This is a genomic window from Kribbella sp. NPDC050820, assembly GCF_040653975.1.
In the GTDB taxonomy this organism is placed as follows: domain Bacteria; phylum Actinomycetota; class Actinomycetes; order Propionibacteriales; family Kribbellaceae; genus Kribbella.
Map to the genome: position 1 here is coordinate 1 of NZ_JBFAHB010000039.1, position 56,622 is coordinate 56,622.

53 protein-coding genes and 1 pseudogene (1 of these 54 only partly in view) are annotated in these 56,622 nt (G+C 69.4%); 24 read left to right on the top strand and 30 right to left on the bottom strand.

Going from position 1 to position 56,622, the window contains the following annotated elements:
* From AB0H36_RS28395 to AB0H36_RS28405, 3 genes and pseudogenes are all read right to left on the bottom strand, one after another.
* Positions 1–1,669 (bottom strand): annotated as a pseudogene (locus AB0H36_RS28395) (hypothetical protein); the annotation flags it as partial.
* A gap of 51 nt (positions 1,670–1,720) precedes the next feature.
* The gene (locus AB0H36_RS28400) at positions 1,721–2,008 is read right to left on the bottom strand and encodes an Lrp/AsnC ligand binding domain-containing protein (RefSeq protein ID WP_360469428.1); all 288 of its coding nucleotides are present in this window, start codon (positions 2,006–2,008) and stop codon (positions 1,721–1,723) included.
* 116 nt (positions 2,009–2,124) lie between these two features.
* Positions 2,125–2,925, bottom strand: coding sequence for a helix-turn-helix transcriptional regulator (locus AB0H36_RS28405; protein ID WP_360529894.1), 801 nt, complete (start codon positions 2,923–2,925; stop codon positions 2,125–2,127).
* A gap of 126 nt (positions 2,926–3,051) precedes the next feature.
* On the opposite strand from AB0H36_RS28405, the gene AB0H36_RS28410 reads away from it, so the two are divergent.
* Entirely contained in the window at positions 3,052–3,477 is a 426-nt protein-coding gene (locus AB0H36_RS28410) for a hypothetical protein (RefSeq protein WP_360529897.1), read from the top strand.
* A gap of 140 nt (positions 3,478–3,617) precedes the next feature.
* Here AB0H36_RS28410 and AB0H36_RS28415 read toward each other — a convergent pair whose 3' ends face one another.
* Positions 3,618–5,399: a DEDD exonuclease domain-containing protein gene (locus tag AB0H36_RS28415; protein WP_360529900.1), complete on the bottom strand. Its 1,782-nt coding sequence runs from the start codon at positions 5,397–5,399 to the stop codon at positions 3,618–3,620.
* Between the two features lie 186 nt (positions 5,400–5,585).
* Here AB0H36_RS28415 and AB0H36_RS28420 point away from each other — a divergent pair, with 186 nt between their 5' ends.
* The 7 genes from AB0H36_RS28420 (at position 5,586) to AB0H36_RS28450 (ending at position 13,783) form a co-directional block, all read left to right on the top strand.
* Positions 5,586–6,896 (top strand): NYN domain-containing protein, encoded by a 1,311-nt coding sequence (locus AB0H36_RS28420; RefSeq protein ID WP_360529903.1) that lies wholly within the window; start codon positions 5,586–5,588, stop codon positions 6,894–6,896.
* A gap of 109 nt (positions 6,897–7,005) precedes the next feature.
* Entirely contained in the window at positions 7,006–7,224 is a 219-nt protein-coding gene (locus AB0H36_RS28425; protein WP_360529906.1) for a hypothetical protein, read from the top strand.
* A 216-nt stretch (positions 7,225–7,440) separates the two neighbouring features.
* Positions 7,441–8,490, top strand: coding sequence for an NlpC/P60 family protein (locus AB0H36_RS28430; RefSeq protein WP_360529909.1), 1,050 nt, complete (start codon positions 7,441–7,443; stop codon positions 8,488–8,490).
* Positions 8,491–8,587: 97 nt separating this feature from the next.
* Positions 8,588–10,060: a hypothetical protein gene (locus AB0H36_RS28435; protein ID WP_360529912.1), complete on the top strand. Its 1,473-nt coding sequence runs from the start codon at positions 8,588–8,590 to the stop codon at positions 10,058–10,060.
* The gene (locus AB0H36_RS28440; RefSeq protein ID WP_360529915.1) at positions 10,053–11,297 is read left to right on the top strand and encodes a M48 family metallopeptidase; all 1,245 of its coding nucleotides are present in this window, start codon (positions 10,053–10,055) and stop codon (positions 11,295–11,297) included. Before AB0H36_RS28435 ends, AB0H36_RS28440 begins: the two co-directional genes overlap by 8 nt.
* Entirely contained in the window at positions 11,294–12,412 is a 1,119-nt protein-coding gene (locus tag AB0H36_RS28445) for a glycosyltransferase family 4 protein (RefSeq protein WP_360529918.1), read from the top strand. Before AB0H36_RS28440 ends, AB0H36_RS28445 begins: the two co-directional genes overlap by 4 nt.
* Positions 12,413–12,607: 195 nt before the next feature.
* Positions 12,608–13,783: an alanine--tRNA ligase-related protein gene (locus tag AB0H36_RS28450; protein ID WP_360529921.1), complete on the top strand. Its 1,176-nt coding sequence runs from the start codon at positions 12,608–12,610 to the stop codon at positions 13,781–13,783.
* A 48-nt stretch (positions 13,784–13,831) separates the two neighbouring features.
* Here the strand turns inward: AB0H36_RS28450 and AB0H36_RS28455 are convergent, their stop codons facing one another.
* The 3 genes from AB0H36_RS28455 to AB0H36_RS28465 are packed head-to-tail and all read right to left on the bottom strand — an operon-like array spanning position 13,832 to position 16,480.
* Positions 13,832–14,800 carry an EamA family transporter gene (locus tag AB0H36_RS28455; RefSeq protein WP_360529924.1) on the bottom strand — a complete coding sequence of 323 codons (969 nt, stop codon included), beginning with the start codon at positions 14,798–14,800 and terminating at the stop codon, positions 13,832–13,834.
* Between the two features lie 46 nt (positions 14,801–14,846).
* Positions 14,847–15,494 carry a hypothetical protein gene (locus tag AB0H36_RS28460; protein WP_360529927.1) on the bottom strand — a complete coding sequence of 216 codons (648 nt, stop codon included), beginning with the start codon at positions 15,492–15,494 and terminating at the stop codon, positions 14,847–14,849.
* A gap of 8 nt (positions 15,495–15,502) precedes the next feature.
* Positions 15,503–16,480: a DUF5937 family protein gene (locus AB0H36_RS28465; RefSeq protein WP_360529930.1), complete on the bottom strand. Its 978-nt coding sequence runs from the start codon at positions 16,478–16,480 to the stop codon at positions 15,503–15,505.
* Between the two features lie 66 nt (positions 16,481–16,546).
* Here AB0H36_RS28465 and AB0H36_RS28470 point away from each other — a divergent pair, with 66 nt between their 5' ends.
* Complete coding sequence (locus AB0H36_RS28470) at positions 16,547–17,752, top strand: MFS transporter (RefSeq protein ID WP_360529933.1); 1,206 nt, start codon at positions 16,547–16,549, stop codon at positions 17,750–17,752.
* Here the strand turns inward: AB0H36_RS28470 and AB0H36_RS28475 are convergent.
* Positions 17,701–18,705 (bottom strand): LacI family DNA-binding transcriptional regulator, encoded by a 1,005-nt coding sequence (locus AB0H36_RS28475; protein WP_360529936.1) that lies wholly within the window; start codon positions 18,703–18,705, stop codon positions 17,701–17,703. The two genes, AB0H36_RS28470 and AB0H36_RS28475, sit on opposite strands and share 52 nt — an antisense overlap.
* 10 nt (positions 18,706–18,715) lie before the next feature.
* Positions 18,716–20,416, bottom strand: a complete 1,701-nt coding sequence (locus AB0H36_RS28480; RefSeq protein ID WP_360529939.1) for a glycoside hydrolase family 36 protein — start codon at positions 20,414–20,416, stop codon at positions 18,716–18,718.
* Between the two features lie 102 nt (positions 20,417–20,518).
* Between AB0H36_RS28480 and AB0H36_RS28485 the strand changes: the two genes are divergently transcribed.
* The 4 genes from AB0H36_RS28485 to AB0H36_RS28500 are packed head-to-tail and all read left to right on the top strand — an operon-like array spanning position 20,519 to position 24,934.
* The gene (locus AB0H36_RS28485) at positions 20,519–21,757 is read left to right on the top strand and encodes a hypothetical protein (protein WP_360529942.1); all 1,239 of its coding nucleotides are present in this window, start codon (positions 20,519–20,521) and stop codon (positions 21,755–21,757) included.
* Entirely contained in the window at positions 21,754–23,001 is a 1,248-nt protein-coding gene (locus AB0H36_RS28490) for an extracellular solute-binding protein (RefSeq protein ID WP_360529945.1), read from the top strand. Before AB0H36_RS28485 ends, AB0H36_RS28490 begins: the two co-directional genes overlap by 4 nt.
* An 8-nt stretch (positions 23,002–23,009) precedes the next feature.
* On the top strand, positions 23,010–24,056 hold the full coding sequence (locus AB0H36_RS28495) for a sugar ABC transporter permease (protein WP_360529948.1): 1,047 nt from the start codon (positions 23,010–23,012) through the stop codon (positions 24,054–24,056).
* The gene (locus tag AB0H36_RS28500; RefSeq protein ID WP_360529951.1) at positions 24,053–24,934 is read left to right on the top strand and encodes a carbohydrate ABC transporter permease; all 882 of its coding nucleotides are present in this window, start codon (positions 24,053–24,055) and stop codon (positions 24,932–24,934) included. Before AB0H36_RS28495 ends, AB0H36_RS28500 begins: the two co-directional genes overlap by 4 nt.
* A gap of 21 nt (positions 24,935–24,955) precedes the next feature.
* Here the strand turns inward: AB0H36_RS28500 and AB0H36_RS28505 are convergent, their stop codons facing one another.
* The 7 genes from AB0H36_RS28505 to AB0H36_RS28535 form a co-directional block, all read right to left on the bottom strand.
* Positions 24,956–25,267: an STAS domain-containing protein gene (locus tag AB0H36_RS28505; protein ID WP_360529954.1), complete on the bottom strand. Its 312-nt coding sequence runs from the start codon at positions 25,265–25,267 to the stop codon at positions 24,956–24,958.
* Between the two features lie 167 nt (positions 25,268–25,434).
* Positions 25,435–26,133, bottom strand: coding sequence for an endonuclease/exonuclease/phosphatase family protein (locus tag AB0H36_RS28510; protein WP_360529957.1), 699 nt, complete (start codon positions 26,131–26,133; stop codon positions 25,435–25,437).
* Positions 26,133–27,269: an ROK family glucokinase gene (locus AB0H36_RS28515; protein ID WP_360529960.1), complete on the bottom strand. Its 1,137-nt coding sequence runs from the start codon at positions 27,267–27,269 to the stop codon at positions 26,133–26,135. The genes AB0H36_RS28510 and AB0H36_RS28515 overlap by 1 nt, the downstream gene beginning before the upstream one ends.
* A gap of 61 nt (positions 27,270–27,330) precedes the next feature.
* The gene (locus AB0H36_RS28520; RefSeq protein ID WP_360529963.1) at positions 27,331–28,290 is read right to left on the bottom strand and encodes an ROK family glucokinase; all 960 of its coding nucleotides are present in this window, start codon (positions 28,288–28,290) and stop codon (positions 27,331–27,333) included.
* Positions 28,281–28,664, bottom strand: coding sequence for a hypothetical protein (locus AB0H36_RS28525; protein ID WP_360529966.1), 384 nt, complete (start codon positions 28,662–28,664; stop codon positions 28,281–28,283). Before AB0H36_RS28525 ends, AB0H36_RS28520 begins: the two co-directional genes overlap by 10 nt.
* Positions 28,661–29,977: an ArsA family ATPase gene (locus AB0H36_RS28530; RefSeq protein WP_360529969.1), complete on the bottom strand. Its 1,317-nt coding sequence runs from the start codon at positions 29,975–29,977 to the stop codon at positions 28,661–28,663. Before AB0H36_RS28530 ends, AB0H36_RS28525 begins: the two co-directional genes overlap by 4 nt.
* A 4-nt stretch (positions 29,978–29,981) precedes the next feature.
* The gene (locus tag AB0H36_RS28535) at positions 29,982–30,872 is read right to left on the bottom strand and encodes an SRPBCC family protein (RefSeq protein ID WP_360529972.1); all 891 of its coding nucleotides are present in this window, start codon (positions 30,870–30,872) and stop codon (positions 29,982–29,984) included.
* Positions 30,873–30,982: 110 nt separating this feature from the next.
* Between AB0H36_RS28535 and AB0H36_RS28540 the strand changes: the two genes are divergently transcribed.
* Entirely contained in the window at positions 30,983–32,770 is a 1,788-nt protein-coding gene (locus tag AB0H36_RS28540; RefSeq protein WP_360529975.1) for a long-chain fatty acid--CoA ligase, read from the top strand.
* A gap of 7 nt (positions 32,771–32,777) precedes the next feature.
* On the opposite strand, the gene AB0H36_RS28545 is transcribed toward AB0H36_RS28540, so the two are convergent.
* Positions 32,778–33,422 carry a response regulator transcription factor gene (locus AB0H36_RS28545; protein WP_360529978.1) on the bottom strand — a complete coding sequence of 215 codons (645 nt, stop codon included), beginning with the start codon at positions 33,420–33,422 and terminating at the stop codon, positions 32,778–32,780.
* Positions 33,413–35,107, bottom strand: coding sequence for a histidine kinase (locus AB0H36_RS28550; protein WP_360529981.1), 1,695 nt, complete (start codon positions 35,105–35,107; stop codon positions 33,413–33,415). The genes AB0H36_RS28545 and AB0H36_RS28550 overlap by 10 nt, the downstream gene beginning before the upstream one ends.
* A gap of 135 nt (positions 35,108–35,242) precedes the next feature.
* Between AB0H36_RS28550 and AB0H36_RS28555 the strand changes: the two genes are divergently transcribed.
* Entirely contained in the window at positions 35,243–36,151 is a 909-nt protein-coding gene (locus AB0H36_RS28555) for a hypothetical protein (protein ID WP_360529984.1), read from the top strand.
* On the opposite strand, the gene AB0H36_RS28560 is transcribed toward AB0H36_RS28555, so the two are convergent.
* Positions 36,129–37,301, bottom strand: a complete 1,173-nt coding sequence (locus tag AB0H36_RS28560; RefSeq protein WP_360529986.1) for an alpha/beta fold hydrolase — start codon at positions 37,299–37,301, stop codon at positions 36,129–36,131. The genes AB0H36_RS28555 and AB0H36_RS28560 overlap by 23 nt on opposite strands.
* 180 nt (positions 37,302–37,481) lie before the next feature.
* On the opposite strand from AB0H36_RS28560, the gene AB0H36_RS28565 reads away from it, so the two are divergent.
* Positions 37,482–38,891 (top strand): FAD-dependent monooxygenase, encoded by a 1,410-nt coding sequence (locus AB0H36_RS28565; RefSeq protein ID WP_360529989.1) that lies wholly within the window; start codon positions 37,482–37,484, stop codon positions 38,889–38,891.
* A gap of 61 nt (positions 38,892–38,952) precedes the next feature.
* The gene (locus AB0H36_RS28570) at positions 38,953–41,301 is read left to right on the top strand and encodes a glycoside hydrolase family 95 protein (RefSeq protein WP_360529992.1); all 2,349 of its coding nucleotides are present in this window, start codon (positions 38,953–38,955) and stop codon (positions 41,299–41,301) included.
* Between the two features lie 3 nt (positions 41,302–41,304).
* Here the strand turns inward: AB0H36_RS28570 and AB0H36_RS28575 are convergent, their stop codons facing one another.
* Positions 41,305–42,054 carry an enoyl-CoA hydratase-related protein gene (locus tag AB0H36_RS28575; protein WP_360529995.1) on the bottom strand — a complete coding sequence of 250 codons (750 nt, stop codon included), beginning with the start codon at positions 42,052–42,054 and terminating at the stop codon, positions 41,305–41,307.
* Positions 42,055–42,163: 109 nt separating this feature from the next.
* Here AB0H36_RS28575 and AB0H36_RS28580 point away from each other — a divergent pair, with 109 nt between their 5' ends.
* Positions 42,164–42,718, top strand: a complete 555-nt coding sequence (locus AB0H36_RS28580; RefSeq protein WP_360529998.1) for a hypothetical protein — start codon at positions 42,164–42,166, stop codon at positions 42,716–42,718.
* An 82-nt stretch (positions 42,719–42,800) separates the two neighbouring features.
* Here AB0H36_RS28580 and AB0H36_RS28585 read toward each other — a convergent pair whose 3' ends face one another.
* The 4 genes from AB0H36_RS28585 to AB0H36_RS28600 form a co-directional block, all read right to left on the bottom strand.
* Complete coding sequence (locus AB0H36_RS28585; protein ID WP_360530001.1) at positions 42,801–43,223, bottom strand: nuclear transport factor 2 family protein; 423 nt, start codon at positions 43,221–43,223, stop codon at positions 42,801–42,803.
* A complete protein-coding gene (locus tag AB0H36_RS28590) occupies positions 43,220–44,449 on the bottom strand; it encodes a TIGR00300 family protein (protein ID WP_360530004.1) in 1,230 nt (409 codons plus the stop codon). The genes AB0H36_RS28585 and AB0H36_RS28590 overlap by 4 nt, the downstream gene beginning before the upstream one ends.
* A 99-nt stretch (positions 44,450–44,548) precedes the next feature.
* Positions 44,549–45,334 (bottom strand): hypothetical protein, encoded by a 786-nt coding sequence (locus AB0H36_RS28595; protein ID WP_360530007.1) that lies wholly within the window; start codon positions 45,332–45,334, stop codon positions 44,549–44,551.
* Entirely contained in the window at positions 45,327–46,109 is a 783-nt protein-coding gene (locus tag AB0H36_RS28600) for an alpha/beta fold hydrolase (protein WP_360530010.1), read from the bottom strand. Before AB0H36_RS28600 ends, AB0H36_RS28595 begins: the two co-directional genes overlap by 8 nt.
* A 301-nt stretch (positions 46,110–46,410) precedes the next feature.
* Here AB0H36_RS28600 and AB0H36_RS28605 point away from each other — a divergent pair, with 301 nt between their 5' ends.
* From AB0H36_RS28605 to AB0H36_RS28630, 6 genes are all read left to right on the top strand, one after another.
* Positions 46,411–47,175, top strand: a complete 765-nt coding sequence (locus AB0H36_RS28605) for a lysophospholipid acyltransferase family protein (protein ID WP_360530013.1) — start codon at positions 46,411–46,413, stop codon at positions 47,173–47,175.
* Between the two features lie 37 nt (positions 47,176–47,212).
* Positions 47,213–47,605 (top strand): DUF2237 domain-containing protein, encoded by a 393-nt coding sequence (locus AB0H36_RS28610; protein ID WP_360530016.1) that lies wholly within the window; start codon positions 47,213–47,215, stop codon positions 47,603–47,605.
* A gap of 43 nt (positions 47,606–47,648) precedes the next feature.
* Entirely contained in the window at positions 47,649–49,022 is a 1,374-nt protein-coding gene (locus tag AB0H36_RS28615; RefSeq protein WP_360530019.1) for a class II 3-deoxy-7-phosphoheptulonate synthase, read from the top strand.
* A 13-nt stretch (positions 49,023–49,035) separates the two neighbouring features.
* Entirely contained in the window at positions 49,036–50,061 is a 1,026-nt protein-coding gene (locus AB0H36_RS28620; protein ID WP_360530022.1) for a GntG family PLP-dependent aldolase, read from the top strand.
* A gap of 81 nt (positions 50,062–50,142) precedes the next feature.
* Positions 50,143–51,120 (top strand): ribose-phosphate pyrophosphokinase, encoded by a 978-nt coding sequence (locus AB0H36_RS28625; RefSeq protein WP_360530025.1) that lies wholly within the window; start codon positions 50,143–50,145, stop codon positions 51,118–51,120.
* A gap of 647 nt (positions 51,121–51,767) precedes the next feature.
* Positions 51,768–52,703 (top strand): GNAT family N-acetyltransferase, encoded by a 936-nt coding sequence (locus tag AB0H36_RS28630; protein ID WP_360530028.1) that lies wholly within the window; start codon positions 51,768–51,770, stop codon positions 52,701–52,703.
* Positions 52,704–52,864: 161 nt separating this feature from the next.
* On the opposite strand, the gene AB0H36_RS28635 is transcribed toward AB0H36_RS28630, so the two are convergent.
* The 6 genes from AB0H36_RS28635 to AB0H36_RS28660 form a co-directional block, all read right to left on the bottom strand.
* Positions 52,865–53,131, bottom strand: a complete 267-nt coding sequence (locus AB0H36_RS28635) for a hypothetical protein (protein ID WP_360530031.1) — start codon at positions 53,129–53,131, stop codon at positions 52,865–52,867.
* Between the two features lie 433 nt (positions 53,132–53,564).
* Positions 53,565–54,791 carry an XRE family transcriptional regulator gene (locus tag AB0H36_RS28640; protein ID WP_360530034.1) on the bottom strand — a complete coding sequence of 409 codons (1,227 nt, stop codon included), beginning with the start codon at positions 54,789–54,791 and terminating at the stop codon, positions 53,565–53,567.
* 76 nt (positions 54,792–54,867) lie between these two features.
* Entirely contained in the window at positions 54,868–55,578 is a 711-nt protein-coding gene (locus tag AB0H36_RS28645) for an SDR family oxidoreductase (RefSeq protein WP_360530037.1), read from the bottom strand.
* Positions 55,575–55,796, bottom strand: coding sequence for a hypothetical protein (locus AB0H36_RS28650; RefSeq protein ID WP_360530040.1), 222 nt, complete (start codon positions 55,794–55,796; stop codon positions 55,575–55,577). Before AB0H36_RS28650 ends, AB0H36_RS28645 begins: the two co-directional genes overlap by 4 nt.
* Before the next feature lie 61 nt (positions 55,797–55,857).
* Positions 55,858–56,070, bottom strand: coding sequence for a hypothetical protein (locus AB0H36_RS28655; protein WP_360530043.1), 213 nt, complete (start codon positions 56,068–56,070; stop codon positions 55,858–55,860).
* Positions 56,071–56,137: 67 nt separating this feature from the next.
* A protein-coding gene (locus tag AB0H36_RS28660) for a glycoside hydrolase family 32 protein (protein WP_360530046.1) crosses the window boundary here: on the bottom strand, positions 56,138–56,622 show its 3' portion. The gene runs 862 nt beyond the window's last position; the window shows 485 of its 1,347 coding nt (coding positions 863–1,347); the start codon falls outside the window, past its right edge; it ends in the stop codon at positions 56,138–56,140.

Genomic DNA, 56,622 nt, shown 5'->3' on the forward strand with positions numbered 1-56,622 from the left:
GTTGCTGGGCGCCTTGCTGTTCACCCCATGGGCTGGCTGCGCCTTGCTGCTCGGTCGCCTGCTCACCCCATGCTGTAGCCGCGCCTTGCTGCTGGGCGCCTTGCTGCTCGCCCCATGGGCTGACGCTGCCTTGCAGCTCGGCAGTTTGCTCACCCCATGCGGCTGCCGCGCCCTGTTGCTGGGCGCCTTGCTGTTCACCCCATGGGCTGGCTGCGCCTTGCTGCTCGGTCGCCTGCTCACCCCATGCTGTAGCCGCGCCCTGCTGCTCGGCGTCTGCCTGCGTACCCCAGGCGCTGGTCGATCCCTGCTGGTTCGTGGGTTGTGGTTCGCCCCAGCCGGTGGTTGGACTCTGCTGCGCGGGGTCCTGCTGTTGGCCCCAGTTGGTTCCTGCGGCCTGCTGCTGGGTGGCTTGCTGGTCGTCTGAGGCGGTGGTGCTGTGCTGGGCGGACGTTTGTTGCTCGCCCCAACCACCGGCCGACCCGTGTTGCGCGGACGTTTGCTCTTCGCCCCAGCCGGTGGCTGCGCCCTGCTGGCCGGTGTCTCCTTGGTCACCCCAGGCGGCGGTCGCCCCGCCTTGGCCGGCCGCCTGCTGCTCGCCCCAACCACTGGTCGGTCCGTACTGCGCGGACGATTGCTCTTCGCCCCAGCCGGTGGTTTCACCGTGGCGTGCGGGGTCCTGCTGCTGGCCCCAGGTGGTTCCTGCGGACTGCTGCTGGGTGGCTTGCTGGTCGCTTGACGCGGTGGTGCTGTGCTGGGGGGAGGGTTGCTGCTCGCCCCAGCCTGTGCTTGTCCCGTGCTGGGTGGGTGTTGGCTGGTCGCCGGATATGCCCTGTTGGTCTGGGCCTTGCTGGTCGCCCCACGTGTTGGGCGTTTCGTGTTGCGCAGGCGGGGGCTGTTGGCCCCAGTCGGGTCTCGCGGTCTGCTGCTCGCTGGAGGCGGGCGGTCCCTGCTGGGCGGGGGTTTGTTCGCCCCAGCCGCTGGGTGGCTCTTGCTGTGCGGGCGGTTGCTGTTCGCCCCAGCCCTGCTGCGCCGAGGCTTGTTCGCCCCATCCGGTGGTCGTCTCGTGCTGGGCAGAGTCGGGCTGTTGGCCCCAGCCGGTGGTCGCTGACTGGTGCTCGTCCTCGGGTTGGGGGGATTGTTGGTTGCCCCAACCCTGTGTGGTGGTGTCGTCGTCCTGCTGGGTTCCCCATGACTGGGCGGCCCAGGTCTGTGCACCGGCTTGGGACGGGGGCTGGGGGGTCCAGTCGCCTTCCTGGTCCAGGTCTACGGCTTGGGGGCGTGCGTTCTCCGGCGGGGTGGGGGCCAGTTTGAGGGTCCAGGCAGATTGCTGGGGCTCCTCCGCAGGCTCCGCGGGGGGTTCCTGCTGGGTCCAGTGGTTTGGGGGGCCGGGGGCTATGACGGGGGCGTTCCAGGTCGCGCGGGCGCGCTCGAAGGGGGTACGGCCGTCGTCCTCGGCGGGGGCGCCATCCTTGGCCGGGGTGGGGGCCTTGGTGAGTGTGGTCCAACCGGACTCTGGGGACCACTCGCTTTGAGTGGGTTCAGAGGAGGCAGCCTGCTGGGTGAGGTCTTCCTTCTCGGTGCGGTTGGTCCACTGCGTCCCGTTCCACCAACGAATGGTGTTCGGCTGGCCGGTGGGGTCCGGATACCAGCCCGCGGGAGGGTTACTCATGCGTTCACCGTAACTTCAGCTCGTGTCAGCAGGGTCGCGCTTTCCCAGCCCTCAGACACCGTCCTCCTGACCCAGGCTGAAGGCGGCCTCGAGGTCGTGCGTCGAGTACGCGCGGAACGCGATGTGCGTCTCGGTGCTGAGTACGCCGGCCACCCGATTCACCTTCTCCGGGATGACGGTGGCCAGGTCGTCGTGGTGCGCGACCCGGACCATCGCGATCAGGTCGAGCCCGCCGGTGACGGAGTACACCTCGCTGACGCCCTCGATCGCCGCCACCTGCTCGGCGACCTCCGGAATGCGCGCGACGTCGGCCTTGATGAACACGATCGCGGTGACCATGCCGTCCTCTCCTCGAATCACACCTGAACCCGCTGAAGCATAATGCGGCCCACCCCCAAACCCGGCGTCCAGGAGCACTCCGTACGACGCACCGACCGAGCTCACCCGTTCCCCGCTCAGTCCGGCACGACCGGGTCGATCAGCCGGAGCGCCTTCGCGGTCGACTCGTCGGCCGGCAGGAACGCCTCCATTCGCAGCTCCGAGACCGTCACCTCGATCGCCGTACCAAAGCGGGTGAGAGTCGTGATCAGCCGCAGTTCGCCGTACGGGGAGTCCAGTTGCAGCGGTACGGCGAAGCCCAGGTGGTCCGGCCCGGTCGGGGGACGCGGCGGGACGAGTGCGGTCAGCTCCTCGATCAAAGCGTCGGCCTCGGGCGCCGGGTTCTGCGCCGCCTCGCGGGTGAGGGCATCGAGCACATGCCAGGACCACTCGGCGAAGTTGACGATCCGCGGCGCGAGCCCGTCGGGGTGGAGGAGCAGGCGAGGCCCGTTGGCGGGCTCCTCGAGCAGGTACGGCGCGACGCCGCCGATGAGCGCGTCGAACGAGCGGTTCGTCAGCACCAGGTCGCCACGCCGGTCGACGACCACCGCCGGGTACGGGCGATGGCCCTCGACGATCCCGGTCAGCGCCGCACGGATCGCGCCGAGGCCCGGATCGTCGTACGGCGCCTCGTCGTACGCAGGAGCGAATCCGCCGGCCAGCAGCAACGCGTTCCGATCGCGCAGTGGGAGTTGGAGGGACTCGGCAAGGCGGATGACCATCTCGCGGCCGGGGAGCGAGCGGCCGCTCTCGATGAAGCTGACGTGCCGCTGCGTCGTGCCGGCGCGGATCGCGAGCTCCAGCTGACTCACCCGGCGCCGTTGCCGCCACAGCCGGAGGCCGGCGGACAGCTCGGTGGGGCGGGGTTCGGTCAGCATGAGTCTGGTCTAACGCACGCCACCGACAGTTCGCGTGATTCCCCGGAGGGAATTGTCCGGGCGCGGGTGCGCTCGGCATCGTCGAGGCAGGGCGGCGCCGGGTCGTCCACGACGGAGGAGAAACCCTTGCCGGACAAGAAGAACTCGGTCGCCGAGGAGTTGGCCGATCGTTATGTGGCGGTGTGGAACGAGCCGGATGCCGACGTACGGCGGAAGGCCGTGGGGGAGCTGTGGACGGCGGACGGCGTGCACCTGCTGGAGCCGCCCGAGGAGGTGGTGAAGCGTGCGGAGGAGCTCGACATCCGGGCGACGTTCGAGGCGCGCGGGCATGCGGAGCTGGTACGGCGGGTGGCGCGGGCGTACGACGAGTTCGTTGCGCCCGGCCAGTTCGAGTTCCGCCGGGACGGGGCGGTCGCGGTCGTGCACGACATGGTGAAGCTCCGGTGGGTGATGGTCCCGGCCGGTGGCGGAGACCCCCGGGGCAGCGGCACCGACCTCCTGCTCCTCAGCCCCGACGGCCGCATCACCGCCGACTACCAGTTCGTCGACTAGCCAACGGCGCCTTCGGCGCCGGAAAACGAGGTGATGGTGAAGGCGTCGGGGCTGTGGTGCCGGGAATCGGGGGGGTGGAGGCGCCGGCCCGCCGGTGGTGCCCCTGGCGGCGGAGATCGGGGTGGCGGTGAGTGCGTCGGCTAGCTGGCTCGGGCGGGGCCTAGGGGGCGGAGTCGGCGGCGGCGGTCGGTGGGGTGGTGGTGGTCGTCGGAGTGGGCGTTGTCGAGGCGGGTGAGGTGGCGGCCGGCGCCGGAGACCGGGCAGGTCCAGGTGCCGTCCATCTCGACCAGGCGGATGCCGGGCTGGTCGAGCCAGCGGAGGACCAGCTCGATCTCCTCGGGGGAGGCGGAAGCGACCGGCCCGATGCCGGGCAGCACGGTCTCGGCCGAGGCGCGGAGCATGTCCAGGTAGCGCCGCGGGTCCGTCCCGCGCGGGCTGACCCCGGCCGCCGCGAGCCGGCCGCGACGGATCACGTGCAGCTCCCACCCGCCGTCGTCGGTCCGCCGCGCCGCACAGATCTCCGCGCACCCCGTCACCGACGCCATCCGCTGCATCCGCGCCGAGCTCCGCACGAAAGCGCTCAGCCGATCCCGGTGTACGGCGGCATCCTCGAACCGCTCGTCCGCCGACAACACGTCGATCCGCCGGTCCAGCGCCTCGACCACCGGGGTCGGGTCGGTGGTCAGCGCCGTCCGCAGCGACGTCACGAACTCGCCGTACGAGTCCGCCGAGATGCGCCCGTCGCACGGCGCCACGCAGCGGCCCATCTCGGCCAGCACGCACGGCGACAGCTGGGGGTGCCGCGACATCCGCGCCGTGCACTGCCGGATCGGGTACGCCTCGTGCAGCGCCGCCATCGCCCGCTCGGCCGTCTTCCGCGAGCTGAACGGGCCGAGGTACCCGGCGTCGTCGTCCCGCACCTGTTTCACCAGCGACAGCCGTGGAAACGGTTCTACGGTGACCTTCAGCCAGTGTTGCCGCTCCGGGAACTTCGAGCGCCGGTTGTACCGCGGCTTGTGCTCGGCGATCAGCCGCAGCTCCCGCACCTCGGCCTCGAGCGACGTCCCGCACTCGATCCCGCGCACCCCGGTGGCGATGCCGACCATCTCGCCGATCCGCGAGCGGGTCTCGGACGCGGTGAAGTACGACCGGACCCGGTTCCGCAGGTCCTTCGACTTGCCGACGTACAGGACCTCGCCGCGGTCGTCGGTGAACAGGTACACACCCGGTGCGTGCGGCAACGTTTCGGCCAGGTGTCGCTTCGCGCGCACCGCCGGCGCGACCCGCGACGAGAACGTCTGCAGATCCTCCAGCGTCTGCACACCCAACGAGCCGACCCGCTCGAACAGTCCGTGCAGTACGTCGACTGTCGCGCGGGCATCCGACAGTGCGCGGTGGTTTGGCGTCGTGGTGGCGCGGAACAGCTTGGCCAGCGTCCCGAGCTTGCAGTTCGGCGCCTCGTCCGGCGTGATCACGCGGCGGGCCAGCAACGCGGTGTCCACGACGGTGAAGTCGGGCCAGTCGTACCCGTGCACGAGGCTCTCGTGCTTCAGGAAGCCCATGTCGAACGGCGCGTTGTGCGCCACCATCACGCAGCCGTGGGCGAACTCCAGGAAGGCCGGCAGCACCGACTCGATCCGTGGTGACGAGGCAACCATCCCGTTGGTGATGCCGGTCAGCACGGCGATGAACGGCGGGATCGGGTCGGTCGGGTTGACCAGCGTCTGGAACTCGCCGACCACCTCGCCGCTGCGCACCTTGACAGCGCCGATCTCGGTGATGCCGGACTCGCCCGGCGCGCCACCGGTGGTCTCCAGGTCGACGACGCAGAACGTGACGTCGCGCAGCGGCGTCCCGAGGTCGTCGAAACTCGGCTGCACACCACGAATCGGCGTGAGCTGGTCCGGGGCCGGGCTGGTCATGGCAACGACGCTAAGAGTCGCCACCGACAATTCCGCAGGTGACACGCAAGAGAGTCGACTAGGCTCTCTGTATGCGTACACAGGCGATCACCGCGAATCCGGCCCAGCTGCCGGGCAGCTGTGGTCTGCGTCACTGGCCCAGCGCTTCGTGCAGCCAGACCACCGTTCGGGCCGGACTGCGGGCCGGTGACTGAGGCAGGCACCGCCGCGAGCTCCGCCGCTACCTCTTTGCCCGAACCGGTCCGGCAACGCGTTCTCGCCCTCGCCGCGCAGGCTCTCGGCCAGTTGCCGGCGTCCGACATCCCGCCGCCGCTGCGCCGGTTCGCCAGTTTTGCGCCGGCCAAGCGGGCCAAGCTCTCGGCGTCCGTCCTCGGCCCGATCCTGGAGACCGACGACCACTTCCGGAAGCTCACGGCCTTCGAGGTACGGCGAGAGCACCCGGAGCTCGGGGACGCAGTCGCCGACGGCGTCCCGGTCCCGGCCGCGGACCCCGTCGAAGTCGCCGCCCTCGCCTACCTGCTCCGCCCGGACGACTGGGAGCAGCACGTCACCGCAGCCGCCGCCCAGATCCCCGTCGAGGCGCCACGCGCGGCCGAAGAGGCAGTCAGCCGGCTGGCCGACCAGCTCGACCAGGCGCGCACCGAGACCCGGCAAGTCCGGGAACGCCTCCGCGAACAGGTCAACGAGCTCAAGGCCGAGAACGTCACGCTGCGCCGCAAACTCAACGAGGCGCGGCAGCGGATCAGCGGCCTGCAGAGCGAGCTCGCGGAACGCACCACCCAAGCGGAGACGGCCGACGAACGCGTCGACGCCGCCCGCGCCGAGGTGGAACGCGAGCTGCGCAAGCTCCGCGCCCGCATCACCGAGCTCGAAGCAGTCGAACACGCAGCACGCCGTACGGCGGGACAGGAACGCGAGCTCGCCTCGACCCGGACCAGACTGCTCCTGGACACGTTGCTCGAGGCAGCAAGCGGACTGCGTCGCGAGCTGGCCCTGCCACCCGGGGGCGAGCTCCGACCGGCCGACACTGTCGCCGGCATGGAGCCCGACGCCGCACCAGTCGGGCGTACGGCACCTGACGACGACCCAGCGTTGTTCGACGAGTTGCTGGCGTTGCCGCAGGTGCATCTGATCATCGACGGCTACAACGTGACGAAGACCGCATGGCCCAACTCGCCGTTGCACTCGCAGCGTCAGCGGCTGGTCACAGCGCTGGGAGCGCTCGTCGCTCAACGTCGCATCGAGGTGACCGTGGTGTTCGACGGCGCCGAGCTTTCGGGCCCTGTGCAACTGAATCCGCCGCGCGGGGTGCGGGTGCGGTTCAGCCCGGCCGGTGTGATCGCCGACGAGGTGATCCGGCAACTGGTGCGGGCCGAGCCGCCAGGCCGCCCGGTCGTCGTGGTCTCGACCGACCGCGAAGTTGCCGAAAGCATCATCAAGATGGGTGCCCGGGCACTGTCCGCGACCACGCTGATCGGCCGGATCGCGCGCGCCTGACGACAAAAACTGTCGGAGCCGCCCTTTAGCGTCCTTCTCAGCCGGATGCAAGTCCGGGTGCTTCCCCACTTTGGAGGACGTTGTGCTGATCGACTGCGACGCTTGTGTGATGCGTGGTCCCGGCTGCCAGGACTGCGTGGTCACCGTGGTCCTGGGCTTCTCGGCCGAACGAGCCGGCACGCTGCGGATCGACGACGACGAGAAGGCTGCGCTGGACGCGCTGGCCGAGTCCGGCCTGGTGCCACCGCTACGCCTCGTGCACGCCGTAAGCAGCATCACCCCCGAAACCCCTGACGACGAAGGCGAAACGGTCGTTGGGCTGGGGTGAGACTTCGTTAATTTTCGATCAAACCCGAGGGGCGAATTGCACTGGTCACGAAACGGTCACTACTGTTACCTCTCGTTGCCTCAGGGTGTCGGCCGATCAGACCGACCGGGCAGCACGAAGCCGATGGGTGACCCGCCAGGTCCCGCAGCGTAAGTCTCGTTGCGGCCGGTGTGGTCAATGGGGACGGCGCGAGCAGACGAAGGGATCGACCGGGCTGTGGCCAGCGGACGCATCAACCGCACCAAGGGAATCGCCCTCGCCGCCATCACCAGCACGGCAGTCGCCGCGGGTGTGTTCTTGATCCAGACGGGTGCGGACGCCGATCCGGCGCCGACGCTGGACCAGGCGAAGAAGCAGGTCGCGGCGCTGCAGCACAAGGCCGAGCAGGCCGGTGAGTCGGCGAACGACCTACGCGGCCAGATCGGTGCCTCGCAGGCCCGGGTGAAGGCTTTGCAGGCTGCCATCGGCACGCAGCAGGGCCAGGTCGACGCGGTGAAGAAACAGATCGGTTCGCTCGCGGTCGCCGGCTACCAGACCTCCGGGATGACGACGACGGCGCAGCTGCTGCTGTCGACGAACCCCGATCAGTTCCTCAGCCAGGCCTCGACCGCCCAGGCGTTCGCCGGCCAGCAGAACTCGGCGCTCCGCCGCTACCAGCAGGCTCAGGGCAAGCTGACCGACCTGCAGGCCAGTGAGCAGACCGAGCTGGCCGCGCTGCAGGCCGTGCAGTCCCAGCAGGACGCGCTGAAGAAGCAGATCCAGACCAACCTGGACGCCGCCGAGAAGGTGCTCGACAAGCTCAGCGACGCGGAGCGGGCCCGGATCCAGGCGGAGAACGAGAAGGAAGCCGAGGAGGCCCGGGACGAGCGCCCGAGCCGGGACGGCGACCGGACGGACGACTCGCCGGTGCCGGCCAACGGCCGCGCCGGGATCGCGATCCAGGCGGCGATGGCGCAGCTCGGCGAGCCCTACGTCTGGGGCGCCGACGGGCCGGACTCCTTCGACTGCTCCGGCCTGACCATGTACGCCTGGGGCAAGGCCGGTGTCTCGCTGTCGCACTCCTCGAAGGCGCAGGCCAGTGAGGGCCGCCGGGTCAGCAAGAGCCAGCTGATGCCGGGCGACCTGGTGTTCTACTACTCGCCGATCAGCCACGTCGGGATCTACATCGGCAACGGCCGGATCGTGCACGCGAGCCGCCCGGGCAAGCCGGTGAAGACCGACCCGCTCGACCTGATGCCGTACAACACCGCCGTCCGTCCGGGCTGAACCGCGCCCTTGTCATACTCGTCGGCTCCGGGGTCTCACCCCGGAGCCGAGTCGTTTCACCACCGTCCGAGTGCTCTACTGTCAGAGGAGGCACGTAGTGTCCCGCCTGACTGGGGCAGGTGAGCAGCGAGGGGCCGAGGTGATCGACGAACAGGGCGACACGGTGCCCCTCCCGGCGGTACCGCCCGCCGAGGACCGCCCGCAGCCCACCGAGCGACACGCCGGTGGGGGCCGCGTCCCGCCCACGGTCGGCCCGATCGTCAAGAAGGTCGCGCTCGGCGTCTCGATCTGCCTGGTCGCCGTCGCCGGGTACGCCGGACTCCGCCAGATCGCGGACGCGCCCGCCGATCCCGGTGCGCCGGTCATCGCGGAGTCCCCGCAGACCTCGACCACCCCGGACGAAGCCGCCGAGGGGGTACGGCGAGCCTCCGTCGGCGGAGCGGTGTTGCAGAAGATGGCCGTCGCGGTCCAGGACGACAGCCGGTCCGCGTTCCTGGCCACCATCGACCCGAAGGCGACCGAGTTCCGGACCAGCGCCCGCACGATCTTCGCGAACCTGGGCAAGCTCCCGGTCGGCAGCTTCCAGCTCCGCTACGTCAGCGACGACACGGCCGCGCTCAGCCCGGACCGCCAGACCGAGCTGGGCGGCACCGAGTCCTGGCTCGCCCAGGTCGAGGTCTCCTGGCAACTCACCGGGTACGACGTGAAGCCGGCCCGCGAGACCCTGCCGGTGACGTTCGTCACCCGCGACGGGACGACGTACGCCGCCTCGTTCTCGGAGCGGTTCGTGGCCGGTCAGCGGCGGCCGGTCTGGGCGCTCGGCCCGATCGACGTGGCCAAGGGCGACCACAGCCTGGTGATCAGCCTGGACTCCGCGGCAGACGCGGAGAGCTACGTCTCCGTGACGGATCGTGCGGTCGATTCGGTCAGCAAGGTCTGGGGCCGGAACTGGCGGCAGAAGGTCGTCGTCTACCTGCCCGCCAAACAGGCCCAGATGGAGTACGTCCTCGGCGCGCAGCCGAACACCTACACCCAGATTGCCGCCGTCACGATGGCCGAGCTGGATGCGCCACAGGTCGGCGCGCCGGTGCGGATCGTCGCCAATCCCAAACTGTTCGAGGAGCTCGGCAAGCAGGGCCGCCGGATTGTGCTGACCCACGAGACCACCCATGTCGCATCCACAGCGACCGCCTCGCCGGTGCCGTTGTGGCTGGCCGAGGGATTCGCGGACTACGTAGCGTTCAACGCCGTACCTGTGCAGGACGAGTCGGCGGCGAAGGAGTTGTTCAAGGCGGTCCGCGCCGGCAAGGTGCCGCCTGCGCTGCCGGCGCCGGAGGCGTTCGCCGCGTCGGCGGCGGAGCTGCCCCAGGCTTACGAGTCGGCGTGGCTCGCCTGTCGGCTGATCGCCGAGCGGGAGGGGCAGAGCAAGCTGGTGAAGTTCTACCGGGCCGTGCACGCGTCGAAGACCTCGGCCGGCCTGGCGGACGCCTTCAAGACTGTGCTCGGCATGACCGAGCAGGAGTTCGTCGCCGAGTGGCAGCAGTACATCAAGAGGCTCGCCGGTGTCTGAGCCGGCGGCCCGCTGGGCCCCGCCGGTGGTCGCCGTCGTCCTCGCCGCCGCACTGGTCGTCGTCATCGTCATCACGACGCCCTGGCACCTGATCGATGTACCCGAACCGGACGCGACGCTCGACTTCACGGCGGCCGAGATCGCCCGGCAGAACGCGTTCCGGCACGAGTTGCTGCCGTGGTCGACCACCTCGTGGGTGCTGTCCCTGCTGGTCCCGCTGGTGATCGGCTTCAGCCCGCTCGGCCGCCGTCTGTACGACGCGATCCGCATTCGCCGGTGGTATCTCGCCGTACCGCTGCTCGTGTTCGGCCTCGGACTGCTCGCCAGCGTGGTCACCCTGCCGACCGACGTGATGGCCGAGCGGGTCAGCCGGAAGTACGGCCTGTCCGTGCAGGACTGGGGGCTATGGACTCGCGACCGCGCGGTCAACTGGCTGCTGATGTCGCTCGCGCTCGCTGTGATCGCGGTCGGCCTGATCGCGCTGGCGAAACGCTTCCGGACCTGGTGGTGGTTGCCCGCGGCAATCGCCGGCGCGGTGCTGGTGCTCGGGGTGTCGTATGCGTACCCGGTCCTGGTCGAGCCGCGGTTCAACGAGTTCACCTCGATGCCGGCCGGGCCGCAGCGCGACGACTTCATGAAGCTGGCCGCGGACGACGGCGTGCCGGTCGAGGATGTGCTCGTCGCGGACGCGTCGAAGCGCACAACCGCCTTGAATGCTTACGTTTCCGGCTTCGGCACGACCCGCCGGCTGGTCGTCTACGACACGCTGCTGAAGGACGCGCCACCGGCGCAGGTCCGGCTCGTCGTCGCGCACGAGCTCGGTCACGCGGCCGAGGACGACGTACTGCACGGCACTCTGATCGGCGTGCTCGGGACCGCCTTCGCGGTCGTCCTGCTCCGATTGTTGCTCGGGGCCCGGATGTCCGACCCGCGCCGGACCGCGTTGCTGCTGGCCCTGATCGTCGCCGGTACGACGCTCGCCGCGCCGGTGCAGAACCTGGTCAGCCGCCGGATCGAGGCCCGCGCGGACTACCACTCGCTGCGGCTCACGAACGACCCGGGCAACTTCGTCGCCATGCAGCACGGCCTGGCCGTGACCAACATCTCCGGGCTGAACCCGCGCCGCTGGCGGTACTGGATGTTCGCCAGCCACCCGACCTCGCCGGAGCGGATCGCGATGGGCCGGGCCTGGGGAGCCGAGCACGGCACGCCGGTGCCGCCGCTGGTCCAGCGATGACCGTCCTCGTCGTCACCAACGACTTCCCACCCCGCCAGGGCGGGATCGAGACCTTCGTCCGCTCGCTGTGCGACGAGCTGCCCGACCTCGTCGTCTACACGTCGCACGAACCAGGCGACACGGCGTACGACGCCACGCTGCCGTTCCCCGTGATCCGGGACCGGACGACGATGTTGTTGCCGACGGCCCGGATCACGAAGAACGCCGTACGGCTGGCGAAAGCGCACAACGCGGACCGGGTGCTGTTCGGCGCGGCCGCGCCACTCGGCCTGATGGGTCCGGCGCTCCGACGGGCCGGCGTACGGCGGATCGTCGCGATGACGCACGGGCACGAGACATGGTGGGCCCACGTGCCCGGTGCACGCCGGGCGCTGCGGCGGATCGGCGATGCGGCCGACACCATGACGACGGTCTCGTCCTGGTGCGCGGACCGGATCGCTCCCGCGCTCTCGCCGGGCGCCGTACGACGGATGCGCCGACTGACTCCTGGGGTCGACACCGGCCGGTTCTTCCCGGGCTGTGGGGGAGAGCAGGTCCGGAAGCGGCTTGGCCTCGAAGGCGTTCCGGTGGTCGCCTGTGTGTCGAGGCTGATCCCGCGCAAGGGACAGGACACCTTGATCCGTGCTTGGCCGCGGGTGCTGGCCGCCGTACCGTCCGCGGTCTTGCTGCTCGTCGGCGGCGGTCCTGATCGAGAACGGCTCGAAGGGCTCGCGGCATCCCTTGGTGTCACGTCGTCGGTGGTGTTCGCCGGGGCGATCCCGTGGGCCGACATCCCGCCGTACGTGGATGCCGCGGACGTGTTCGCGATGCCGTGCCGGACGAGGCGGTTCGGCCTCGAGCCGGAGGCCCTCGGGATCGTCACCCTCGAAGCGTCCGCCACCGGCAAGCCGGTCGTGATCGGCGACTCCGGGGGGACGGCGGACACCGTCCGGCACGGCGAGACCGGCTACCTGGTCGACCCGTACAACCCGCCCGCGGTCGCCGCCCGCCTCGTCGCACTCCTCACCCACCCCGCCAAAGCCGCGGCGATGGGCGCCGAAGGCCGGGCCTGGGCTCAGCAGAACTGGACCTGGTCACGCAGCGGCGCCGTCCTGAGGGAATTGCTGGACATCTAGCTCCGGGATTCGTGTACTCTGGCCGACATGCACCGGATGTTCCGACTTGCCGCAGCCGTACGAGCTCATCGCTCTCCGGCTGCCGCGGCCTGACATTCTCAAACCTCCACCGGCGACCGGAAACGGTTCGCCGGTGTTGTTGTTTCCGCTCCCGGTGGTCCGGTTCCGGTCATTCTGAAAGACAGGACCAGAACCATGCAGACCAACGGAACCATCAGCAGGACCTTCATCGACTTCTTCCTCGACCGTGACCACGTGCCGACCACCGGGTCCACGCTCATCCCGCGCCTCGGTGATCCGGTGCTCTTCACGACCTCGGGGATGCATCCGCTGACGCCGTACCTGGAAGGTGAACCCCATCCGCTGGGGCGCCGACTCGTGGGTATCCAGCGATGCCTGCGAACCACCGATCTCGACGAGGTGGGGGATCCGACCCACCTGACCGTGTTCGAGATGCTCGGGTCGTGGTCGCTCGGCGACTACGGCAGCGGTCAGACGCTGCGCTGGGGCTATGAGCTGATGACCCAGGGCTTCGGGATCGACCCGAGCCGCCTGTACGTGACCGTGTTCGGCGGTGACGGCCAGGTGCCGATCGACCAGGAGTCGCTGCGGACCTGGCAGGAGCTCGGGCTGCCGATCGAGCTGACCACCGACGACAACTGGTGGTCGAACGGCCCGACCGGCCCGTGCGGACCCGACTCGGAGATCTTCGTCTGGACCGGCGAGGGCGACCCCGAGGGCACACCGAGCACGGACAAGCGCTGGGTCGAGGTGTGGAACCACGTGATGATGCGCTATCGCCGCCTTGACGACGGGTCGCTCGAGCCGTTGCAGCAGCAGAACATCGACACCGGTCTCGGCCTGGAGCGGCTGACGATGCTGCTGGAGGGCAAGGACTCGGTGTACGAGACCTCGCTGTTCGAGCCGTGGATGCGGATCGTCCCGGAGCTGTGGCGGCTGGACGAGCAGTCGCAGCGGATCGTCATCGACCACCTGCGGTCCAGCATCGTGATCGTCGGCGACGGCGTGTACCCGTCGAACACCGGTCGCGGCTACGTGCTGCGCCGGCTGATCCGCCGGGTGCTGACGCTGCTGTGGCGCGACGACGACTCCCGGACGCTGTCCGACCTGCCGATGGAGCTGTTCGAGCACACGCTACGGCACTTCCACCAGGGCGAGACGGTGACGCTGGTCCGGCGGATCCTGATCGACGAGGAGATCCGGTTCAGCAACCTGCTGGACCGCGGCCGCAAGGTGCTCAGCCACGATCGCTTCCACAAGTCCCTGGACGACACCGACTACGAGTACCTGCACGAGACCCACGGGCTGCCCCGGGAGTTGGTCGACTCCCTGCTGCAGCCCTCGCTTTAGCCAAGGCCGTCCCCGGTTGAGGTCCGGTGCAGTCGCCTGCGCCGGACCTCAGACGCCGGCCGGGTCCAGGGTGCGCGGGGTGTCGGTGTCCGGGATCTCCGGGGGAGCGACCTTGCCGACCGAGAACTGCGCGACGAAGGCGCCGGCCAGCACGATCACGCCGCCGAGGATCTGGTTGGTGCGCAGCGTCTCGTTCAGCAGGATCCAGGCGAAGATGCTTGCGGCAACGACCTCGACGTACGCCACCGCACCGCCCACCGCGGCGGACAGCCGCTGAACCGCGGCCGCGCCGGCCAGGTAGGCCACCACCGTGCTGACGACGATCAGCCAGCCGGCCAGCACCCAACCGGGCGCGGAACGGTCACCGATCGCGATCGTCTCGACCAGCGAGTGCCACGGGATACCCCAGGGCGCGGAGATCGCGGTCAGCGCGACCGCGCCGACCACACTTCCGGCCGCGGTCATCACCAGCGGGTCCGCGGCGCCGGTCAGCTTGTCGATCAGGATGAAGTACGTCGCCTGGCACGCAGCCGCACCGAGTCCGGCCACCAGGCCGACCATGTCGAGCTTCAGCCCGGACCAGATCTCCACCACGGTCGCGAGGCCGACCAGCGCGATCCCGACGCCGACCGCCGCCGTCCTGGGCACGGCGATCTTCTGCCCGAACTTGAGCCACGCGACCACGAGCACCGGACCGGTGAACTCGAGCATCAGCGCGACGCCCACCGGCAGCCGGCTGGCCGCGATGAAGAACAGCGTCTGGCAGCCGGCGATCCCGGTCAGGCCGTACATCACGAGCGCCCGCCACGACGACCGGGCGGCCCGCAGCCCGCTCAGGCCCCGGAAGATCAGCACGAGCGGGATGAGCAGCGCCGCCGCGCCGAGAATCCGCAGCCAGGCGGCCTGCTCGGGGGTGAAACCGGCCCCGATCAGCGCCTTGGCGAACGGCCCCGAACCACCGAACGTGACCGCCGAGAACACGGCGAAACCGAGCCCCACCGACTTCGTGCTGTACATGGGCATAACACTCTCATGCCCATTACATGGCTGTCGAGAGCCTTTCTCACAGGACGTTCACGGCGCGCGCCGCGACCACCGCGACGGTGAGCAACGACACGGCCGCCTGGATGCCCATCAGCGTCTTCACCCGCGCGGTCAGCGGCATCGTGTCGGTCGGGCTGAACGCGGTCGCGGCGGTGAACGCGACGAACAGGTAGTCGGTGAACCCGGGCAGCCAGCGCTCCCAGCCCGGCAGGTCGACCGTCATCTGCGGGAACAGCAGGTCGGCCCGCTCGGCCTCCCGCTCGTGCTCGGGCGCCCGCGCGAACGGTCCGCCGCGGTCGACCTCCCAGTACCAGACCCCGAACGCGACCACGTTCGTCACCCAGATGAGCAGCGCGGCCTTGACCAGCACCGGGCCGTCGTTCGCCTCACCTGAGCTCAGATAGACGATCAGTCCGGTCAGATAGATCGCATTGACGACCACCAGGACGCCGAGCAGCATCAGCTCGACCCACCGCAGCCAGGGCTCGTCCCTGCGCAGGTGGAACGGGTTCGCCCACACCAGCGGCAGCAGCAGCGCCGCACCGAGCACCGGCATGATCCACCGCGGCAGCGGGATGATCTCGGTCGGCACGACCAATTGCAGGACCAGTACGGCGACCACCGCCAGCGAAGCCGGCCACCGCCGAATGTGACGTGTGCTGTTCACCAGTGCATTTAACCAACGGACGCGTCGATCACCGCTTGACCGACTTCGGTACGGCGGTAATGGACTTGATGACCCGTACGGCGCCGACTCGCGAGCCCCGCGTCGTACAGGGCGGCCAGGTGCTCAGCCACGGTCGCCAGCGCCAGCCCGTACTGCTCGGAGAGCGCACTGGTCGTGGCGGGTGGGTCGAGGGCTACCAGGAGGGTTGCGCGGGTGCGGCCGAGCAGACGGGCCAGCGGATCCGGGGGAGCGGGGGCATCTGACCAGAGGCGGGCCGCGCCGCGGGCCGGGTAGACCACAGTGGGCTGGTAGCTCGGGTCGAGGATCATGACGAGGTGTGGCCAGGCGAAGACGCCGGGGACGAGCAGGATGCCCTGTCCGGTGAGCTCGTGGTCCGGTTCGCGGTACCGGGTGGCGATCAGGCGGTCGTCCTCCCAGGTGAGTGTCGGGTGCAGGTCGTCGAAGAGGGCGGCCAGGCCGCCGTCGGTGAACTGCTGGCCGCGGTAGGCGATGTCGTCGTCCAGGACGCGGCTGATGAGCGGCCAGTCGGGTCGGACGAGTGCTTCCCAGGCGCCTTCGATCTCGTCTGCGAGGCGTTCTCGCGCGCCGGGCAGGTCCTCGAGCATCCGGTCGATCTCGGGGGCGCCGGGGTTGTCGAGCTCGTTGCGCGACCGGGTCAGCTCGGATCGGACGCGGTCGAGGGGTGTGCTGCGGACGCGGGCGATCTCGGTCGCGAATCTGGCTCGTGATGCTTTGGGTGGTGGGGTGAGGAAGTCGGGCGTGAAGCCGGCGCGTGGCTGGACCGCCTTCAACCCATCCAGCTCCAGCCCGGCCGCCGCCTCAGCCTTCGCGGCCACCCACGGTGCGTACAACCCGCGATGGCGCACGCCGTGCAGCACCCGCACCGCCGACATCGTCTCCCACAACGGCGAAGCCCCGAACCGGCACCGCAACGCATCCCCCTGCGTAAACCGCAGAACAGTCATCCCCCACAACTTTCGGCCACAACCAAAAGTCTACGCCGCAGGAGCAGCAGCAGACACCCTCGAGCTGTGAGGTCTTACCGAGCAGTCTTGGCCATCCCGGGCATGCGCACGATCTTCCTCGCCCACGCCGTGTCCATGGTCGGGACTGTCGCGGCGCAGGTTGCGCTCTCCATCCTGGTGTTCGAGCGGACCGGCTCACCGCTGCTCTCCGCGCTGGTGCTCGTCTGCTCGTTCCTGCCCTACGCGCTAGGCGGGATCGTGCTCTCCTCGATCGCCGACCGCTTCCCCGCCCGCCGCGTCCTGGTGTGCTGCGACCTGCTCAGCGCACTCTGCATCGGCGCAATGCTGATCCCAGGCCTGCCAGTCGGCACCCTCCTCGGCCTCCTCCTGCTGACTGGCATCATCGCCCCGATCTTCGCCGGCGCCCGCGCCACCAGCCTCGCCCACCTGCTCCCGGCCGACCTCTTCCCGATCGGCCGATCGTTGCTCCGGGCAATCAGCCAGGTGACCGTCCTCACCGGCTTCGCCCTGGGTGCGATCGCAGTCGCCGCAATCGGTCCCACCTGGCTCCTCGCGCTCGACGCCGTCACCTTCGGAGCATCCGCGATCCTGATCGGCGCGGGCACGCCGTACACCCCACCCGGCGAGCGGCAACGCAACACAGTCAGCGACTCCTTGACCGGCCTGCGCTACATCTTCACCACCAAGCGCCTGCGCACGCTGATCCTGCTGACCTGGGTCGCGCCCGCCTTCTCCTCGGTCCCCGACGGCCTCGCAGTCGCGTACGCCGCCCAGACCGGAGCCGCCGCCTCAGCCGCCGGCGCACTCTTCGCCGGCTACGCAGCCGGCACGGTCCTCGGCGAACTCGTCGTAGCCCGCTTCACCCCATCCACCCGCCGACGCCTCGTCGTCCCCCTCGTGCTCGCCAGCCAACTCCCCGCGATCGCCTTCCTGGCAACGCCTTCCATCCCGCTGGCCGCCGTGCTGCTGGCCGTCTCCGGCGCCGGCTACGCCTTCAACCAGGCCATCGACCCGATGATCCTCGCGACGGTCGAACCGTCGTACCGCGGCCGTCTGTTCACCGTCCAGACCAGCGGCCTGATGGCCGTCCAAGGCCTGAGCATCGCCCTCGGCGGCCTGGTCGGCACCTTCCTGAAACCCAGCCTGACCATCGCCCTGTCCGGGATCCTCGGTACGACGATCACCCTGCTGATCGCCCGTCAGGCGCTGGAGCGGACCACCAGGGGAGCGGTGACCAGGCAACCTGGATGATCCGGATCGCCGTTGATCTCCCGGATCGCCCGGTCGAACAGCGCGGTGGCGATGTCGCGCAACGGGATCCGCGCGGTGGTCAGCGGAGTGTCGAGCATGCTCGCGAACGGGAAGTCGTTGAACCCCGTCACTGCGACATCCTGGCCCACGGTGATCCCGCGCTGCTGCAACGCGCGCATCGCGACCACGGCGTACGCGTCGTTGTCCGCCACGAACACGTCCGGCGGATCCGTCTCCTCGACGTACGACGCCACGGCCTCGAGCGACCCGAACGACTCCACGACCGTGGCCGGGAACTCCCGCAGGAACCCCTCCTGCCGCTGATGCACCCAGGGCAGAGCACTGTCGGTCGCGAGGTACACCGCCCGCGAACGACCGGTCGCCTGCAGATGCCGGGCGATCCCGGCCATCGACGTCTCGTTGTCGACGTCGACCCAGCACTGCCGGTGCTGATGCCCGGTCCGCCCGAACGCGACGAACGGGAACGGCCGCTGGCTCAGGTACTCGATCCGGTCGTCGTGCGGCATCGTCTCGAGCACCACGATCGCGTCGACCTGCCGGGCTGCGATCAGCTTCTCGTACAGCGCGATCTCGGTCGCACCCTCGGTCGGTGTGGTGACGTGGACGCCGTACCCGGAGATCGCGGCCGACTTCACCAGACCGCCGAGCAGCCCGTGCAGGAAGCCGCCCAGGCCGGGGTTCTGGTCGCTGAACGCGTCGTCCTCGAGGTACAGCGGAAGCCCGATCACCTGGCTGCGTCCGGACGAGAGCGCCCGGGCGGCGTGGTTCGGGGTGTACCCGAGCTCCTTGATCGCGGCCCGCACCGTCTGCACAGTCGGCGGGCTGACGCGGTGCGGCGCGTTGAGCACGTTCGACACCGTCATCGCCGACACCCCGGCCAGCCGGGCGACATCCGCGACCGTCGTCCGTCGTGGCTTCTGCTGCTGCGTCAATCCAGCCCCCTCAGTTCCGCACGATCCGCGCCAGTCCGGCCACGGGTACGTCGATCGCCCACACCTGCGGCGGTGTCGTCGTCCCCCGGTACACCTCCACGCCCGTGCAGTCCGACACTACGAGGTCGACCGGTCCAGAACCGGCTCCTTCGACCAGGATGCGCGGTTCGCTGCCGCCGTTCACCACCACGACGGACCGGTCGGACTCACTCAAACGCACGACAGGGTTGGCGAAAACGGCCACGACGGTCGACCCGCCGACCGCCCGCACCTGCGTGTAGCGAGCATCCGGCCGCATCGGAGTCAGTACGCCGCCAAGCAGCACGTCGGCGTGATCACGCAGGAACCCGAGCCAGAACCGCACGACCTGCTGATGCTCCACCGGCAGCGCCTCGAGCTCCATCGACACCTGCGGCGTGCTGAACATCGCGCCGATGAACTGCTGTGCGACCGTCTCCGGAGCGGCCGACGGATGCCACATCAGCATGTCCGAGTGCACCGCCCGATCGCCGGCCAGCAGCCGCGCGTCGACCGTGCGGACCCGGTTCTCGACCGGGTCCATCGCGCAGTCGCCGGCCCGCAGGAACGTCCCGAACTGCCACAGCCGCGGGTGCACGTAGTCCTGCCGGAACTCGATCAGCACGTCACTCCGCAGCCGCCGCAACTCGTCGGTGATCGCCTGCAGGGTCGATTCGACGCCCTCGTCCAGCCCCGGGAGCTGCCAGGACGCCCACGTGTCGAGGAAATCGAGCTTCAACCCGTCCACACCCCAGTCGCGCACCGGCCGTACACACGACTCGACGATGTGCTCCCGCACCTCGGGCAGCCGTGGGTCCAGCACCGACGCCTCGAGGTGCTCGAGATGGCCGAGCGTGCTGTTCTTCAGGCTCTCCCATGCCTTCGAGTGGGGACCGATCAACGGCGGCGCGAGCCACAGGACGTACCGCATCCCGAGGTCGTGCACCCGTCGTACGTGCTGGGTCATGTCGTGGAACGTCGGCTCCCAGTCGCCGCAGTAGGCGTACCCGCGGCGAGTGTCGTCGGTCTGCCACCCGTCGTCGACGATCACGGCCTTGCAGTCGTACGACGCTCCGGAACGCGCGTGCTGTTCGACGGACTCGGCGGAGACGTGCTGGTGGTCGCTGTACCAGGTCGAGTACATCGGCTGCCGGGCCAGCTCGGGCACCGGCGCGATCCGGTCGCCCAGCTCGCGCGTCCAGTCGTCAGTCACGCCGCGCAGCGACTCGGCGAAATGCAGACCACCCAAGTCGATCCGCAGGATGAAGCGGTGCACGCCGTCCGTCGGCGCGATGTCGTCGACCGCCAACTGGATCAGCTGCTCGGCGCTTTCCTCGTTGACGCCGATCGCGAAGTCGCAGCCGCGGACCGTCGCCGACAGCGAGACGGTGAGCAGGCTCCGGTCCTGCGCGTCGACGAGAGCCGCGACCGGCGCCGATCGGACCGACCGGATGTCGCGGTGCGAACCCCAGTCGGTCGGCAGCTCGCGATGTGACGACTGAGTCGCCCGCCACAGGGTCACGGCGGAGTCGGCCGGCCAGGTCCAGCGCAGCTGCACGGTGCCGTCGGCGACCACGTCGTACCGCAGCACGCCGGGCCCGGAAGCCGGCAGCTCGGTGATCGAGCGGGCGCCGGCGACCGAACCGGTTCGGTGCGTGCGGCCGTCGGGGGAGCGGATGTCGAAAGTCGTCACGAGCTGGACTATAGCGGTAAAACCCGATGCCAAGAAGGTATTGACGGAATTCCTGGACAACCCTAGTTTTAGCGCTAATATCCGATTCTCCGAGGAGTGGCCGTGCTGGCTGTCAGCTCCGACAACCCGATCGTCGAGGACGCCTTCGGCTGGGCCCGCAAGCGCGCGCTCGACTGGGTCCAGACCGGCGCCGCGCCGGGCAACCTGCCGTCGTACTGGGCCGGTTACCCGTCCCGGCCGCTGTTCTACTCCCGCGACGTCTGCCACCAGGCGGCCGGCGCGCACCTGCTCGGCCTGGACGCCGAGAACTTCGCGATGTTCCAGCACTTCGCCCGGTCGGCGACGCCGGCCCGGAAGTGGTTCCCGCTGTGGGCGTTCCACTTCGACGGCCGGATCGCCGAGATCGACTACCACCACGACGAACACTTCGTCCGGGAGATCCCCGCGGTGTTCGACCTGACCTACCGGGCGCTGGAACAGTACGACTGGACCGGCGACCGGCAGTGGCTCGACGACCCCGACCTGGCCGCGTACTACCGGCACTCGATCGGCGAGTTCGTCGACGCCCACGACGCCGACGGCGAAGGCGTCCCGGAAGCGTCCGGCACCGGCGACATCTTCGTCGGCACCGCCACCTACAACGAGCAGGACGCGCCCCTCGTCGTCGCCGGTGACGGGCTCGCGCTGCAGTACGCCGCACTCCGCAAACTCGGCCTGGACGACCGGGCCGAGCGGATCCAGGCAATGTTCCTGGACGGCTGGTGGAACGGCGAGTGGTTCGCGCGCGGCCGGACGAAGGCCGGGCTCGACTTCGGGTGGGGGCTGGAGTCGCACTGGATCGTCGCGATGACCGGGCTGAGCGGGACGGGTGCGAAGAACGAGCGATTCCTCGACTACCTGGAAGCGCAACTGGAGCAGCGGCCGCCGCAGAACATCGAGGCGTTCAGCTACCTGCCCGAGGTGTTCTTCCGGCACCGCCGGGACGAGTCGGCCTGGCGCTGGATCCAGCACCTGATCGACAGCCGTGACGACTACCCGGAGATCTCCTTCACCGTCGTCCAGCACCTGGTGGCCGGCCTGCTCGGCCTGGTGCCGGACGCGGCGGCGGCCGCCCTGACCATCGACTCCCACCTGCCCGCCGGCATCGGCCGGCTGACCGCCGACCACGTCCGGGTCGGCGGCTGGGACCTCCGCATCAGCCAGCAAGGCCGGCACACCACCGAGATCACCGTGCACAGCGGACCGGGGCCGCTCACGGTCACCGTCGGCCAAGCCGCACCTCACCTCCTCGAACCCGGTCGGACCGCCCGGGTCAGCACTCAGAGCAAGGACCTTTCATGAAGCTTTCGCACCGCCTGATCCCGGCGACCGCCGCCGTACTGCTGGCTGCCGGCTGCGCCACCAGCAACCCACCTGCCGCCAGTGACTCCGGCGACTCCGCCGACATCAGCTTCTCGTTCTGGGGGACGAACTCCGAGGCCGCCTCGCTGAAGGCGATCGCGGCCGCGTTCGAGAAGGCCAACCCCGGCACGACGGTGACCACCAACTGGATCCAGTCCGATTACGAGCAGAAGCTGCAGACCTCGATCGCGGCCGGCACCCAGTCCACCGTGATGGAGATCAGCAACACCAGCCTGGCCGGGTTCGCGCCCAGCTTCGCCGAGCAGCAGGTGGACGCCGGCAAGTTCGTCCAGCCGAACATCTCCGAGTCGCTGAAGTACGACGGCAAGTACTACGCGATGCCGTTCACCGCCAAGCCGAAGGTGATGGCGATCAACGTGGACGCGTTCAAGGCCGCCGGGATCCCGTTGCCGAGCGCAACGACGCCGCTGACCCTGGAGGAGTACCGCGACGTCGCGGCGAAGCTGTCGCACGGGGAGGGCAAGAGCCGGGTCTACGGCGCGAGCAACCTGTGGTTCAAGGGCTGGCTGACCGCGGCCGGCGGCGGGTTCTACAACGCCGAGGCGACTGCCTGCACCTTCGGCGACGCGCAGGGCGTGCAGACCGCGCAGTACGTCGTCGACATGCAGAAGGACCGGTACGCGCCGACCTCGCTCGACGTCCAGGGACAGGACCAGGCGCAGTGGTTCGCGGCCGGGCGCCTTGGCACCTTCAGCGACTTCGGGCCGTGGACGGTCGCCGACTTCGCCAAGATCAGCAAGCCGAACTGGACGCTGGTCCCGGTCCCGGGCAAGGGATTCCCGATGGAGGTCGGCGGCCTGGCGATCTCGAAGACCGCGAGCGGCAAGCAACTGGAGACGGCGAAGAAGTTCGTCGAGTTCGCCAGCTCGAACCCGGACGCGCAGAACCAGCTGATCCAGGGCAACACCGCGCTCGGCGTCCCGATCATCGCCGAGTCGACCGGAACGCTGGAGAAGGTGCTGCCGGCCGAGCGGAACCTGGCCGCGTTCACCACCGCGATGAAGACCGGGCAGGTCAGCCCGTCGGTGCCGCGGGAGGCGCAGATCGCCGGCGACGCCGACAAGGGCATCACCAGCTACACGCCGCTCGGCAGCGGCAAGGACGACGTCGCGAAGATCCTGCCCGGGCTCAACGACAAGTGCACCGCCGCACTGAAGCAGTGAGGTAGCCGATGAACCCGACCATCGGCTGGATCCGGAGCCTCGCGGAGTCCTGGGGCGTCCCCGCCGTACTCGTGCCGCTGGTCCCGTTCCTGCTCCTGCTGATCGCCCTGTACGCCGTCATCGGACTGGCGGCGTACGGGGCGAAGCGGAAGTGGCCGCGGGCCGACAAGACGATCGCGTTCTGGCTGTTCGTGTCACCCTGGCTGATCGGCTTCGCGCTGTTCACGGTCGGCCCTATGCTGTCGTCGGTCTACGTCAGCCTGACGTCCTGGGACCTGATCACGCCGCCGCAGTTCGTCGGCTTCGCCAACTACACCGAGGCCTTCCAGGACCCGCGGGTCGCGCAGGCCTTGAAGGTGACCCTGCTGTACGCGCTGATCAGCGTGCCGCTGCAGACCGCGCTGGCCTTCCTGGTGGCGTTGCTGCTGAACGCGGACCTGCCCGGGATGCGCTTCTTCCGGACCATCTGGTACCTGCCGAGCCTGGTGTCCGGTGTGGCCCAGATGGTGCTGTTCCTGTGGGTGTTCAACCCGCAGTACGGGCTGGCCAATGATGTGCTGGGCAAGATCGGTATCGAAGGACCCGGCTGGTTCAGCGACGCGTCCTGGGCGCTGCCGACAGTGATTCTGATGAGTCTGTGGACGGTCGGCGGAGCAATGGTGATCTACCTGGCCGGGCTCAAGGACGTGCCGACCAACCTGTACGAGGCTGCGGCCCTCGACGGCGCCGGTCCGGTACGGCTGTTCTGGCACGTGACGCTGCCGCAGCTGTCACCGATCATCCTGTTCAACGCGCTGACCGGGATCATCGGGTCGCTGCAGATCTTCACCCAGGGCTTCATCGCGAACGGCGGCCCGAAGGACTCGCTGCTGTTCTTCGTCTACTACCTCTACGACAACGCCTTCCAGAACTTCCGGATGGGCTACGCGTCCGCGCTGGCCTGGATCCTGTTCGTCGTCATCCTGGCGCTGACCGCGGTGACGCTGCGGGGGAGCGCGTTCGCCGTGTACTACGAGACCGAGCTGTCGGTCCGCCGCAGGAGGAAGAACCGATGACCGCGCTGGCAGAGCCCCGTCCGGCGGTGGCGATCCCTACCGACCGGCCGTACTGGCGCCGGAACGTCTCACTCACGATCGTGCTGTACGTCGTCCTGGTGCTCGGGTCGATCGCGTTCGTCTACCCGTTCCTCTGGATGATCGCGACCTCCCTGCGGTCGCTCGCCGGGGTGGGGAGCTCGGGCGCGAGCGTAGTGCCGGAGGAGTTACTGTGGGACAACTACTCCCGGGCCGTGACGTCGTTCCCGTTCTGGCGGTACGCGCTGAACTCGGTGCTGACCACGTTCATCCCGATCGCCGGGACGGTGTTCTCCTGCGCGCTGGCCGGGTTCGCGTTCGCGCGGTTGCGGGTGCGGTTCTCCGGCGTGGTCTTCGCGGTCGTGCTGGCGACCATGCTGCTGCCGGGGGAGGTGACGATGGTGCCGCAGTTCATGCTGTTCAACAACCTCGGCATGATCGACACGCTGTACCCGCTGATCCTGCCGGCGTTCTTCGGGTCGCCGTTCTACATCTTCCTGTTCCGGCAGTTCTTCCTGCGGATGCCGGGCGAGCTGGCCGACGCGGCGGTGGTGGACGGGTGCGGCTGGTTCAAGATGTTCCTGCTGGTGTACCTGCCGCTGGCCCGGCCGGCCATCGTGGCGGTGTCGATCCTGCTGTTCATGGGCTACTGGAACAACTTCCTCGGCCCGGCGATCTACATCAACTCCGACGAGTGGAAGACGCTGCCACTGGCGCTGGCCGGCTTCCAGTCCGTCAACGGCACCGACACGCCGTTGCTGATGGCAACCTCCGTGCTGATCACGCTGCCCTGCCTGCTGGTGTTCTTCGTCGCCCAGAAGCAGATCACCAACGGGATCACCTTCAGCGGCGGCAAGTAGCCAGCCGATCGGTTGATCCGGCTATCCGAGTGGGCGGTACGCCGGGAGCGCCTCGGCGAGCGTGGGGTAGTGGGTGGGCGTGATCGTCCGCATCAGGTCCGCGAGCCATTTCGCGGCACCCGACGTACGCACCCATCCACCATGCTCGACGGCCAGATCGTGGGCGATGGACAGTACGTCGATTCCGGCCGGCTCCATCACGGTGACGCGGCGCAGATCCACCACGAGCTTCGGCAACTTGGTGGTGATCACGTGTGTGAGCTCGTACTCGAACGCCGGCGCCGTCACCAGGTCAACCTGACCGGCGACCCGGACCACCGCACATTCACCCACCGCGCTCCACCCACACACAAACGGCCCACTCACCTCGGTGGGCCGCCGCGAAGCCCCGACCACCCGAGGCTTTCGCGCATACCTCTCCACAGAACTCACAACATCTCCTCGATCCGGCACGGCGACCAGACCCAGCAGATCGCCTCACACCCCCGAAGTACCCACCACTAATCCCCGGCGAGCTCGATCAGCATGGGGAGGTGGTCGGAGGCGGCGGCCAGGTCTTCCCTGGTGGCGGGGGTTGGGAGGATGCGGCCGGAGAGGTTGGGGGACAGGTGGGCGCCGTCGATGCGTTTGTGGGGGTTGCTCGAGCTGAAGGTGGGGCCGGCGTCGGCGCCGAGGTCGGTGAGGCCTTCTTCGGCGAGGCGTTTCCAGATCGGGCCGTCGGGTTCCTCGTTGAGGTCGCCGACCAGGAGGTACGGCGTGCCGAAGGAGCGGCAACCGCGGAGCACCTGCTCGAGTTCGTGCTCGCGGCCGCGGATGTGCAGGCCGAGGTGGCAGACGATCAGCGCCAACTCGACGGTCCCGAGGATGACCCGGCCGCCGACTGCGCCGCCGGGGAGCTGGGTCGCGATCAGCCGGAGCCGGCGGCGGACGAACGGGCGCCAGATCCGCCAGTGCAGCGGTTCGGCCAGTTCGGTGCCGTCGGCAACCAGGATCGCGTTGCGTGCGGACGCGGCGACGTACGTCATCCCGAAGCTCGCCGCCATCGCCCGGCGTCTGCGTCGCGTGCCCCACCAGGTCGGCGCCTCCTGGACGAGCATCACGTCCGGCGCGCACGCCTTCACCACCCGGGCCAGCGCCTCCCGGTCGTCACCCCACCGATGCACGTTGTACGACAGCACCCGCAGGGTTGGACCGGACATCATGCGTCGTGGTCGCCGTTCAGGTCGGCGTGGTGGATCGGGTCAGGCGCCGTACGCATGCCGGTACGGCGGCTTGCCGACTTGCGGGCTGCTCTCTCGAGACGGGTGGTGCGGTTGCGGGCCGCCGCGGTCTTCGCGGTGACCGCGTTCGTCTTGACCCGGACGCGACGCAACCAGGTCGCCTCCTCGCGGGCCAGGTCCGCGGCGCCGACCAGGCCGGCCTCCGGACCGAGGACGGCGCGCACGATCCGCGCCTCCGGCCGGAACCCGCGACCGGTCAGCGTCCGCTTGAACGCCTCCCGGGCCGGCGCCAGCAACAGCTCACCGGCGTCCGAGACGCCACCGCCGATCACGAAGGTGCCCGGATCCAGCGCGGCGGCCAGGTTGGCCAGCCCGATCCCGAGCCAGCGGCCGACGTCCTCGAGCAGCTCGACCGCGACCGGGTCGCCGTCCTTGGCCAGCTCGGTCACCATCGGCCCGTTGATCTTCCGCGGATCGCCTTCGGCCCGGCGCAGCAGATTGTGCGCGACCGGCGAACCGGACAGCGCCAGCTCCCGCGCCTCCCGGGTCAGCGCGTTGCCGGAGGCGTACTGCTCCCAGCAGCCGCGGTTGCCGCACTCGCAGCGGTGCCCGCCCGGCACGACCTGCATGTGCCCGAACTCACCCGCGATGCCGAACTTCCCGCGCTGCAGCGACCCGTCGTTGAGGATCGCGCCGCCGATGCCGGTACCGAGCGTCACGCAGACCAGGTGGCTCTCGCCCTGGCCGCCGCCGAACCGCCACTCCGACCAGGCCGCCGCGTTCGCGTCGTTCTCGACCACGACCGGCAGCCCGAGCCGGCGCTCGACCGCGTCCCGCAACGGCTCGTGCCGCCAGGCCAGGTGCGGGGCGAACAGCACCGACGAGCGGGTCCCGTCGACGAACCCGGCCGCGCCGATGCCGACCGCGATCACGTCGTGCCGAGACTCCAGGTCGCGGACGATCTCCGCGATCGCGTCCTCGGTCTCCTTCGGGTCCTTCGTCGGCGTGTCCCGGCGCAACCGGTCCAGGATGTTGCCCTCCGGGTCGACCACGCCGGCAGCCACCTTGGTGCCGCCGATGTCGATCCCGATCGTCAAAGCCTGCGTCAGAGCCACCGCACGACCCTCCTCGCCGTACCCCCGACCCCCGCCGGTCTATATCCAGTATCCACCGTCGTCAGGTCGCCGAGATCGGGCGGCGGGCCAGGTCGGCGGCGCCGATCAGGCCGGCGTCGTTGCCGAGCTCGGCCAGGCCGAAGGTCGGGTGCGGCCGGTTGGACTTGGCCGGCAGATGCCGCTCGAACGCGACCTGGGCCGACTTGAGCAGCAGGTCCTTGGCCGCGCTCACGCCGCCGCCGATCACGACCACGCTCGGGTCGAACAGCGTCACGATGCTCGCCAGGCCCTCGCCCAGCCAGCGGCCGAGGTCGTCCAGCAGCTCGACCGCGCACGGGTCGCCCGCGGCGGCCGCGTCGGTGATCATCGGCCCGGTGAGCTCCGCCGGGTCGGTGATCCCGCAGACGCTCAGCATCTGCGCGGCCGCGAGCGACCCCGACTCCGCCTGGGCCCGGCCTTCCCGCACCAGCGCCCGGCCCGACGCGTACTGCTCCCAGCACCCGCGGGCGCCGCACCCACACCGATGTCCACCCGGTACGACGCGCATGTGTCCGAGCTCGGCCGCGACACCGTGCTCGCCACGCAGCAGCTCGCTGTCGATCACCACCCCGCCACCGATCCCGGTGCCGACGGTGATGCAGACCATGTGCTCGACGTCCTTGGCCGCACCGAACGCGAACTCGCCCCAGGCGGCCGCGTTCGCGTCGTTCTCGACCACGACCGGGATCTTCAGCGTCTCCGCGACCCGGGCGCCGAGCGGCTCGTCCCGCCAGGCCAGGTTCGGCGCGAACAGCACCGTCGAGCGGTCGGACGACACGAACCCGGCAGCGCCGATGCCCACCGCCTCGATGTCGTTCCCGGCGATCAGTTCTGCGGCCGCGTCGCAGATCGCGGCGGCGGTCTTGTCGACCGAGTCGGCCGGGGTGTCACGCTGCGTCCGCGCGCCGATCGTGCCGTCGTCGCCCACGACGCCGGCTGCGATCTTCGTTCCGCCGACGTCGATGCCGATGGTCAGTCCCATGGTTCGGGGTCCTCACTCACGTCGATCCGGTCCACCCGGGGCCGGCTCGGCTCCTCCTCTTGCTGTGAGGATCGCGACGCTGCGTCCTCCCGCGCCTGCCTGGCGGCCTCGGCGGCTGCCTCCAGCAACGACCGCACCGACCCGAGCACGTGCGCAGCCGCCGCCGACAGCTGCTCGATGGTCTCCGGGCTGGTGTTGCGCACCTTGTGGATCAGCTGGCACACCGGGCACCACTGACAGTCCGGCCCGAGCTTGTGCTCATGCGGCTCGTCCACCGCGGCTTCCGCAGTACCCTTCGTGTCGGCCGCGTTCTGCAGTACGGCGAACAGCTTGGCAGCTTCCTCGGCGACAGAACCGATTGGATCCTTGGTCACCGGCCCTCTCCGATCGCGGCCTCGCGTTCGCGGCGTTGGGCGTGGTATTCGGCTGTTAGCCCCTGCGCCAGCTCTTGCGCCGACTCCAGCGGTCCGGCGCCACTTGGTACGTCGTTGGGCACCGAGCGAGCGAGCTCCCGCGGAGCGAACCGCACCTGCAGCCGGCCGTCGTCCAGCCGCGCACCCGCGACCACACCACGCGCCAATGCGGCCGGCAGCGGCAGCACGCGCCGGTAGGACCCGACCGTGATGATCAGCTCGTCGCCGTGCCGCGCCAGCTCCAGCTCACTAGCGGATGCCAGCGGCAACGGCATCGTCAGTGTGTACGTGCGGCCGTCGGTGTCGATGTGCCGGTCCACCCACAGCGAGGTCTCGTCCGTCGCACGAGCGAACGGGTCGTCCCCGCCGTACATCTCGACGGCGAACGCGGCCAGCTCCTCCACACCCACCGGCTCACAGACCCGGTACGGCGACTCCCAGATCGGCAGCGGCCGGAACGAGTCGGCGACCTCTTCGAGGATCCCGCGCTGCGCCGCGACCCACTGACGCCGCCAGCTGTCCGCACCGGCGGCGGGGAACACCCGGTTCGCCACCACGCCGTCCACTCGGTAGCCGTAGAGCGACAGCCGGGTCAGCGAGCGCCGCGCCTCGGCCACGACCACGGTCTCCGGCGTGAGCACCAGCCGCACGGACGCGTCCGGCCCGGCCAGCAGCGTCTTGATGTCCGACAGGTCGCTCTGCAGCCGCCGCAACGCGTCGAAGACGGTGTCGTCCGGCATCGGCAGCGCCGACCCGCGGCTGAGGAACGGCCGGAAGGTCCGCATCACCTTGCGCTCGGCGTTGAAGATGCGGTCCATGTACCAGTTGAGCGCCTCGGGCAACGCAAGCAGCCGCAGCGTCTCCGCCGTCGGCGCGCAGTCGACCACGATCACGTCCCAGCGGCCGGACCGGACGTGGTCGCGCACCTCGAGCAGCGCGAGCACCTCCTCGGCGCCGGGCAGCACGGTCAGCTCCTCGGCCTCGATCGGGTCCACCCCGACCATGTGCAGCACCGACCGCAGGTACGACTGGATGTCGCCCCAGGACCGCTCGAACCGGCGCTGCGCGTCGATCTGCTGGACGAACAGCAGGTCGTCGATCTCGGTCGGCTCACCGCCGACCTCGGAGTCGAACGCGTCCGACAGCGAGTGCGCGGCATCGGTCGACAGCACCAGCGTGCGCAGCCCGCGCAACGCGGCGAGCGTGGCAGTGCCCGCGGCGGAGGTCGTCTTCCCGACGCCGCCCTTACCTGTGTACAGCAGAACCCGGGTCACTGGATCAGGACTCGACGCGCTTCTTCAGGCCCTTGAGAGCAGTGTCGATGATGACCTTCTCCGCCTTCCGCTTGAGCATCCCGATCATCGGGATCGCCACGTCCACGGCCAGCCGGTACGTCACCTCGGTGCCCTCCGCCCCCAGGTCGCGCAACACGTACGCGCCGTCCATGCCCTTCACCATCTTGGCCTGCACCAGCGTCCAGGTCACCTCGTTGCGGGACCAGGTGTAGTCCAGCGTGTACTCGTCCGAGATCGCCCCGGCGTCCACCTTGAACCGCACCTGCTTCGGCCGGCCCGCCTCGTCGGTGGACAGCACCTCGGTCTCCCGCATCGAGTCGGCCCACTCCGGGTACGCCGCGAAGTCCGCGATCACCGTCATGATCTCTTTCGGAGTCGCGTTCACCACGATGGTCGAGGTGGTCTGTTCCGCCATCGATTCACCTCTTAGCTGCCGTGACGTGTGGAGCGGAGTCGCCGGTGGGCCGGTTCCCTCCCCGGAGACTATCGCGGGATCGGACCCGGTACGGCGCTCGCCCGCGGCGCGGCCCGCCTCGACTTCGTCCTTGAACCGCCACAGCCGCTCCCGGTACTGCGCGACGTACCGCTCCCGGAGCCTGTTCAGGGCCCGGCCGCGGACCGGTTTCGCCGGGTCGACACGCAGGTACCAGTGCACCACGACCCCGTCCCGGACCCGCTCCAGCCACCACTCCGCCGTACCGGTCGCCGCACCGGTCACGGACCAGCGGACACCCTCCAGGCCGCGCCGCTCGGACGGCGTCAGGATCAGGTCCGGCCACCACTCCCGCCACAGGGTGTCCGAACCGAGCCGCTCGGCGACGTAGGCTGGATCAGCAACGACCAGGTCGTCGCAACTGATGTCGAGCGTGGGCATTGCTGAGGGGCACCTGTTCCTTGAGTCACATGAACCTGGCTACTTCTGGGTAGGTGACTGTAGCGTGCGCCGGAAGTCGACGATTCGTGACCGACTAGGAGACGACGCGGATGCGTGAGTACACCGTTCCTGCTGTGACCGAGCCACCCACGGGGAGCCTGAGCGACCCGGTCTGGGCGAACGCGTCCTCTCATCCTGACACCGCGGTGTTCAGCCGACGTGCCGAGGGAGGCTGGCTGGACATATCCGCCGCCGAGTTCGCGCGCCAGGTGACCGCGGTCGCGAAGGGCCTGATCGCGGCCGGCGTGAAGCACGGCGACCGGGTCGCCCTGCTGAGCGCGACCCGGTACGAGTGGACGCTGGTCGACTACGCGCTCTGGAGCATCGGCGCGGTCACGGTGCCGATCTTCGAGACCTCGTCGGCGTCGCAGATCCAGTGGATCCTGACCGACTCCGAGGCAGTCGCCGCGGTGGTCGAGACCGCCGCGCACGGCGCCGTGGTGGAGTCCGCCCGGGCCGACGCGCCCGCACTGCAGGAGATCTGGCAGCTCGAGGCCGGCGCGGTCGAGGAGCTCACCGTCCTCGGCCAGCAGGTCTCCGACGCCGAGTTCGACAAGCGCCGTACGGCGGTCGAGCCGGGCGACCTGGCGACGCTGATCTACACGTCCGGGACGACGGGCCGGCCGAAGGGCTGCAAGATCAGCCACGCGAACTTCCTGGACGAGCTCAACCCCGCGGTGAAGGTGCTGGACGACCTGTTCGACGCGAACGGCGCGAGCACGCTGCTGTTCCTGCCGCTGGCGCACGTGTTCGCCCGGATCATCCAGGTCGGCTGCGTGATGATGCGGGTCAAGCTCGGACACAGCGCGGACATGAAGACCCTCGTCGAGGACCTCGGCGCGTTCAAGCCGACGTTCATCCTGAGCGTGCCGCGGGTGTTCGAGAAGGTGTTCAACTCGGCCAGCCAGAAGGCGCATGCCGAGGGCAAGGGCAAGATCTTCGACGCCGCCGCGGACACCGCGATCGCGTACTCGCGGGCGCAGGACAAGGGCGGCGCGTCGTTCGGTCTGAAGGCCAAGCACGCGCTGTTCGACCGGCTGGTGTACGGCAAGCTGCGGGCCGTCCTCGGCGGCCAGGTCCAGTACGCCGTCTCGGGCGGCGCACCGCTCGGTGACCGGCTCGGCCACTTCTTCCGGGGCATCGGCGTACCGGTGCTGGAGGGCTACGGCCTGACCGAGACCACCGCCGCGGTGGCGGTGAACCTGCCCGACGACATCCGCATCGGCACCGTTGGCCGGCCGCTTCCTGGTGTGACGGTCGGCGTCGCGGAGGACGGCGAGCTGTGCTTCAAGGGTGGCCAGGTGATGCTCGGCTACTGGAAGAACGACGACGCGACCGCGGCCGCGATCGACGCCGACGGCTGGTTCCACACCGGCGACCTCGGGGAGTTCGACGTCGACGGGTTCATCAAGATCACCGGGCGGAAGAAGGAGATCCTGGTCACCGCCGGCGGCAAGAACGTCGCCCCGGCCGTGCTCGAGGACCGGATCCGCCTGCATCCGCTGGTCAGCCAGTGCATGGTGGTCGGCGACGGCAAGCCGTTCATCGCCGCTCTGGTCACGATCGACCCGGAGACGATCGTGCCGTGGGCGTCCGAGCGCGGCAAGCCCACCGACGTCCCGTCGCTGGTGGGCGACGAGGACCTGATCGCCGAGGTGCAGAAGGCCGTCGACGACGCCAACGACGCCGTCTCCAAGGCCGAGGGGATCAAGAAGTTCACCATCCTCCCGAACGACTGGACCCAGGAGTCCGACGAGCTCTCCCTCAAACTCTCCCTCCGCCGCCACATCGTCATGCGCAACCACGCCGCCGACGTAGAAGCCCTCTACGCCAAGTAAGAATCGGTCAGCGCCTGAGGAACAGCAGGACTGCCAGGACTCGGCGGGACTCGGCGCCGGTGGTGGGGATGCCGAGTTTGGTGAAGATGCTGGAGACGTACTTCTCGACTGCGCGGACGGTGATGACCAGGCGGTCGGCGATGCCCTGGTTGGAGTTGCCGGCGGCCATCAGGGCGAGGACCTCGCGTTCGCGCGGCGTGAGCTGGTCCAGGGGGTCGTCGGTACGGCGGCGGGACAGCAGCGTGGACACGATCTCCGGGTCGATCGCCGAGCCGCCGGCCGCCACTCGCCGTACCTGGGCCAGGAAGTCGGGGACGTCGCTGATCCGGTCCTTCAGCAGGTAGCCGACGCCTTCCGCGGAGTCGGCGAGGAGCTGCATCGCCAGCCCCGGTTCGACGTACTGCGAGAGCACGAGTACGGCGATCCCGGGATGCCGGGACCGGATGTCCACGGCGGCGCGGAGCCCTTCGTCGGTGTGGGTCGGCGGCAGCCGAATGTCAACAATCACAACGTCGGGCAAGTGCACTCGCAGTACGGCGCGCAGCTCGTCGGCGTCGCCGCAGCGCGCGATCACGTCGAATCCGGCGTCGCCGAGGAGCCGGGCGAGTCCTTCCCGCAGCAGCACGCTGTCCTCGGCGATCGCTACCCGCACGGCAGCTCCGCCCGAAGCCGGGTGCCCGCACCGCGCGGAGTCCAGATCCGCAGCCGGCCACCGAGAGACTCGACGCGATCGGCCAGACCGCGCAACCCGCTGCCGCGCTCGGTGTCCGCACCACCGATGCCGTCGTCAACGACCTCGACCACGAGCACGCCGCCGGCCACGTGCACGTCCACGCTCGCGGTCCGCGCCTGGGCGTGCTTGCCGATGTTGGTGAGGCTCTCGCTCACCACGTAGTACGCGGCGACCTCTACAGCCTCCGGCAGCCGCTCGACCAGCTCCACCTTCAGCTCGACCGGCACCGGTGCTCGGGCGGCCAACGACTCCAACGCGACCGCGAGTCCATGCGCGGTCAGTACGGCGGGATACAGACCGCGGGCGACATCGCGCAGTTCGTCGAGGGACACCGCGATCTCCTTGCGCGCCTGACTCAGCAAGGCCTTCGCCGCCGGATCCGACCCGAGTCGCGTCTCCAGTACGCCGAGATCGAGCGAGAGCGAGACGAGTCGCTGCTGGGCGCCGTCGTGCAGGTTGCGCTCGAGCCTCCGCCGTTCCTGCTGGCCGGCCTCGAGCACCCGAGCCCGGGATCCGCGGAGCTCGTCGACGTTCGCCCGCAACTCGGCCTGCAGCCGCCCGGTCTCGATCGCGATCGCGGCCGCGGCACTGACCGCATCGAGCAGATCGGGCTCCTCGTTGAGAGCCGGGTGGTGCAGCAACGCCGCGACCCGCATTCCGTCGCGCTCGATCATCGTGACCCGGTCCGGATCGGCCGGGAGGTCCACCGGTCGGCCGTCCTGGTCCGCCCAACTGCCGAACTGCGGCAGCCAATAGACCAGGTCCACCGACGGATCCCGCAGTGCGTGCGCCAATGGGCCGCGCAGGTCGAGCGGGTCGGCGCGCAACGCGAGTACCAGGTCGCCAACCGCCGTACGCGCGAGCCGAGCCTGCAGCAGACCGCCGAGATATGCGAGCGGCGCGAGACCGATCAAGGCCAGGCTGACCGACCGGACCGCCGGGAACGCCGGCCCTTCGAAGACACCGACGACGAGCAGTACGGCGATCATCAGCAACCCGAGCATGAACGCGTCGTCGAGCAGCGCCAGCGACCGACGCAACGGCCTGCCGTCCGCGCGCCGCCGTGCGATGAGCAACCCGACGCCGGTGAGCGCGACGCCACTGATCACGAGCAACTCGATCGCGTGCAGCGGACCGGCCACCTCAGGTACGTCGGCGATCGTCAGCAGATGCCCGCCGCCGGGCCCACCGAGCAGCATCACCAACAGCTGAACGCCGAGCGCGAAGACGTACCCGGTTCCGACCAGCACCCGCTCGTACCCATGCCGCAGCCGGCCCGCCGGAAACGCCAAGCTGACATGGACGACCAGCACCAGCGGCACCAGGTCGAGCGCCTGTCCGATCGTGTGGGGGAGTGCCGCGCTCGACCAGATCAGCGTGCTCGCCAGCACGCCGAACCCGGTCACGATCATCAGCGGCCCGAACCGGTTGGCCGGCCGGCGCGTCCAGGCGATCAGCCCGCTCCCGGCGTACGACGTGGCGATCCAGAGGATCAGGGCCGCGTGCAGCGGATCGGTTCCGCCGGCCGCGGCGAGCGCGATCGCAGCACCGATCGCGACCAGCAGAGCGGCCGTCGTCAGCACCAGCACGGGTCTCGTCGGCATCGGTTCCCCCTCGTTCAAGCTACGCCCGGGGCCGGGTGATGACCAGAAACCCGAACCCCCGATCGGCCAGCCGGCCGCCTTACCGCCCGGCTCCCGCGCTGCCAGCGTGGAAAGGGATCGGAGGGGGTCGGAGCGATGAAGACGCGGATCATCCAGGACGAGCCGGCGAAGGCTCAGGTCACCACGAGCCTGCTGGCGGAGATACGCCGTACCGGGAGGTTCACTCCGGTCGCGTCGTACCAGGTGTTCGGCTACGTCTGCGCGGCCGTGCTCGTGCTGAGCGGACTGGTTCACGTGGTCGTCTTCCTCGTCGACGGCGGGCCGTGGGAGGGGCCGGTGTCGTGGCGGAAGCCGATCGTGTTCGGGCTGTCGTTCGGCATCACGCTGGCGACGATCACCTGGCTGATGAGCTTCCTGCGGTCCGGTCGGGTCGGCGGCTGGATCGTCGTCGGGATCTTCGCGCTCGCGTCGCTGGGTGAGGTGTTCCTGGTCTCGATGCAGACCTGGCGTGGGGTCGCGTCGCACTTCAACGAGACCACCGCGTTCGACGGGTCGGTGTTCTCGTTCATGGGGATGCTGGTCGCGGTCCTGGTGCTGGTGACGGTCTACGTGACCGTGCGGTCGTTCGTCCGGATGGACGCGCCGCCGTCGCTCGCCTGGGCGATCCGGCTGGGGCTGCTGCTGATGCTGGTGAGCCAAGGGGTCGGCGCGCAGATGATCGCCGAGGGCGGCAACACCTTCGGTACGGCGGGTGCTCTCAAGGTGCCGCATGCCGTCACGCTGCACGCCGTCCAGGTCCTGCCGGCGATGGCGATCCTGCTGCTGGTGTCCAGGTCGACCGAGCGTCGGCGGGTTCGCCTCGTCGTCCTCGGCGCGGTCGGGTACGCCGTCCTGATCGCGTCGACGATGGTCCAGACGTACGACGGCCGCGGTCCACTCGACCTCAGTCCGCTGACGACCGCGCTGGCCTTGACCGGCGTCATCCTGCTGGCCGGCGTCGTCGTGGTGGCGCTGCTTGGGGTCAGGCGATCAAGAAGCGGTTGACCTCGTTGATCAGGACCGGCCAGGCGGGTTCGTGTTCGGTGATGATGTGGTTTGCGCTGTTCAGGAAGACCAGGCGGCTGCCGGGGATGAGCTTGGCGAGTTCGTGGGCCTGCGACTCGGGTACGCGGATGTCGTCGCGGGAGTGCACGATCAGGGTCGGGCAGCGGACCCGCGGGGCGACGGCCGAGACGTCGATGTGGGCGAAGGCGTCGAGGAAGCGGACGACGTTCTCCACCGAGGTCGTGGCTCGCTGGAGCTCGTTGAACGCATCCCACGTCTCCCGGGGCGCATCCGGCAGGAACTGGCTGGCGAACACCTGCCGGAACGCGGCGTCGCCGCGCCGCCAACTCACCTGGCCCAGCGTGAGATCCAACGACGCCTCCTGCCGCTCCTCCTCGGTTCGCGCCCGGGCCAGCCGGCCGCGGCAGTAGGCGCCGACCAGGACGAGCTGGCTGACCCGGTCCGGGTGCCGTTCGGCGTACTTGATCGCCACCGCGCCGCCCTGGGAGGCGCCGAGCAGCGGGAACTGGTCGACGCCCGCTGAGTCGGCGACCAGTTCGAGATCCTCGACCCAGGCGTCGAGGCCGAACTCGGTCACGTCCCAGTCCGACAGTCCGCAGCCGCGTTCGTCGTACCGGATCAGGCGATGGGCGCCGGCGAGCCACTGGATCCAGTGCCGCCAGATGATGCTGCTCCACTCGTGATCGAGATGGGTCAGCCAGTTCGCGGCCTTCACCAGCGGCGGTCCCTCGCCGCAGATCGCGTACGCGAGCCGAACGCCGTCGGGGGAGTCGCAGTAGTGGATCTCCTGCGTCTGGCACTCGGCCGGAAGCGCTGACTCGCCGATCACCTCGACCGGGGCGACGAAGCGATAGCCGACGCCGTGCACGGTGGCGATCACCTCTTGCCGGTGCCCGTCGTCGCCCACTGCGCGGCGGGCGTCCTTGAGTCGAGTGGTCAGCGCGGAGTCGCTGATGAAGCGGTTGCCCCAGACGACGTCGAGAAGCTCGATTTTCGGGACCACGCGGTCGCGGTGCTCGATCAGGTGGACCAGGACACCGAAGACCTGGCGCTCCACGCGCACCGGATCGCCGCCCCGCCGGAGCTCGAACCCGCGGGGATCCAGCTCGCAGCCGTGGAAGCGGTACATCCGCAGGTCCCCTCTTCCGAGAGTGTGCCACTCTCCAGCCCTTCTCGGGACGGTCTGCAGAACTTCTTCATGACTCGCCCGCGCCCCGGCTGCCAGCGTGATCCGAACGGGTTCGCGGCCAGGGGGTGGCCGGCCCGCCTCCATTCCGGGGGGAATCAGCATTCCGAGGGGGAATCAGCAATGTACGACGACCGACTGGGCCACGCCGTGGTGATCGGCGGAAGCATGGCCGGCATCCTGACCGCACGCGTTCTGAGCGACCGCTTCGAGCAGGTCACCGTGATCGAACGGGACCAGTTGCCGGACGGGCCGGACGTCCGCAAGGGGGTGCCGCAGGCGCGTCACCTGCACGCGTTCTGGGCCGGCGGGATGGAGGTCGTCGAGCGATTGCTGCCTGGTGTCGAGCGGGACCTGCTGGCGGCGGGCGCCGTACCGATCGACCTGCCGACGGAACTGGCGTGGCTGACGCCGGCCAGCCGGTGGACCCAGCAGTTCCCGGCGACGCAGCGCCTGGTCTCGGCGACTCGTTCGCTGCTCGAGTGGATCGTGCGGAGTCACGTCGAGAAGGTCGGCAACCTCAGCTTCTACACCGACCATGAGGTGACCGCGCTCAGGCTTGGCGCGTCCGGCGAGGTCGCGGGGCTGACGCTGCGCGGCCGGCACCCGGGTACGACGGCCGACCTGCCTGCCGACCTGGTCGTCGACGCGAGTGGGCGCGGGTCGAAGCTGCCGGACTGGCTCGGGGAACTCGGGTTCGCGGCTCCGGAGGAGAGCATGGTCGACTCGTTCCTCGGTTACGCGACGCGGCTGCTGGAGATCCCGGACGGGTTCAGCGCCCGCTGGAAGGCCGTCTACATCCAGAACGCGCCGCCCGTCCAGCCGCGTGGCGGCATCATGTTCCCGATCGAGGGCAACCGCTGGGTGCTGACGCTGATCGGCGGCGGCCGGGACTACCCGCCGACCGACGACGACGGGTTCCGGGAGTTCGCGGGGACGCTGCAGAGTCCGCTTTTGTCGGACGTGCTCGACGTCGCCGCGCCGGTCTCGCCGATCTGGGGCTACCGCCGGACCAACAACCGCTGGCGGCACTACGAGAAGCTCGCGATGCCCGGCCGCCTGGTCGTGGTCGGAGACAGTCTGTGTGCCTTCAACCCGGCGTACGGCCAAGGGCTGACGGTCGCCGCGAAGGAGGTGGATGTGCTCGCGGACGTTCTCGCCGACTGCCGATCCAGTGCCGACCTGCCGCGTGCCCTGACGGGCGCCCAGCGATCGATCGCCGGCCGCGTCAAGGGTCCCTGGATGCTGGCCACCGGCTCGGACCTGCGCTACCCGACAACCGTCGGCGCCCGCCAGACCCGAATGGACAAGCTCGTCAACAGGTACCTCGACCGCGTCCTCACCGCCGTCTCCGACGACCGGGTGGTCAGCGCCGCCTTCCTCCGCGTCCTGAACATGTACGACGACCCCCAGGCGCTCTTCTCGCCCCGCCTCATGCCGCGCGTCCTCCGCCGCCCCCGCCGGTCCGTCCCCGTCTCGAACGCGTTCACCATCGCGGAGGAAACATCGGATGTTTCAGACGTAAAGGTCTAGCTAGCCCCCGCCAACGCCGTTAGGATCCCGGGGATTCATAGGATCTGTTCCGGGAGGCAGTGTGACGGCGCAGCGGCTGTACTACGACCGGCCGGCGGGGGAGTGGGTGGAGGCGTTGCCGCTCGGGAACGGGCAGATCGGGGCGATGTGCTTCGGTGCGGTCGGGGCGGACCGGATCGCCCTCAACGACGAGACCTGCTGGTCGGGGAGCCCGGAGACGGCGCGGTTGCTGTCCATGCCGCTCGGCGCCACCGGGGCCGAGGCGGTCGACGAGGCGCGGGCTGCGCTTGCGGCCGGGGAGATCGAGCGGGCGCACGAGTTGGTCCGCGGGTTCCAGGCCGGCCATTCGCAGGCCTACATGCCGTTAGGCGACCTGCTGCTCGATCTTCAGGTCGGCGACGCCACGCCGACGTCGGACGACGCGACGCAGTACGGGCGGATTCTTGATCTCGACACTGCGACGGCGACGGCGTCATACGAGGTCGGCGGGGTTGAGGTCCGGCAAGACGTCTTCGTGAGCGCGCCGGCCGGAGTGCTCGTACTGCGGTTGACTGCCTCGCAACCGGTGACGCTGACCGCGCGGCTGACCTCGCAGCTGCAGTCACGACCGCATGCAATCCCCAACGGGCTCGGCCTACTCCTGCAGGCGCCGGCGAACGTCGCCCCGCCGAGCCGCGACGCGGTCGATCCGGTCCGCTACTCCGACGGCGCCGACCGCGGCATGGCAGCGGCCATCGCCCTCCGCACCCGGACCGACGGCGAGGTGACGGCGACCGACACCGCCCTCACCATCAGCCACGCCACCGAGCTCACCCTGGTCCTCTCCACGGCCACCGGGTACGACGGTCCGTCGACCCCACCCAGCCGCACGGCCGAGGAATGCCTCGCCCAGGCCGACGAGAAAGTCACCGCGGCCCTCGGCCGTGAGTACGCCGAACTGGTCGCCGAGCACACCCGGGATCACCAAGAGCTGTTCCGCCGCGCGTCCCTCGAGCTGACCGGTCTTGCGGACGTAGCGGATCTGCCCACCGACGTGCGGCTGTCCAGGCACGGTGACGATCCGGCGCTGGCAGCGCTGGTGTTCAACTACGGCCGCTACCTGATGATCGCGGCCTCGCGACCGGGCGGCCTGCCGACCAACCTGCAGGGCATCTGGAACGACATCCTGCAGCCACCGTGGAGCTCGAACTACACGGTCAACATCAACACCGAGATGAACTACTGGCCGGCCGAGACCACCAGCCTGCCCGAGTGCCACGAGCCACTGCTCGACTTCCTCGGCCACCTCGCCGAGGCAGGACGCCGTACGGCGAAGGAGCGGTACGGGTGTGGTGGGTGGGTCGCTCACCACAACGTGGACGCCTGGTGCTGGACGATCCCGGTCGCGGGCAAGCCGAGCTGGTCCAACTGGCCCATGGCCGGCGCGTGGCTGGTCCGGCATCTGTGGGACCACTACGCGTTCGGCGGCGACCTGGACTTCCTGGAGCGGGCCTGGCCGATCCTGCGTGGCGCGGCGGAGTTCTGCCTGGACTGGCTGGTCGAGCGGCCCGACGGCAGCCTGGGCACGTCGCCGTCGACCTCACCGGAGAACACCTACCTCGCCGACAGCGGGCCCGCGTCGGTCACCGTCTCGTCGACGATGGACCTCGCACTCATCTCCGACCTGTTCCACCGCTGCGAGCTCACGGCCGAAGCGCTCGAGCTGTCCGACCCGCTGGTCGAGCAGTTCGCCGCAGCCCGCAAGCGGATCCCGGACCCGCCGATCGGTGGCCAAGGGCAACTGCAGGAGTGGGCCGCCGACCTGCCCGAGGAGGACCCGCACCACCGGCACATGTCGCACCTGATCGGCCTGCATCCCGGCGACTCGATCACCCCCGACGCCACGCCGGCCCTCGCGGCCGCGGCAGCCCGGACCCTCGACCTGCGCGGCGACCGGGCCACCGGTTGGTCGCTGGCCTGGAAGATCAACCTGCGGGCCCGGCTCCGCGACGCCGCCGGCGCGCACCGGCTGGTCCGGGCGTTCCTCACGCCCGCCCACGAGACAGGCACGGACTACGTCGGCGCCGGAGCCGGCGTCTATCCGAACCTGTTTTGCGCCCACCCGCCGTTCCAGATCGACGGGAACTTCGGCGCCACGGCCGGGATCGCCGAGATGCTCCTGCAGAGCCACACCGGGGAGCTCGAGCTGCTGCCCGCCGTACCGGCCGAGTGGGCGACCGGGCGCGTGACCGGGCTGCGGGCGCGCGGGGGAGTGACGGTCAACCTCGCCTGGTCACCGTCCGGCGTGGAGGCCGTGCTCACCACGAGCCGCGACCAGCAACGCATCGTCCGGTACGGCGACCAACGCATCCCGGTCACGTTGACGGCGGGCGCCGTACACAGACTGGAACTCAGCTCTTCCGGCGGTTGAGCCTCAGCTCTTCCGGCGGTTGAGGAAGGCGAGCATCGCCTCCTGAGCGGCCGGGGAGCCGAACAACCCGGCCGAGAGCTCGGCGAGGTCCTTGCCACGGGCATCGATGTCGGCGAGCAGCTCGCGGTTGAGCAGCTTCTTGGTCTCCCGCAGCCCCTGCGGCACGCCCTTCAGCAGGGACTCCAGGACCGTGCCGACCGCGGAGTCGAGCTCGGCCTCGGGAACGGTCAGCGTTACCAGCCCGAGCCGCGCCGCCTCCAGCCCGTCGAACCCGTTGCCGGTGAGGAAGGTGTACGACGCGGCGCGGTCCGTGAGCCTAGGGATGACGGTCAGCGAGATCGTCGCCGCGGCGAGACCCAGCCGGACCTCGGTGAGCGCGAAGGTCGAGTCGGACGCCGCGACACTGATGTCGGCCGCCGCGACGATCCCGATCCCGCCGGCCCGGACCGGTCCGGCGACGCGGGCGACGACCGGCTTGGGGTTGGCCACGATCGCCCGCTGGACGTCGACCATCCGTTGCGCGCCGACGCCCATCCCGACCGTGGTCGCCTCGGACAGGTCGGCGCCCGAGCAGAACACGTTCAGCGCCGACCGGATCACGATCACCCGGACCGCGTCATCGCCGCCCGCCGTCTCCAGCCGCCCGAGCAGCTCGCCGGTGAGCTGCTGCGAGAGCGCGTTCTTGTTGTGCGGCGAGTCCAGGGTGATCGTCGCCACGCCGTCGGCCACCTCGAGATGCACCAGTTCCGTCATGAGGCCATCCTGCCCTGTCCACCTGCCGACCGCTGTGACCCGAACCGCCTTCGGTGGCCTCCATGGGCTACTACGATCGACCGCTCGACAACACTGACGAAGGAGTGACGTGATCGACCTGAGTGAGTCGGTTGCCATGAAAACCGTCAAGTTCGACCGGCCGGTCACCGGCCAGGAGCTCATCGACGCCGTGCGAGCCACCTGCGAGAGCGAGAACGGGCGAGCGGACGAGTTCGGCTCCCGACGCGGTGGCGGTTTCCACGAGGAGAAGAAGTACGACGACGGCTACTTGTACGTCGTCGGCCGCAGTTCGTCCACGCCGTACAAGAACCTGTTGGTGACACCGGACAAGGACTCCGCCTACATCAAGCCGGGGGAGACCTACGCGTCCGCGGTGGTCGTCCGGCACGATCACGCGGCCCAGGGACACCAGACTCTGGGGCGTTTCAGCGTCGACGACGAGATCGATTCCGTCCTCGAGTTCAGTGAGCAGCTGGCGCACACCGTTCGGCACGGGCGGCATCTCGGTGGGGAGATGGCGCGCGACCCGCGAGGTCCGGGTGTGGACGATCGTGGGGAGCAGGTTGTGCGGGCCGAAGACACCGCGAAGACCTGGGGACCGCGGTCGGCCGCCCGCACGCAGGGCACTGGTCGCGGCTACTGAAACCCACCGCCCCCTGGGCCGGCGGTCCGTGAGGTGCGTCGTCGAGGGCGGCTGGGTGAGGTGCGCGGCCGGCGAGACTGGGTCAGGAGGCCGCTGGCGGCGAGGCCGGGCCGAGCGGGTCGGCGTGCCGGTGCGCGATCTTCCAGTCGCCGTCCTCGCGGCGGAAGACCATGGTCGCCCGGAGGACGTGCGGGATCGGCTCGGGCCGGTGCACGTACTCGACCGTGCACCGCTCGATCGCGACGTAGTACGCCGTGTCCGTGCTGACGTGCTTCTCCAGGTACTCGAACTCGACCCGCGCGGCACTCGGCCGGAACTGCGCCGCCGCCCACTCGTACCGCGGCCCGACCTGGGACCAGCCGACCTCGAGGCCGCCGAAACCGCCGAAGATCGAGGTCTGCTCGCTGCGCGACACCAGCGGCAGCCACAACGAGACGTCGCCGTTGACGAACGCGGTGTTCGCCCTCTCGTACTCCCGCAGGAACGTTTCGAAGCTCTGGCTCATTTGCCGTCAGCGTACGCGGGCGACAGTTCACGAGCGAGGTGCTCGACGAACAGCCCGACGTCGGTGACGATGCCGCGGGCCTGGGACGAGCCGCGGTCGGCCAGCTTGGTCACGGTGGCCGGGTTGATGTCGACGCAGGTCAGCGGGATGGACGCCGGCAGGATGTTGCCAGTGGCAACCGAGTGCAGCATGGTCGCGGCCATCAGGCAGTAGCCGACGCCGGGCAGCTCGGCCCGCATCGCCCGCTGGCCTTCCAGTACGTCGGTGTAGACGTCCGGCAGCGGCCCGTCGTCACGCACCGACCCGACCAGCACGAACGTCTTGCCCATCTTCACCAGCGCGTGCATCACGCCGGAGGTGAGCACTCCCTGCTCCACCGCGGCCGCGATCGAGCCGGCCTTGCGGATCGTGTTGATCGCCCGGATGTGGTGCTCGTGGCCGTGCTCCACCCCGCGACCACGGGCCAGGTCGACGCCGAGCGACGTACCGTAGAGCGACGACTCGATGTCGTGGGTGGCCAGCGCGTTCCCGGCGAACAGGATGTCGACGAAACCGGCCTCGACCAGCGCCACCATGGCCGGCGCGGCGCCGGTGTGGACGATGCCCGGGCCGCCGACCCAGAGCACCTTCTGGCCGTTCGCCTTGGCCTCGCGCATCCCGTCCGCGACCTGCTTGACCAGCACCCGCTGCGGCTTCTCGCTGGAGACGTCCGACTCCATGAAGCCGAACCCCTCCTCGGTGTTCACCGCGATCGGCGGGATCACCTTGACGCCCTGGGCGCTGGTGATGATCTTCATCCCGGCCTTCACGTCGGACATCGGGATGGTCCGCACGGTCTCGCCCTCGACGAGCAGGCCGCAGTCCATCTCCGGGTTCTGCACCGCGACCCAGTGGCCGCCGAGCCGGACGCTGGTCGGCAGGTTGGTGGTCGAGTAGAAGCCGTCCGGGAACACCCCGTCCTGGGACACCTCGGTGATCTCCGGCGTGCCGGGGTCGACCAGGTTCGCGCCCTTGGTCTGGATCCGCATCAGCAGTCGCTGCAGGGACTCCTCGTCCTCCGCGCCGACCGTCATCCGGACCGTGGAAGGGTCGTCCTTGTCGTAGCCGAGGTCGAACCGGTCCAGCGTGTACTCGCCGCCGTACCCGCGGATGTCGTCCAGGACGCGGGACAGCAGCCCGGAGTCCATCAGGTGGCCGGTGATCTCGACGGTCTCGGTGACCTGCACGGGTTACCTCCCTCGGTGTTCGTCGGATTGTCCGACGATCCGCACTCTAGCGTGCCGGTGTGACAAATGCTTCACCCGGCCCGGAGTGCGGTCCAGGGTCTAGACCACAGCGCCGTCGTCGCCGGTGTCGTCCGGGGGGAGCCGGTCCTTCATCCGGATCACCAGGGTGAGGAAGCCGGCGATGAAGCCGACCACCGCGATCGTGGTGATCCGGCCGGTGCCGAAGTCGAGCACCGCCGCGGCGATCAGCAGCAGCGGGCCGCCGAGCAGGCCGAGCCAGGCGAGCCGGCTGATCCAGTCCAGTCGCGGGCCGCGCGGCGGCTCCGGCGGGACGTAGTGGTCGTGCGGGTCGTCCGCCTTCCGGACCGGCCGCGCCTCCTCCTCGTCGTCCTTCTCCTCGGCCGCGTCCAGCCCGGCCGGCACATCGATCAGTGGCTCGTACTTTTCGTCGACGTCCTCACTGGCCGGCCACCGCGGCACCGGCGTCTCGCCACCGTCGTGCCCCGGCGCCGACGGCGCGTTGAACTGCTCGACCAGCGACTTCCACTCCGCATCCTCGGTACTGCGGGCAATCACCGGCCGAGCCCGTTCCACTGCCCCCGAATCCACGAAGATCTCCTCGAAGCCGGCCGGCACCCGAACCGGTTCCTCGGCCTTCGCGGGCGCCTCGGGCTTCTCGTTCACCTCTGCCTCGGCGCCGACCTCCACCGGGTCCGCCGTACGGCCGTCGGTCTCGGCTGCTTCCGCCGTACGGGACTCGCCGGGAGTCCCGCAGTACGCGGCGATGCCGGCTTCGGCGAGGGCGGTCAGGACCGGGTCGGCGACCAGGGGGTCGATGCTGCCCAGCGAGGTGTAGTCGGTGGCGGTGAGGCCGTTGTCACGCATCGGCGACCTGCTCTCCGACTGCGCTCAGGCGCCGGATGAAGGCTGCGGAGTCCGCGAAGATCCGCGGTGCGTCGTTGTCCAGAGTTGCCACGTGATAGCTGTCCTCGAGCAGGGTCTCGGTCACGTCGCGGGACGAGATCGAGGCCAGCACGGTGCGCCCCGAGCTCGGTTCCACCACGTGATCGACAGTACTGCGGAACATCAGCACCGGCTGTGTGACCTTCGCCAGATCGTCCCGGGTCAGCTGCCACAACTGCGACAGCGAGCGCAGCGCCCGCAGCGGCATCCGGTCGTACGCGCCCTCGTCGACGCCCGGCTTCTTGATGTCGTTCGCGACCCCCGGGAACGACGGCACCAGCCGCGACAGCACCGGCAGCAGCACCAGCCGCTTGTCGTCGGTCTGCACCGACGGGTTGATCAGGACCAGACCGGAAACGTCGGTCCCGTGCTGCTCGGCCAGCCGCAGCACCAGGCAGCCACCCATCGACTGCCCGGCCAGGAACACCTGGTCGTGCTCCTTGCGCAACCGCTCCAGCTCGTTGTCCAGTACGGCGTACCAGTCGGGCCAGCCGGTCTTGTTCATCTCCTGCCAGCTCGTCCCGTGCCCGGGCAGCCGCGGCACGGCGACGCCGTACCCCTCGGCCGCCAGGTGCTCCCCGAACGGGCGCATCGACCGCGGCGAGCCGGTGAAGCCATGGCTGAGCAGCACCCCGACGGCGGCGTTCGGCCCGGCTCCCGGGCTGCGGAACTCCTCGGCATGGGGTTGCACTGGCACGGTCGACTCCTCGCCGGTCATGGTCCTCACAGGCGGTCTGGCAGGTAGCACGCCCACCGCAGGCCAATGGTCGCATCTGGGCTGCATCCAGTCTGCATCCAGGTGACAACACGGTGAGCAACACGGACATTCCTGGCGGTGACATTGCCTGAGGAGGAAGCTGGAACGTAATGTCCTGCACCGACGGTGGACGCCGGAGCTGTCGTGACCGTCGCCACCGGAGGACACTGGTGCCGGACGAGGTACGGGCCGAGGATGGCCGGTGGTTGGCGTGTCGGGCGAGTGACGGAGGTCGAGGCGAATGCTGTACCTGTTCCTCAGACGGTTCTTGGTTGCGCCACTGGTGAAGCTGTTCTTCCACCCCAAGGTCACCGGGCTCGAGCACATCCCGGCCACCGGACCGGCCCTGCTGGTGAGCAACCACCTGGCCTTCTGCGACTCGATCTTCCTGCCCGTCGCGGTGCCTCGCCAGATCGTCTTCCCGGCGAAGTCGGAGTACTTCACCGCCCCCGGCCTCAAAGGCAAGCTGGTCGCGACCTTCTTCCGGTCGGTCGGCCAGATCCCGATCGACCGCTCCGGCGGCCGCGCCTCGCTGGCCGCGCTGAACACCGGCCTGGAGATCCTGCAGAAGGGTGACCTGTTCGGGATCTACCCCGAAGGCACCCGCTCGCCCGACGGCCGGCTCTACAAGGGCAAGACCGGCGTGGCCCGGATGGCGATCGTGGCCGGCGTGCCGGTGATTCCGGTGGCGATGATCAACACCGAGAAGCTGCAGCCGCCCGGCAAGGTCTGGCCGAACTGGTTCTACCGGGAGAAGGGCCGCCGGCTGCCGCGGCTGGTCCGCCCGGGCGTCGCGTTCGGCAAGCCGCTGGACTTCTCCCGCTACGAGGGCATGGAGCGGGACCGGTTCGTACTGCGCTCGGTCACCGACGAGATCATGTACGCGCTGATGGACCTGTCCGGCCAGGAGTACGTCGACATGTACGCCGACAAGGCCAAGGAGCTGATCAAGGCCGGCGAGTCGGTCGACGAGCACGTCCGGCTCGGCGACACCAAGGCGAGCTGACGCCCGGTTGCCCGCCCGGCGGGTGAGGATGGTCGGCATGGAGAGCGACCTGAACGTCCTCGGCGAGCCGCTGGAGGAGTGCGGTACCGACCCGGTCACCGGGTTCTACCGTGATGGCTGCTGCACGAGCGGCCCGGAGGACCTCGGCAGCCACACGGTCTGCGCGGTGATGACGGCGGAGTTCCTCGCCCATCAGGTCTCGGTCGGGAACGACCTGGTGACCCCGCGCCCCGAGTTCCACTTTCCCGGCCTGAAGCCGGGTGACCGCTGGTGCGTGGTCGCGGTCCGCTGGTTGCAGGCGTACCACGAGGGCGCTGCGGCTCCCGTCGTACTGGCGTCGACCCATTCTCGGTCGCTGGACACCATCCCGCTGGCGGTGCTGCGGGAGCACGCTGTCGACGTACCTCCGGATCTCAGCGCGCTGACCTGAGACGGTCACGGGTGGTCGTGGGCGCTGGCCTAGAGTTGGGGCCATGCAATTCGCGACGTTGACTGCGGGGGAAGTGCCCGGTGTGCCGAGCCTGGACGAGCTGCGGGCGCTGAAGCCGCTGCAGCAGCCGGAGTGGCCGGACTCGGCGGTGCTGGACCAGGTGATGGGCGAGCTGCGGACGTTGCCGCCGCTGGTGTTCGCCGGTGAGTGCGACGACCTGACCACGAAGATCGGTGCGGTCGCCCGCGGCGAGGCATTCATCCTGCAGGGCGGCGACTGCGCGGAGACCTTCGACGGCGTGACCGCGGAGAACATCCGGGCCAAGCTGCGGGTGCTGCTGCAGATGGCCGTCGTACTGCAGTACGCCGCGAGCGTGCCGGTGGTGAAGGTGGGCCGGATCGCCGGCCAGTACGCCAAGCCGCGCAGCTCCGGCGAGGAGACCCGGAACGGCGTCACGCTGCCGTCGTACCGGGGCGACGCGGTCAACGGGCTCGAGTTCAGCCCCGAGGCGCGGATCCCGGACCCGCGGCGGCTGCGCGGGGTCTACAACGCGGCCGCGGCGACGCTGAACCTGACCCGCGCGTTCACCACCGGTGGGTACGCCGACCTGCACCAGGTGCACGCCTGGAACACCGACTTCGTGAAGTCGTCCCCGGTCGGGCAGAAGTACGAGCGGCTCGCCTCCGAGATCGAGCGCGCGCTCGCCTTCATGCGGGCCTGCGGCGCGAACTCGGAGGAGTTCCACACCGTCGACTTCTACGCCTCGCACGAGGCGCTGATCCTGGAGTACGAGCACGCGCTGACCCGGATCGACTCCCGCACCGAGCTGCCGTACGACGTCTCCGGCCACCTGCTGTGGGTGGGGGAGCGGACCCGCCAGCTGGACGGCGCGCATGTCGAGTTCCTGGCCTCGCTGTCGAACCCGCTGGGCGTGAAGATCGGCCCGACCACCACGCCGGACTACATCCGGACCCTGATCGACAAGCTGAACCCGAAGGGTGTCGAGGGCCGGCTGACCTTCATCACCCGGATGGGCGCCGGCAAGATCCGCGAGGCGCTGCCGCCGCTGCTGGAGGCGGTCCGCGACCACGGCTCGCCGATCGCGTGGGTCTGCGACCCGATGCACGGCAACACCTTCGAGACGCCGAACGGGTACAAGACCCGCAACTTCGAGGACGTCATGCACGAGGTCCAGGGCTTCTTCGACGCGCACGAGCAGGTCGGGACCTGGCCGGGCGGGATGCACATCGAGCTGACCGGCGACGACGTGACCGAGTGCCTGGGCGGCGGTGAGGAGCTGGTCGCGGAGGACCTGGTCAACCGCTACGAGACCGCCTGCGACCCGCGGCTGAACCGGCACCAGTCGCTCGAGCTCGCCTTCCTGGTCGCGGAGCGGCTCCGCGGCGCCCAAGCATGATCTGGGTGCCTGCATGATCGATCTCCGGTCGGACACCGTCACCCGCCCGTCGGCGGGGATGCTCGCCGCGATGACTTCGGCACCGCTCGGCGACGACGTGTACGGCGAGGACCCGACGATCAACCGGCTCGAGGAGACCGTCGCGGACCTGCTCGGTCACGAGGCGGGTCTGTTCACGGTGACCGGTTCACTCGCCAACATCCTCGGCGTCCGTGCGCTCGTGCCGCCGGGCGCGGAAGTCCTGTGCGAGGCGAGCGCCCACATCGCCCGGGCCGAGCTCGGCGCGCACGCGGCCGTCAGCGGCGTCACCACGCGAACCTGGAGCGCGCCGGCCGGCCAGATCGACCTGGAGCAGATCCGCGCGCTGATCGCTGCTGACCTGGGCGCCTACTTCGTGCCGACCGCAGCCGTCTCGGTCGAGAACACCCACAACTTCGGCGGCGGCGCCATCCAGCACGCGTACGACGCGCTGGCCGACGAGCTCGATGCCCGTGGCCTGCCGCTCCACCTCGACGGTGCACGGCTGTGGAACGCCTCGGTCGCGTCGGGTGTGTCGATGGCGTCGTACGCGTCCCGGGCTGCCGCTGCCAGCGTCTGCCTGTCCAAGGGGCTCGGCGCGCCGGTCGGCTCCGTCCTGGTGGGCTCTGTCGAGCTGATCCGTGAGGCGCGGGTGTGGCGGAAGCGTCTCGGTGCGGGCTGGCGACAGGCCGGCGTACTGGCTGCGGCCGGGTTGTACGCGATCGAGCACAACGTGGAGCGGCTGGCCGAGGACCACGCCAACGCTCGGCTGATTGCCGACGTACTGGCCGATGCCGCGCCCGGCTCGGTCAAGCCTGACCAGGTCGAGACCAACATCGTGGTCGCCGACCTCGCCGCCACCGGCAAGTCGGTGCCTGAGGTCGTCGAGGGCGCTCGCGCGGCCGGCGTACTCGTAGGCGGCGTCGGGCCGACCCAGCTGCGGGTCGTCACGCACCTCGACGCCTCCACCGAGGACTGCCGCGCCGCCGCGGAGACGCTGGCGCGCGTGCTCGACACCTGAGTTGTCCACAGGCGCTGGCACGAGCTTGCTGTTCGGCGAGATAGGCTGCGGTTGTCGGGTCGGCAGCATTCGGGGAGAGCCGTGCGAGAGATCGTCGTGTTCAGCGGAAGTGCCCACACTGGTTTGGCGGAGCGGATCTGTGCCGATCTCGGCGTAGCGCTCTCACCGGTCGAGATCCATCGGTTCAGCAACGACTGCTTACAGGTCCAGCTGCAGGTCAACTGCCGGCAGCGGGACGTGTACATCGTCCAGCCGCTGGTGCCACCGACCCAGGAGCACCTGATGGAGCTGCTCCTGATGATCGACGCCGCGCGCGGCGCCTCCGCGCAGCAGATCACCGCGGTGATGCCGCACTACGCGTACGCGCGCTCCGACAAGAAGGACGCCTCCCGCATCTCGATCGGCGGCCGCCTGGTCGCCGACCTCCTGGTCGCGGCCGGCGTCGACCGTGTCCTGACGATGGCGCTGCACGCGCCGCAGGTGCACGGATTCTTCTCGGTCCCGGTCGACCACCTGACCGCGATCGGCGTACTCGCCGACCATTTCCGCGGCCGCGACCTCAGCGACACCGTCGTCGTCAGCCCGGATCTCGGCAACGCGAAGACCGCGACCCAGTTCGCCCGCCTGCTCGGCCTGCCGGTCGCCGCGGGCAGCAAGCAGCGGATGGCCGATGACCGCGTCGTCATCGACGCCATCGTCGGCGACGTGTCCGGCAAGCGAGCCATCATCCTCGACGACGAGATCGCCACCGGCGGCTCGATCATGGAGCTCCTCGACCGCCTCAAAGACCTCGGCTGCACCCAGGCCGCCGTCGCCTGCACCCACGGCCTCTTCGCCGGCCCCGCAGTCGAGCGCCTCCGCTCCCACCCCTCGGTCACCGAGGTCATCAGCACCGACACCGTCCCCCGCCCACCCGGCTTCCCCGAACTCCAGGTCAGCTCCGTCTCCACCCTCTTCGCCGAAGCCATCAAACGAATCCACGAAGGCGAATCCGTCAGCAGCCTCTTCGACGGCGTAGACCCCACCCACGCCCCACCCCAACCCAAACTCCCGTTCTAACTGCTCCACCCCACGCGTACTGCGCATGGTCCGACCCACGCGTGCTACGCGGCCGCCTTTCGTCGCTCCGCTCCTCCCGGCGCCCACTACGCCCGCTCCCACCCACCCCCGGCGTACCGCCGGTGCATCCTCCCCGGCTACCGCCGGGCTCTTCCGGCTATCGCCGGGACCTGCGGGCTATCGCCCGCCGCGACTACTCGGCCGGCGCTCGTGGTCAAGCGGACTGCGACGGTCGTGACCGCACGGAATGCGTCTCTTAACCACGCGCCTTGAGTTCGACGATGGCGAAGCGGGCCTGATTCCCCCAACCGCTGATTCCCAGCCGAGCGTGATCGATGGTGCTGATGGCTCGCCACCTCGGCTCCGGCCGCAGTCCAGCCAAGTCACGATCCACACCAGCGCGTCGGATGACCCGCCAGCTCATCGCCGGCACATCCTTCGGCTACCGCCGGGGGCGGTCGGCTACCGCCGACGTCTGTGGATTGCCGCCCGAAGGCGACACTTGGCGCCCGCGGTCAACCCGATTGTGATGAGCGTGAGCGTGGCAACGTCCTATTGGCAAGGGAACCGGGAAGGCGTTCACGTCAGTGCGCTGAATACCAGTTGGCCTGCGTCCCTTAGCGAGGGCGCCCCAGAAATGGGTAGGTTTGGAGGCGGCGAGCGGCTACCGTCGGCTCACTAGTTCCGGCACCACCGATTTGACTTCGTACTCATTGCGAAACGGGCTCGAGTTCCTCGATCTTGCCACCCGCTCGCTACGGATTCCGGAGCCGAGCGCGCTCGAGCAGGCCGTTCTGAACCTGCACGTCGCGGCAGAGATCCTGGTTCAATGTCCGTCTCGAGCGAATCCGGTGGCAGTTGGTCGTCGCAGACGAGAACCCGATCGAGCCTCGTATGAGAGAGGCGAAGTCCGCAGTGTGATGCTGCGCGGCGCCATCCGGCAGCGCACTGCAGATCGCTGCGTCATCCAGCCACCCGGCAACCGCCTGGGCCCATTACGCACACGACTCACTGAGGAAGCTTCTGTGACCCCTGACGGTATTGCCCTGCGCCACTCCACCGTGATCGACGACGTGTGGAACACGCTGATCGAGGTGTATGCCGACGTACGTGCGGATCAACTTCATCTCCCGCACTACTCGGTCGAGCGATTCGGAGAACAGCTCGCCCGGCACGCATCAGATCCCGGCTGGGAGGTTGTCATCGGCTACGACGCGGAAGATCCGGTGGGGTTTGCGTACGCGAACTCGCTCACGCCCGACGACCGCTGGTGGCGCCGGATGACCACGCCGCTTCCTGACGGCTGCACCGAAACGCCGACCGTGGCGGTGAAGGAGATCATGCTGCGCAAGCCGTGGCGGGGTCAGGGGATCGCCCGGCTGATTCATGACGAGCTTCTCCGCGATCGTCCCGAGGCCCAGGTCTCGTTGCTGGTCAACGCGCTGAACGGTGACAGGAAGGTCAAGGCACTCTACGAATCCTGGGGTTACGAGCGGATCAGTACACAACAGCCGTCCGTCGACGACCCGATCCTCACCGCGATGCTCCGGCGAACGCGTCCTGCATCGCAGTCTGCAGGTTGAGTCGGCACGCCAGCGACCTGCCGGAGACGTTGGGTGGGTCCCGCTCTGCGTGGCTTTCGCCCTACTTCTCTCTCAGGATCGGCGAGTGGACGCTCGTTGCGACGTGGATGGCCGATGACCGTTCAGCGCTCCGGACGAGGACAGCGAAGCGGGCGTCAGGGCTACTTCTCGTCGCCCTTGTGAAGTGCCTTCGCCTCGGCTTCCGTGCGTTTGCGAGCTGCGCGTTCGCGCTTGAGGCGCGGTTTGAGTTCTGCGTCCCAGCTAGGTAAGGAATCGCCGTAGGGGAGCAGCTTGTCGTAGGCCTTGCGGGCGTTGAGAGTGTCGAGGACATCATGTTGCATCGCGAGTGAGAACGCGTCCTCGATTGTGAACGTCGTGAGCTGGTGGCGGGCGGCGAGGCGCTGCCCCTTGAGGTCGTCGATGGACACGACCACATCCATTCCGCGTCGGCGAGCGAGAACGCCGTGGTAACGACGACGCATTCGCCTAGGTCTTCGCTGCTGTTGCTCTTGGTGCGTCCTGCCATGATGTTCGGGTGGCGGGACCGGACCTGAGCGAGCAGTGTCGCGGCCTCAGGCTCCGCGGCGCTCATCTCGGGAATCTCGACGATGCAGGCGTCGGAGGCGCCGCGGAGGTAGTAGTCGAGAGCGCTGATGTTCCAGCCGTTGCCCTTGGCCTTGTCGCGGACCTCACTCAGTACCTCGGTGGGTAGCAGGATCCTGTAGTTGGCCGTCGTGAGGATGTCGACGAGCAGGCTCAGTTGTCCGGATGCTGCGAAGTACAGAACGCACACCGCGTCGAGGATGTTCAGCGGCTGACGCGCAATGGCGGGGACGGCGGCGGGCTCGGCGCCTTCTTTGCTCACGCGGGGCTTGGGACGTCGGACGCTTCCCCGGTCCGGGGCCCGTCGACGATCGCGCGTGCTTCGCTCAGTATGTCCGGATCCTGGCCCAGAGCGTTCGCTGTGGCATCAGCCGACAAGAATCCGTAGCGGAATGCCTCAAGGATGCGAGACTCGACGCGCGTTGGCACCCGTTCGGCGTGACAACTCCGCTCTCGTGTCTGGTGGCGCGCCAGCGTCCCGGCGACAACGGCCGCGCTGGCGCTGGTCGGCGCCTGCTCCTTCGGGGCGGCGCCGATGTCTGCCAACGCAATCCACGCCGTTGTCGGTGAGACGCCGTACAGGTCGGCCAGGCGGCAGCCGTCATTGCGAGTCACGCGATCGTTCGGCTCGTACTGCTGTTCGGTCATCCACGCGCGAACGCCGGCCTCAGGGATCAGGAAGTTCTGCGCGAACTTCTCCGCGCGCATCTCGGTCGGTGAGTGCCGGTGGTCGTGGTCGTAAGCGTGACCATCAGCGAACAAGACGTGTGCGAGCTCGTGTGCGAAGCTGAAGCGCTGACGGACCCACGGTTCCGATGCACAAACGGCAAGGAAAGCCAGCGCTCGCTCGTCGTCGAAGGCGGCCACAGCCGAGAGGCCGTCGGGGAAATCCAGAACCGCAGCGTCGACCCCAAGGTTGTGTTCCAAGACCGCAGGGACGTCGTCCAGGGGTTCGACCCCCAGACCAAGGGCCTCTCGAAGATGTTCGGCTCGTTCCTTGCCCTGCCGGCGCGACGCGTGCGTCATAGGCTGCACAAACCGTTGCCAGACGGGGTCGTCAACGACCCGCGGCCCTAGATCCGTGAACTCGGCGACATCGTCGAGCTCTGCATCGAGCTCCATTAGCCCCAGCGCCCGCTCGGCCCGAATGCGGACGTCCTGCTCGTCGGTTCGTCGCGCCGCCAACCGGACTCGGGCTCGGACCGGAGATCCCAGCAAGAGCCATGCCATCGACCGACTCACAGCCTGTGAGGCACGTTCAAGGAGGGTTGAGGTCACCCTGCTCGGTTCGATCCGTCCGTTCTCCATCCGCGAGTAGGTGGCCTGTGACACGCCAAGGAGCTTGGACATGTCGATTTGCGACAGGTTCGCGGCCAGGCGTGCATCGCGAAGGCGCGCACCGAACCCGCCGGCGTCAAACTGCGCCTCCGCGTCGACGGTCTGCCCTGCAACGCCCTGGCGGGCCGCTTCCTCGTCCCAGAACATGCCAGCCTCCTCTCATGTGAATAAGAGGATACATCGCCTATTCACGTGACTCAACTCCGTCTCGGGCCGCTGAGCGCTACCAGGGGATTGGGCCGGATTCGTCTTGGAAGGTGCCGGAGGGGCCGTCAGGGGGGAGGGTGGCGTAGTGGACGACGACGGTGGCGGCTTGGGTGGCGGGGCGGGTGGCCGTGGGGGACATGTCGGTTTTGGTGTAGCCGGGGTTTACTGCGTTGACTTTGATCGGGGTTTTTCTGAGTTCGGTGGCGAAGGCGACAGTTATGGCGTTGACGGCGGTTTTCGAGGTGTTGTAGGCGAGGCCGTTCCACTCCGGGCGCCAGTCGGGGCGGCTGACGATGGTGAGGGAGCCGGCGCCGGAGGAGAGGTTGACGATTCGGCCGGCTTCGGACTTGCGTAGTAGCGGGAGGGCGGCCTGTGTGACGGCTACCAGGCCGAAGACGTTGGTGTCGTAGGTTCGTTTGAGGACGTCGAGCGGAACCTCGCTCGGCGGGCCTTCGGGTGGGGCGGTGGCGGCGTTGTTGATCAGTACGTCGAGACGCGCGAGCTGCTGGATCGCGGCCGTGACGCTGTCAGGGTCGCTGACGTCCAGGACGACGTACGACGCGTCCGCGCCCTCGGAGCGGAGTTTCTCGGCGGCTGTCCGGCCGCGCTCCTCGTCACGCGATCCGATCACCACTCGGTGGTTCAGCTGGGCCAACTGCCGGGCCACCTCGAAGCCGATGCCCTTGTTGCCGCCGGTCACCAGCGCGACCTTGCCACGGTCGGTCATAGGTCGTAGTCAACCGTGATGCGAGCGCCCTGTTCGTCGTGTTCGTAGACGACGGTGCCGGTGACGCCGGTCAGGTCGCCATCGGCCGAGCTGGTGCCGTCGAGATCGCCGCCGCCGAAGGTCTTGCCGACCCTCGCGCGACCGAGCTGGAGCTCGCCCGCTTCGTCGTACGCCGCTTGCTCCCACTGAGTGATCTCGAAAGCCTGGGTGAACCGCATCCGTCCTCCAACCTGGTCATCCGCAGGTAGATCTATCAGACCCCGCCGACAACGTGCCGCTCTAACGGCCGCGCCCGCCGGCGGGGTCACTCCAGATCCAGACGTCGGTCCCGTCGCCGGCCGGTCGGTAGGCGAGCGCCCAGCCTTGGATGTCCTCGGCGGTCCGCCCCATTCGCCGCGCCGCGCGACGACGTTCCTCCCAGTCCTCGACGTAGAAGACCTGGCCGTGACCGGGACCACCGGACAGCCTGACAGTCCGGCGGAACTCGGCCATTCAGACCGACCGCCGACCACCCTGACCCATACTCCGATCATCGACCGCAGCACCGACAATTTCAGCCTCAGGGGGCGAGTGACCAGTGGCGTGCGGTCGGTGGGGCCTCGATTCTCCAGGGTGGTGGGGTGGTGGGATAGACGCGAGTGCTCAGTGCGCGGCCGCCGCTCGTGAAGACCTCGACCACCGAGCCGTCGATGAAGATCCGCGCGGCCGGGCGGTCCGACGTCGGGTCGAAGGCCTGGGTTGCCTGCATTCGTCCGTCGTGGGCATGGGCGTCGAGGCTGGCCTGGCCGCGGTCGATCGTGAGGGTGTCGGCGACCGGGTCCAGTTCGATCTCGAGCCGTTCGTACTCGTCGAAGTGCACGACCACCCGCCCTGATCCGTCCGGTACTTCGATCTCGCACTGGGCGCCTGTGGTCACGCCGTCGGCGGGGGACCCGGAGCCGATCCGCAGGGTGTCGACGGTCGGGACCGGTGCGCTGCGGAGCGAGCCGTCCGCACCGAGCCGGACGACCCGGGGGAGTGAGATGACGCCTGCCCATCCGTCGG

What these genes read in the sequence shown, in the direction of transcription:
- AB0H36_RS28400 (WP_360469428.1), bottom strand. Translation starts at nt 2,008, where the DNA reads ATGGTCACCGCGATCGTGTTCATCAAGGCCGACGTCGCGCGCATTCCG.
- AB0H36_RS28405 (WP_360529894.1), bottom strand. Translation starts at nt 2,925, where the DNA reads ATGCTGACCGAACCCCGCCCCACCGAGCTGTCCGCCGGCCTCCGGCTG.
- AB0H36_RS28415 (WP_360529900.1), bottom strand. Translation starts at nt 5,399, where the DNA reads ATGACCAGCCCGGCCCCGGACCAGCTCACGCCGATTCGTGGTGTGCAG.
- AB0H36_RS28425 (WP_360529906.1), top strand. Translation starts at nt 7,006, where the DNA reads ATGCGTGGTCCCGGCTGCCAGGACTGCGTGGTCACCGTGGTCCTGGGC.
- AB0H36_RS28445 (WP_360529918.1), top strand. Translation starts at nt 11,294, where the DNA reads ATGACCGTCCTCGTCGTCACCAACGACTTCCCACCCCGCCAGGGCGGG.
- AB0H36_RS28450 (WP_360529921.1), top strand. Translation starts at nt 12,608, where the DNA reads ATGCAGACCAACGGAACCATCAGCAGGACCTTCATCGACTTCTTCCTC.
- AB0H36_RS28455 (WP_360529924.1), bottom strand. Translation starts at nt 14,800, where the DNA reads ATGTACAGCACGAAGTCGGTGGGGCTCGGTTTCGCCGTGTTCTCGGCG.
- AB0H36_RS28465 (WP_360529930.1), bottom strand. Translation starts at nt 16,480, where the DNA reads ATGACTGTTCTGCGGTTTACGCAGGGGGATGCGTTGCGGTGCCGGTTC.
- AB0H36_RS28490 (WP_360529945.1), top strand. Translation starts at nt 21,754, where the DNA reads ATGAAGCTTTCGCACCGCCTGATCCCGGCGACCGCCGCCGTACTGCTG.
- AB0H36_RS28495 (WP_360529948.1), top strand. Translation starts at nt 23,010, where the DNA reads ATGAACCCGACCATCGGCTGGATCCGGAGCCTCGCGGAGTCCTGGGGC.
- AB0H36_RS28500 (WP_360529951.1), top strand. Translation starts at nt 24,053, where the DNA reads ATGACCGCGCTGGCAGAGCCCCGTCCGGCGGTGGCGATCCCTACCGAC.
- AB0H36_RS28510 (WP_360529957.1), bottom strand. Translation starts at nt 26,133, where the DNA reads ATGTCCGGTCCAACCCTGCGGGTGCTGTCGTACAACGTGCATCGGTGG.
- AB0H36_RS28520 (WP_360529963.1), bottom strand. Translation starts at nt 28,290, where the DNA reads ATGGGACTGACCATCGGCATCGACGTCGGCGGAACGAAGATCGCAGCC.
- AB0H36_RS28535 (WP_360529972.1), bottom strand. Translation starts at nt 30,872, where the DNA reads ATGCCCACGCTCGACATCAGTTGCGACGACCTGGTCGTTGCTGATCCA.
- AB0H36_RS28540 (WP_360529975.1), top strand. Translation starts at nt 30,983, where the DNA reads ATGCGTGAGTACACCGTTCCTGCTGTGACCGAGCCACCCACGGGGAGC.
- AB0H36_RS28550 (WP_360529981.1), bottom strand. Translation starts at nt 35,107, where the DNA reads ATGCCGACGAGACCCGTGCTGGTGCTGACGACGGCCGCTCTGCTGGTC.
- AB0H36_RS28555 (WP_360529984.1), top strand. Translation starts at nt 35,243, where the DNA reads ATGAAGACGCGGATCATCCAGGACGAGCCGGCGAAGGCTCAGGTCACC.
- AB0H36_RS28560 (WP_360529986.1), bottom strand. Translation starts at nt 37,301, where the DNA reads ATGTACCGCTTCCACGGCTGCGAGCTGGATCCCCGCGGGTTCGAGCTC.
- AB0H36_RS28565 (WP_360529989.1), top strand. Translation starts at nt 37,482, where the DNA reads ATGTACGACGACCGACTGGGCCACGCCGTGGTGATCGGCGGAAGCATG.
- AB0H36_RS28575 (WP_360529995.1), bottom strand. Translation starts at nt 42,054, where the DNA reads ATGACGGAACTGGTGCATCTCGAGGTGGCCGACGGCGTGGCGACGATC.
- AB0H36_RS28585 (WP_360530001.1), bottom strand. Translation starts at nt 43,223, where the DNA reads ATGAGCCAGAGCTTCGAAACGTTCCTGCGGGAGTACGAGAGGGCGAAC.
- AB0H36_RS28595 (WP_360530007.1), bottom strand. Translation starts at nt 45,334, where the DNA reads ATGCGTGACAACGGCCTCACCGCCACCGACTACACCTCGCTGGGCAGC.
- AB0H36_RS28605 (WP_360530013.1), top strand. Translation starts at nt 46,411, where the DNA reads ATGCTGTACCTGTTCCTCAGACGGTTCTTGGTTGCGCCACTGGTGAAG.
- AB0H36_RS28610 (WP_360530016.1), top strand. Translation starts at nt 47,213, where the DNA reads ATGGAGAGCGACCTGAACGTCCTCGGCGAGCCGCTGGAGGAGTGCGGT.
- AB0H36_RS28615 (WP_360530019.1), top strand. Translation starts at nt 47,649, where the DNA reads ATGCAATTCGCGACGTTGACTGCGGGGGAAGTGCCCGGTGTGCCGAGC.
- AB0H36_RS28620 (WP_360530022.1), top strand. Translation starts at nt 49,036, where the DNA reads ATGATCGATCTCCGGTCGGACACCGTCACCCGCCCGTCGGCGGGGATG.
- AB0H36_RS28640 (WP_360530034.1), bottom strand. Translation starts at nt 54,791, where the DNA reads ATGTTCTGGGACGAGGAAGCGGCCCGCCAGGGCGTTGCAGGGCAGACC.
- AB0H36_RS28645 (WP_360530037.1), bottom strand. Translation starts at nt 55,578, where the DNA reads ATGACCGACCGTGGCAAGGTCGCGCTGGTGACCGGCGGCAACAAGGGC.
- AB0H36_RS28650 (WP_360530040.1), bottom strand. Translation starts at nt 55,796, where the DNA reads ATGCGGTTCACCCAGGCTTTCGAGATCACTCAGTGGGAGCAAGCGGCG.
- AB0H36_RS28655 (WP_360530043.1), bottom strand. Translation starts at nt 56,070, where the DNA reads ATGGCCGAGTTCCGCCGGACTGTCAGGCTGTCCGGTGGTCCCGGTCAC.